Raw genomic sequence first — 57,671 nt, 5'->3', positions numbered from 1 at the left:
ATATATCCTGCAGTTCATGCAGCATATAACTCGGTCCGGCAGCAGCAGTATATGCTGGTGCGTACGAGCCAAGTAATAAGTTAGTTGAAAGTCCTGCCGCGCGCCTACGTTGTACGAAATGCACCATAATGCTGCAATTAGCCACGGCAATTCGAAATATCCTGCACGGAATGCAGGATATCGGGCAAAACCAGCCCTGATGAGCCCCTATCGGCGCAATATCCTGCACTCTGTGCAGCATAACTCACCCATTCTGCCCGTTACGAGCATATATCCTGCATTTCGTGCAGCCTATATCAACCAGTCCAGCAGCAGCATATGCTGGTGCGTACGAGCCAAGTAATAAGTTAGTTGAAAGTCCTGCCGCGGACCTACGTTGTACGAAATGCACCATAATGCTGTAAATAGCCACAGTAACTCGAAATATCCTGCACGGAATACAGGATATCAAGCAAAACCAGCCCCAATGAGCCCCTATCGGCGCAATATCCTGCACTCTGTGCAGCATAACTCAACCATTCTGCCCGTTACGGGCAGATATCCTGCAGATCGTGCAGCCTATATCAAAAAAGCTGCCAAAAGGCAGCTCCAATGTGAAGAGCTTGGCTGGGCGACCCAGCCAAGCTCTTTCTCTATAATACTATTAGCGCTTAAAGCCGGATGATTCCCTTTTGATCAGCTTGGACTCTATCACATATTTCTTCTGCGCGCTTTGTTCGTTTCCGTTCATCTGGGCGATCAGCTTCTCGGTGAGATGGGCTCCCATCTCGTATTTTGGCTGCTCCACCGTACTGAGGGAAGGCAGCAAATATTCCGTGATCCGGTTATTATCGACGCCAACGATCGCCATATCCTCCGGAATGCGGATTCCCCTCTCCCGGCAGGCCCGGTATACCCCAAGCGCCATTTCGTCATTGGCACAATAGACCGCCGTAAACGATTGATTGCGCTCAAGCAGACGATTGAACGCCTGGTAGCCACCGGTCTCCTCGAAGTCGCCATTGTCAATCAAAGTAGGCAGGAACGGAATCTTCCCTTCCTTAAGAGCCTTCATGTAGCCTTCCATCCGCTCATAGTTCTCTAGGGAATCGGAATAACCGCCGATATAAGCAATCTGCTGGTGACCCTGCTCAACCAGATGACGCACCGCCTCATTCGAGAACTTTACGTTATCCGTCTTGCAGCTGAGTATATTGTCGTGTACGACTGCCCGTCCGACCACGCCAATGACATAACCCTTCTGCACATACTCGTTGATGATGTCGTCGCTGACCCGAGGCGTAACGAGAATCATGCCGTCAACCGTCTTGTCTGGCAAGAGCCCCAGGTACTCCATTTCCTTCTCGATTTGGTTATCCGAGTCGCAAATGAGTACTTTATATTTATGCGCATACGCCTTGTTCTCAATTCCTTTAATAATCTCGGAGAAATAAGAGACGTTAATATCCGGAACGATAATGCCAAGCGTCATCGTCCGCTGGGAACGCAGATGCTTGGCTGCCGCATTCGGATGGTAATCCATCTCCTCGATTGCTTTGAGCACCTTTATTTTCGTTTTCTCCGATACAAGACTGCTCTCGTTAAGCACCCGCGATACCGTAGCGGCGGAGACGCCTGCACGCTTCGCAACATCCACTATTTTTTTGTCCACGATATGATCCCTTAACGTAACGTTTTTTCTAATTATATGAGTAAATTCTAGCAAGTTCAATATAGCCACTGTTTAGGAGAGCCGTTTTGTGCAAAAGAAAAACCTCTGTCATACGGACAGAGGCCAAGCTTACAGTTGAAGCCGCAGTTTGATCACAATCTGATCCTGCTGGAACTCCATATTGCCAATTGAAATCAGGCTTGGAAGCTCAATCGGGACAACGATCCGGTCAAGCCTATCCTTCCCTAGGTCATAGTTCTTCACGGTCAAAGATAAAGGCTCGAAAGTCAGATTCGGCGCCTGCCAGGTCATCTTGTAAGTAGCAAGCATGCCTACCGGCAAAATATCATGATAAGTCATATTCAGATGGGCAATCAGCCTGTCGCCGTTCACCTCAAAGCGCGCACCGTCCAGGGTCATATCCGGGGGCAGCGACGCGGGGCTGCTTTGCAGCTGGCTTTTGATCAGATTGTTCACATCCGCTTCCGACAGCACGATCTCCGGTTTCAGATTCGCAACCATCTCAACTGCTTTATCCTTTATGGAGACTGGATCATAAGATAAATCGAGCTTTTCCTCGGGAGCAACATAGGATTTAAGCCATAATCCCCCGCCTGCGGCAATGGCAGCAAGCAGCACCACGATAATAGCCAACCATTTCAGCCAGCGGAACATTTTGTCTACCTCCTTTTCGCCTACATAACAACAAAGATAATGCTATAATGAATCATTAGTGTTTGTCGAATCGCGACTATTAACGAGGTGACTTTTATTTATGGAATTCCAATCATCCTATTCCTCCAAGATCGGACTTGAAGATATCGTTCATGCCCAAATGCATCTGAAGGATGTCATTACGCGCACGCCGCTGCAATACAACCGCGTTCTCTCCGAGCGTTACGGCTGTAACGTATACCTGAAGCGCGAGGACCTGCAGATCGTCCGTTCGTTCAAAATCCGCGGCGCTTACCATCTCATGCGCTCCCTGCCGCCGGAGCGCCTTGCCGCGGGCGTTGTCTGCGCAAGCGCGGGCAATCACGCCCAAGGGGTAGCCTACTCTTGTCAGGCGCTTGGCGTACAGGGCAAAATCTATATGCCAAGCACGACCCCTCGTCAAAAGGTAAACCAGGTATCCTTCTTCGGCGGCGATTTTGTCGAAGTTATCTTGACCGGCGATACGTTTGACGATGCGTATGCCGAAGCTATCGCCGAGAGTAAGCGCAGCGGCATGGCCTTCATCCATCCGTTTGATGATCCAAAGATCATCGCGGGCAACGGAACCGTTGGCCAGGAGCTCATGGAAGCAGCGGAGACGGTGCCGGACTATGTGCTTGCATCCGTTGGCGGTGGCGGTCTTGTAGCAGGCATCGCTTCTTATGTGAAGACGGTGTCCCCTCAGACCAAGGTTATCGGCGTTGAGCCGGAAGGCGCCCCGTCGCTTCGCGTCTCCTTGGATGCCGGAGAAGTGACGCCGCTTGAGCATATCGACAAATTCGTAGACGGTGCCGCCGTCAAACGGATCGGCGATCTTACCTTCTCAATCTGCCGCGAGCTGCTCGATGACGTACGAACCATTCCGGAGGGCAAGATCTGCACCACCCTTCTTGATCTGTACAACGAGAACGCTATTGTCGCGGAGCCGGCCGGCGCTTTGCCAATCGCCGCGCTTGATGCTCTGCGCGATGAAATTGCGGGCAAAACGGTAGTCTGCGTCATCAGCGGCGGCAACAACGATGTCGACCGGATGCAGGAAATCAAAGAGCGCTCGCTCATCTATGAAGGACTAAAGCATTATTTCATGCTTAGCTTTCCACAGCGAGCAGGAGCGCTCCGAGAGTTTCTCGATGATGTTCTTGGCCCAAATGACGACATTACTCGATTCGAATACACGAAGAAGCATAATAAAGACAACGGACCGGCCCTTGTCGGCATTGAGCTCAAGCAGCGCGAGGACTACGCGGCGCTTATCGGGCGGATGCAGAAGAAAGGCTTCCAGTTTGTCGAACTGAACAAAGACCCTGTCCTCTTTAATCTCTTGATCTAATCATAGGCTTTATACGGCGCGCCGACGGCTTACCGCTTGTTGTACTTTTACCAAGCGTAGGCTTTCGGCGCGTCTCCGCCTGGACCCGGGAAAATCTCGTCGATCCGCTTCAGCGTCGACTCGTCAAGCGTCAGCTCAACCGCGCGCAGCGAACGCTCGAATTGCTCCAGCGTGCGCACCCCAATAATCGGTGCCGTAACGGCAGGGTTCGCAAGCAGCCATGCCAGCGATACCAGATCCTCCGGCGCTCCGAGCTCATCGCATAACGCCCCGTACGCATCCAGCTGCGGCTTCACCTGCGCGAAGCGCTCGTTTCTCTCGCCGCTTCTTCTGCCCGCACCGCCATGGCGGTGACTGCCGGACAGCATGCCTCCATCCAGCGGGCTCCACGGAATAACGCCGAGACCAAGCGCCTTCGAAGCCGGAAGCACTTCCAGCTCGGGCAGACGGCAAAGCAAATTGTATTTATGCTGTTCGGAGACCAGACCAAGAGCACCTCTCGCCTTGGCTTCCCCTTGCGCCACCGCAATATCCCAGCCTGCAAAGTTACTCGACCCCACATAGCCGATTTTGCCCTGATGAACAGCCGTTTCGAAAGCTCCCCACAGCTCGTTCCAGTTCACGTTCCGATCGACGTGATGCATCTGGTACAGCTCGATATGATCCGTTTGCAGACGGCGCAGCGAGCCTTCCAGATGGCGGCGAATTTTATAGGCAGAAAGACCTGCTTCACGGTTTGGACCGTCATAAGGATCATGCATGTCGCCGTATACTTTGGTAGCGAGCACTGTTTTCTCGCGGCGACCGCCGCCTTTTGCGAACCAGCGTCCCATGATTTCTTCCGTGCGGCCGGAATTCTCGCCCCAGCCGTAAATATTTGCGGTATCAAAAAAATTAATGCCTGCGTCAAGCGCCGCATCCATAATGCGGAAAGCTTCCTTCTCGTCCGTATCAACGCCAAAATTCATCGTTCCCAAGCAAAGCCGGCTTACACGAAGGCCAGACTGGCCCAGATAAGTGTACTTCATCTTCCGATTCACTCCCACTTTGTGAGTTTTCCCTGCTGCGCATGCGGCAACCCAAGGAAAATCTCAGATTAAATTTTGGATACATGTACCATTATACAAAATTAACATGAGGGAACCAACATGATCACAATGCGTTGACATTGTTCCGCTATACTTGCGGCAGGAGGTGTGCATCTATTGGTTCGTGCTAATAACGGCTATCAGCCTAAGGTGCTGATTTTGTATGCTTCGTATGGGGAAGGCCATTTGCAGGCCGCCAAAGCGATCCGTGACGCGCTGGAAGAGGCGGGTAATAACCGCACCGTCATGGTTGATCTGATGGCCGAATCTCACCCTTGGCTGAACGAGATGACAAGACGGGTGTATTTGAAAAGCTATACGCATATCCCTCATTTGTACGGCTGGGTCTATGATGTTACGCGGCCCATGAAGCATAACTCCCTGTTCGGCGGCTTCCTTCACTCCTTTGGCCGCGACAAGATTAAGAAGCTGCTGCAAAAAGAACAACCCGATGCGGTGATACATACCTTCCCTTTCTTCGCGCTGCCCGCTCTTCACCGCCGCCGGCTCAGCAAGACGATCCACCCTGGAGCTTCTATCCCTACCTACACGGTTATTACCGATTTTGATTTGCACCGCCGCTGGGTGCATCCCGGTATCGGCCGATATTTTGTCGCTACCGACGATCTGAAGCAGGAGTTAGGCTCGCTTGGCATACATCCTGGCCGCGTATCCGTTACCGGCATACCGCTTGGACGCGGCTTTCAGAGCAGCCTCACTCCTTCCTTCGAGCTATTCGAAAAATACGGACTTCACCCCGAGCAGCCCGTCATCCTTCTTATGCCTGGCGCACAAGGCGTCATGCCGGATTGCGATGAGCTCTGCCGCCTTCTCCTTGAACAACATCCACACGCGCAAATTGCGCTTGTCTGCGGGCGTAATAACCTGCTGAGATCTTCAATAGCCGACCAATTTAGATATCACCCTTCGGCGGACCGACTTCATTTGTTTGGCTTTGTGGATCAGGTTCATGAGCTGATGTCTCTTGCAACCTGTCTCGTCTCCAAACCGGGCGGCGTTACGCTTGCCGAAGCGATATGGGCCGGGCTGCCGCTCTTCCTCTACAGGCCTGTTCCCGGCCAAGAAAAAAAGAATGCCCGTTACCTGCAATCCAAAGGAGCCGCCACCATCAGCTACGACCCCGAAGAACTGGCGGCTGCTATCATGAAGCTTATCCGCAACCCCGAACAGCTGCAGCGCTGCAGATTGGCGGTACAGCGCCTCCGGACGGAGGATGCGGCTGCAGACAGCATTGCCCATCATATTTTGCAAGAATGCGGTTGGAATGCAAAATTTGGTCAACGCTATAGTTAAGGGTGAAATCGTAAAGGAGCCTGACCGCTGGTGAAAAATGTGGGGATGAGATTCGGAGCGGAGATGCGACTCATCTCCGTTATCTTGTTTTTGGTGGAATTCGTACGGGGCGCGGTGCTGATCAGCCTGCTCCCCATTTATGGAACGAAGGTCCTGGGTTTATCTCTGGATGTTATCGGCATCGCGATTACGGCGCATTATTTGACGGACACGCTGCTAAAGATGGTCATCGGCTATCTGCTCGACCGGTTCTCGATCCGGTTTGTTGTGCGGACAGGCTTGCTAATCTCGCTCGCAGGCGTGTTTCTGATTCAGTTCGCCAATGTAGCTTGGCTGTTTATACTTGCTGCCGCTTTGTACGGCATCGGCATGTCGCCCATCTGGATCGTCTGCCTGACAAAGGTCTCCGACGATAACCGGGCCAGCCAAATGGGCTTTCTGTACACCGTCTGGCTTACCGGGCTAGGCGCCGGCCCTATCGTATGCAATATTTTGCTCGACTATTATGTTAACGGCACGTACTTCCTGCTGCTCATTCTTTCGATCTTTGCGGCGTTTTTAGCCTTTTTTATGAACAGCGCAAAAGCCGGCGGGCAGCAGATCCAGGCCATTCCGTTAAAACGGCAACTTGTTGCCTTAATGGAACGTATAAAAGCTATGCGAATGCTTCTGCCGGGCATGATCCTGCAGACGGCGGGCGCCAGCATGCTTGTTCCCGTCCTACCAAGCTTCGCGGAAAGCGAGCTTGGCTTTGCGGGCGCGCAATATTCCCTTCTGCTATCAGCCGGAGGCGTGTGCGCTGCAGCCGGTCTTATTCCGATGGGACGGTTATCGGACAAGCTTGGAGGCAAGAAGTGGTTTCTTATTTTTGGCTTTGCCATTTTTGCTGCCGGGCTCTATATGTTGGCATGGCGGCTTCCGTTTTGGTATTGTTTAGTTATTGTCGTAATTCTTGGTTTGTCTTATGCAGCTATTCTACCGGCTTGGAATGCTTTGTTAGCGGCTTATGTGCCTCCCAAACAGGAAGGCTTGGGCTGGGGACTGCTATCGACCGTTGAAGGTCTTGGCGGCATGGTTGGTCCTCTGGCCGGAGGAATTCTCGCCGCAAGCTTTGGCTCTCGCACGGTTATTTGGGTAAGCGCCGCGCTGTTTGGACTCATTGCCCTGCTGTACGTGCTGATCCCGGCAACCAAGATGAACGGCAAATGAGGAAGAACGAAATATTTTCCCGGTTGGGGTTAAGTGGGGTAGGTAACAACAATGCATGTGATGGAGAGCATGAATAATTTGTACGTCCAAATGAAAAGTCTGGACCTTGAGCATTTGCAGCGAACGCTGGAAAGTTATTCGCAGTTTGGCATTTTGCCCGGCATTCTGCTGCCGCTTCTCGAATCGTTCCTGCCTTTCCTTCCCTTGATTGTCATTGTAGCGGCTAACGCGAATATTTTCGGGCTGTGGCTGGGCTTTCTGCTCTCCTGGATCGGAGTGTCCATCGGAGCAATCTGCGTATTTCTGATCAGCCGCAAGCTGGGGAAGAATGTAAAGTCCAGAATCGAACGCAGGTTTCCCAAAACCGAGCGGTTCTTCCGATGGGTCGATCAAAAAGGCTTTACGCCGCTTTTTCTGCTGGCCTGTTTCCCGTTCTCCCCGTCGTCAATCATTAATATCGTTTCGGGCTTCAGCAAAATCTCATTGCGAACTTTTGTCCTTGCGACCGTGCTTGGCAAAGGGGTCATGATTTTAAGCATCTCGCTGATCAGCTTTAATATCGGCAGCTTCCGCGAAGAGCCTTGGCGCATCTTCGTTACCTGTGCCGTTATTATCGTTATGTGGTTCGGCGGTAAAAAAATCGAATCCCGCTATCATGTGAATTAAGCAGTAATTTGTTCCTCTTGGCCCGGGCTGCTCATACATAACCTCCTTTCGTGGCACACTTCTAAAGGATTAACTGCCGAAAGGAGGATGGCAGCATGTCAGGTGAATGGCCGTCCCATAAACAAGTCGAAGCCAGCAAAGCGCAATCATTAGCCGACCGTACCGGCAAAGGAAAAGAGCAGGCTAGTCAGAAGCAATCTGAAGCCGATGCAGCAGCGGTACCGAAGCACGGATTATAAGCGAAGGAAGGACGAGTGGGCCATGAGCGAGCAAGAGCAGCAGCATAATCAAATGGAGCCGATGACAGGCGAGCATGTCGAGGTGTCGGGTGTTTATAAAAATGATATCGGCCGCGTAGAAAAGCTCGAACGCGGTGAAGTATTCCCCGCCGATCCGCAGAACGGCAATACCGAATGGGAGCTTGTCGAGCTTGATTTCGACAATCACCACGAGGGCCGTACCGATCCGCGTCTGATTGCAAAAGACGACGATGATGATCCGGAAGCTCATATGCAGCATCCGCGTCGCCATAAGGGGAGCAATAAGACGGATTCTTAGGTTTTCGTTTGCTGGCGGCTTGGGCGGCTTGGGATCGGGGGTGACGGGAATGTATCTCCTTCGGCTGCTGTTGCGTACACTTTGCGTGAACAACATTGTCATGTTGCAAACTGTACACAAAGGCAGACGCTGCGCTCCTCAGGAGACACATTCCCTCTACCCCTTTCCCCTGCGCTGCAGCTGAGCAAAACGCCGAAGAAGACCCCCTCATTGGATGAGGGGGTCTTCTTCGGTCGGCTGCTCACTCAGCCGACCGGCCACGGCCAAGGGCCAGTGCCGGCGATTATGCTTAACGATGTCGCGCATCGTTAGGGTGGCAGCATCCGTTCACCGGCTGTAGCACGGTTTTTCCGTCTTATTGGGCTGCTTTAACCCCGCGCTCAAGCGTCCGCACCCCTGTAACACGGTTTTTTCCTCTTATTTCGCGCCTTGCACCAGTCAGATCATCCGTTCACCGGCTGCAGCACGGTTTTTCCCTCTTATTTGGGCTGCTTTAACCCCGCGCTCGAGCGTCCGCACCACTGTAACACGGGTTTTTCCCTCTTATGTCGCGCCTTGCACCAGTCAGATCATCCGTTCACCGGCTGTAGCACGGTCTTCCCGTCTTATTGGGCTGCTTTAACCCCGCGCTCGAGCGTCCGCAACTCTGTAGCACTGTTTTTTTCTCTTATTTCGCGCCTTGCACCAGTCAGATCATCCGTTCACCGGCTGCAGCACGGTTTTTCCCTCTTATTTGGGCTGCTTTAACCCTGCACTCGAGCGTCCGCACCCCTGTAGCACGGTTTTTCTCTCTTATTTCGCGCTTGCACCAGTCAGATCATCCGTTCACCGGCTGTAGCACGGTTTTTCCGTCTTATTGGGCTACTTTAACCGCGCGCTCGAGCGTCCGCACCTCTGTAACACGGTTTTTCCCTCTTATTTCCGTCCACGCACCAGTTAAAGAATACAGCAACCTACTCCCGAACCGCCGCGGCATCGGCCTTTTCGGCGCTGCGGCGCTCTTCGGCTTCGCCGTGGGGGCGCTGGATATGGTCGACCAGCTTCTCCAGTCGCCGCAGGTGATAGGCGTATTCGAACAGTGCGGAGGCGACGAAGATCAGCCGCTTATGTTCGTCCGGGTCCTCGCGGACATAGTCGGTAAGCTCGGCAACAAGGCGTGCCTCCCGCTCCTCGCCAGGCTCCAAGGACATGTTCGGCTTCATCTTGTTCTCGATCTTCAGCACGATCGATTCATGGTACTTCGTCAAATCCTCGATTTGACGGTCGAAGCGAGCGGCCCAATCGCCAGCCTTCGGCACGGAAAAGTAATGCTCCTCTACGACCTCCAGCAAGTCCGATCCCTTCTGCAGCGCCTTGATCATCTGCTTGGACACCAGCAGCTGGCGGGCATGGCTGATTTTCGTGCGGGCCAAAATCTTCCGTTCTTCCTCGAACAGGTTGTAGCTGTCCTCAAGCTTGCGCAGTCTCTTGTGCAGCTTCTCTTTCTCCTTGCGGTATACCTGCTCCTTCATCTCGTTCGAGATCGCGGTCCGAAGAAGCAGCGACATCTCGGAGAAGGCATGATGCACCTGCTCGGTGAACTGCTTTCTCGGCCGCGGCGGGAATACAAGCACATTGACGGTAAATGCCGCTCCCATTCCCGCCAATACCATTAGGAACCTCTCAAGCGCCACCGTGGTTACCTGGCCGTGCGCTTCCATAATCGCAACTACCGTCACCAGCGTAACGCCGATGGTTGTCTCCATTTTCAGCCGGATACTTACCAGAATAACTAAGATACATACAAGTCCTACCGCAATCGGCGTTTGCCCAAACAGCTTCATAGCAGCCAGTGCCATCGCGGCTCCCAGCAGATTCGTCTGGAACTGATCCAGCACCTGCTGCCAAGAGCGGTAAATGGACGGCTGTATGGTCAGAATGGCTGCGACCGTTGTAATAAGCGGTGATGCAAACCCAAACATTCCGCTCAGGTAGATGGCAAGTGCGACTGCCATGCCCGTCTTGAGCACCCGCGCTCCAATCGTCATACTAACTTCTCCTTCATGAGCGAGACTCGCCCTTCCTTGTCTTCCCTTTATTATGCCACAAACGCTAAAATAGCCAAGGTTTTCCCCTTATTAACCAAAGGATTGGAGGCTGAATCAAAATAAAATTGCGGCTCCCGCCGTTCTTTGGCCGCGAATCGCCTACCCTTCCCGGATTCACGCAAAAAAAAGCCCGAGACGCCCTTACGGAAGCATCTCGGACCGTCCCGACCATTCATCTTCCCCAGCCAAACAGCTAGATCGTTCTGGCGATCAGCTCAGACAGCTGACGGGCAATAACCGCCGGTCCTGCCTGCAGCTGCTCTTCGGTAAATCTGCAGCGTACAAACGTCTCATCCAGGTCAAGCGCCTCCGCAAACAAACCGCCTAGCCCCCGCGCTCTTCGGTCAACCTGAAGCAGCAGCTCCAGCTCGCGATCGGAAGAATAGAACATAACCTCCAGCTCATCGAGCTGACCTCGGAACTGGCCGGTTGGCACAAATTCAAACTCCTGCACAAACGGCATTTCGCCGCCATGCCGCGGGGAATATTCGCATTCCGCCTGACGCAGCCGGAAACCAAGAAGATCCAGAGCATGAAACACCGTGTTAATGGCGCTGGTAGGCAGAACATCGATCCGGTCGTTATCCCCCGGATCAACGCCGCCGCGCACCTCCAGCTCGGTTTTTACCCATACGGGTGCTCTGCCAATCGTAAGCGGCGTTTGATACGGCAAGCGGAAGCTGAAAGGCACTTCCTTGGTCTCGCCAGCCTCCAGGGTAAAAGGCGTACTCACATCATAGCGCCCGATTTCCCCGTGCTGTCTGAATCTATTGTCGTTGCTTTCGCGGATGTATTCGGTCATGACTGACATTTGAATGGTATCTATGTTTTGCGGAGCGTTTCCCCCTCGAATATTGACTACACCCCGGACCTCTTCGCCAGGCACGTATTGTGACTTTTCAAGAAGCGTATCGATTTTGGCGGAACCAATTCCAATACTGGCCAATAAACGATTAAACATGTCATCCATCCCTTCGCTCTTATCGTTGGATTAATTATTGCTTAAGCCTACTACGGCGCACCGGGGAGGGAAGTTGCATTTTTCTAGATACCAATTTGGTCCTCTTGGACTGCTACACTTTCTATCAGAAGCAAGATCGACTAATATAGTAGAGTAGATTGCATAGAGTTTGGTTATAGTAGGAAGTAGAATGCTTTCTGCGAAAGAATCAGCTCCATTGTCACTGTAGGAGGAGTTTTATTATGAGAAAAATCATTCAGGAGTTCAAGGAATTCGCCATTAAAGGGAATGTAATCGATCTTGCAGTCGGTGTTATTATCGGCGGTGCCTTCGGCAAAATCGTTACCTCTCTCGTCAACGATATCATCATGCCTCCCATCGGGCGTATGCTCGGCGGCGCGGATTTCAAGGACTTATTCATTAACTTGGGTTCGGACAAGCCTTTGCCGGCAGGCGTTACGACGCACGACATCCACACCCTTACCGATGCGACCAAATACGGCGTAGCCGTTATCGCGTACGGCCAGTTTATTAACGTATTGCTGGACTTCTTCATCGTTGCCGTATGTATTTTCCTGCTGGTTAAAGGGATTAATATTTTACGTCGCATGAAACCCGAAGAAGTCGCTGCGCCTGCGGAGCCGACGGAAAAAGAATGCCCGTACTGCTTGTCCCAAATTCCGATTAAAGCTACTCGCTGCAAGCATTGTACTTCCGTACTGGAAGAAGGAACGGCAACAAGCAGCTAGTATTCGGATAAAAGATGGAGGTCCCAATGGCAGAAGAACGGTTCGATATTTATGACGAACAGCTTAACCCGCTTGGCACCGCAAGCCGTAGCGAGACCCATGCGCTAGGCTATTGGCACAGGTCCTTTCACTGCTGGCTGACGCGCCGCGAGGAGAACCGCCGCTTCGTGCGGTTCCAGCTGCGCCAAGCCGGGAAGGATACCTATCCCGGCTATTACGATATTACGGCCGCCGGTCACCTCTCGGCCGGCGAGACCATGCAGGATGCGGTCCGCGAGATCGAAGAGGAGCTTGGCGTTGCTGCCCGCTTCGAAGAGCTGATTCCTCTTGGCGAAGCACGCAAGGAAATGTCCGGCGAAGTAAAAGGCGTGCCTTTTATCGACCGCGAAGTCAGCGACGTTTTCGCGCTTGTATGCTCATTGCCGTTAGGCGATTTAAAGCTGCAAGCTGAAGAAGTGGCGGCTGTATTCGAGGCCGACGTCGAGCTGATGATCCGGCTTTTCGAGGAGGAATTGCCGGAGCTGATTTGCGAGGGCGTTGCGTCAACGGCTGATGGTGGCCTATCCAAGGCGACGCGAGCCGTCCGAGCTGCTGAATTCGTACCTCGGGAACCGAGCTACTACGCGTCGATAATGAGGGCTTTGCGCGATTGTACGTAACCGATACGCCGCTTGGGAATACTGGCTTGCCGGCGCTGCTGTCAAAGCTGTCGGAGCGGACTCCCCAGGCAGCTTCCCAGTTCCGGTACCATTGATCAACCATGCCATGGATGTTGTAGAACTCGGTCTGCCTTGTGCACAGGTCAAAGTTATCGATCTCCGGGTTGTTATACAATCGCGCAGCGGTGGCATGGATACAGCCGTGAACACCGCTGTACTCTATAAACCGGCCAAACTCGTCAAGCGAAGAAAATGATCGCGGATTGTAAAGAATCCGGTATAATGCCTGCTGGTTCATGCATGGCGCCCGTAATATTCCAGCCGGCATTTCCGGCCAGCCGGCAACGACCCTTTTGTCGTAGCCCACACGGTCGAACCAGTTATACACCTTATTGATATAATTTCTGTGGAACCGTAAGAACTGCTCGCCAAACCCGACCGGAGGTATAGTGCCCGGCGTCACATGATGCTGATGATGCCATACTGTATGCTCCTCCATCCATTCCCGCGGGAAGTTTGGGATAATCGGCATTGTCATTCGCCTCCTGTACCGTATCTTACATATCGTATGCGTAGGCGGATGAATAAGTGTAAAAGGCACTGTCAGCCCTCATCAGCTTTCTTATAAAGCCAGCAACAGCGCGGGTTCCGGGGATTCGGAGCATCGCGCTTTATTTATTGGCCATGTACTGAAGCCCGCTCATTGAGCTCCATAGTTTCATAGAATAAAGTACGATGATAAAGCGTGGAGCGAAGGAAGTGGCGGTATGTCGTGGGAGAGTATTACGAGTCTCATCGATCCCCGGTTAGTGATTGTTGTGGCAGCCTGCTGGGTAATCGGTTATATGCTGAAGCAGACACCGATTGTGCCTGATTGGACCATTGTGTATGCGGTTACGGCGGTAGCCATCCTCTGTGCCTGTCTCATCTTAGGCTTTCATGTGGAAAGCGTACTGCAGGGGATTTTATGCGGAGCCTTTTCCGTGTACGGAAGCCAGCTGGTAAAGCAGACGTTTATAAAAAGAGGAAAGTGATATGATCGACCGCGAATAATCGAAAAAGGCACAGCCGTCCAATGAGGACGGCTGTGCCTTTTTGTATGTTAGTGCTGGATTACGCCGCAGGCTATGCGGCTGCCAGAATTGCCTGATGGGTCAGTCTTATAGTCATCCGCTTTTTCATGAATAACAAGCGCGGTGCCGGCCGCTGGAAGCAGCGAGTTTGGCGCCTCTGTATCGAGCGTTACATTTTTCGAAATAATGTCTGCCTTCACAGTGCCGTCTTTGTCTACCGTAATATTCGGCAGATCGCCGTCATGGAAGCCCTGCGGATTATCAAAGCCATGCTGTTTGTTCTTCGGATTCAGGTGGGAGCCAGCGGATTCGAAGGACGGTGCCTCGCATTTGCCGACATTATGGAAGTGAATGCCGTGAACGCCTGGAGTAAGGCCTTTGGCCTCCAGCTTCAGATGCACGCCGTCTTTTTCCTCCGTCAATACGACAGTCCCGATCTGATTGCCTTTCGTATCGATAAAAGCCGCTTTTGCTTCCATCACATGACTGCGAGTGTGGTGGCCATGTCCTTGGCTTGCCATTGCTGCACTGGAAAACCCGCAGCTTGCGACGAGGAAGCCAAGCGAACACAGCATCATTGATTTGTTCATGTTATCCTCCTTGGGGCGTAATTTCCAAGTTATCTTTTACCAGTCCGAGGATAAATATTCATTCGTTGCCTAAATAATTTGCTCTATATATCTATATGTCTAGTAATTTATGCGTTTCGACTAAGTCACTCGTCCATACCTCTCTTTCAAATCTGAATAGTATAAAAGCAGACTCTCATAGTTTGTTTGAGAGTCATTGAAGGGAGGATTTATAAATGAGTTGTGGTTGTGGTGTTGGTAATACTGGAGGGTTTGGTGGAGCTCCAAGCATTCTATTCCGTCTCTCCCCAGGGGTACGTGTAGACGTTGTATTTGACCACACTGGTCCACGTGGGATCGAGGCTACATTCCTTGGATTCGTAGGGAATTCTGCAACGTTTTTGGTCAATTGCGAAGTCTTGTACATTAATCCTCGTAGTATTCAAGCAATCTCTGTGCATTCATCTCGAAATTAAAGAGAAGAATTCTATCCTTGTCGTTTGTTAACCTTTCATGATTTGTATGAGAATTGAAGGAGGATAAATATATGAGTTGTGGTTGTGGTGCTGGTAATTTCGATCGGTTTGGTGGAGCTCCAAGCATTCTATTCCGTCTCTCTCCAGGGGTACGTGTAGACGTTGTATTTGACCATACTGGTCCACGCGGGATCAATGCTACATTCCTTGGATTTGAAAGGAATTCTGCACTGTTCTTGGTCGATGATGAAGTCTTGTTCATTAATCCTCGTAGTATTCAAGCAATCTCGTTGCATGCACCTCGAAATCACAGAGATCAATGTTAAGTCAATACCTTTCTGCGATTGCCTGATTAGTACTCTCTTAATCTCATAAAATCCATTAATTCATTAGTAGATTAGCCTTGTCGTTTGCTAGCAAACTCTCATATTTTGTATGAGAATCATTGAAGGGAGGAAAAAAATATGAGTTGCGGTTCTGGTTTTAGTGGAGGGTTTGGTGGAGCTCCAAGCATTCTATTCCGTCTCTCTCCAGGAGTACGTGTAGACGTTGTATTTGACCACACTGGTCCACGTGGGATCAATGCTACATTCCTTGGATTTGAAGGGAATTCTGCATTGTTCTTGGTCAATAACGAAGTCTTGTTCATTAACCCTCGCAGTATTCAAGCCATCTCGTTGCATGCACCTCGAGGCTAAGTCAAATCCATTCTGCAGGTGCGTATTTAGAGGGTACGGAAAATAATCCGTACCCTTTTTAATGAGAATCCACGGGCATACAGACCATCATGAGATACGCAGCCCTGCTAAGGCATTACATTTGGAGAGGGGAGTAAAACTAAATGAGCAAAGAGGATGATTTCGCAGACTTCCGAGACCAAATGAAGAAATTAAAGAATGAGAAAAAGAGCAAAAACCACAGGGAACAAGATGATGTAAACGACGTGATAAAGCGTGTGAAGTCTGAAATGTTGCCTGTTATTAAAGCATTTGTTGATACTGATCGTTCTTTAGAAATGCAATCGAATAGATCTCGAGCTATTTATATCTCGTATGCAAACTCAAGAATATATGGCCTTTGGGTGTCGGCAACCAGTTTAGACAGCATCAACATCGATGCTGTGCATGATTCGTTTTCGACCCGTATATACTCAGGAAGTTTCATCGAAAAAGAGATTAAAACCACAGTTAAAAATGCACTTTTAGATTGGTATCGCATAATTATTTGAATGTAAGGGATACATTGATTTGACAACTTAAAGACCTTTCGCAGCTTTCGCGAAAAGGTCTCGTATTATGGGGCTACGCATGTCCGAATACTTGCGCGGAGTGCGTAGCCCCCGTATGTCCATCCGTAACATTCAACGCTGGAAAAACGTTGATTTAACGGACTATTCGTAAAATGATGCTGATGAAGGGAATTGAACCCCCGGCCTACGCATTACGAGTGCGTTGCTCTACCCCTGAGCTACATCAGCGAGACAATATTTAGGATACGAATTTTGGGAGTAAAAGTCAACCGCATATAATATTCGACATTTTGCTGTTTTATTCGTTATTTCCCGAGGAATAATGCTCCAGGATCTTACCTAATACCCGCTCGCATTCGGCTGCCGTCTGCCATCTGCTGTCAAGCAATCCCCGAACAAAGCCCCTGATTTCCGGCGCAAGCGTCAGCTCCTCCTCCCAGCTCCGTTCCTTCTCGCCTTCCTGGGGCGTATATCCGGCATACATCAGGAACAGGAAAAGATGTCCGAGGCCATATAAATCGCTGTTCCGGTCCGGCTGGCGCATGCGGAACTTTACAGCTCCCCAACTGTCGGCGAAGCCGCTTGGCATGACTGACTCTTCCCGCCCGTCAGGATTCTTTTCGCCAATCCTGCAGGCTAGGCCTAGATCGATCAGATAAATCCCCTTGCTATTCATCACAACATTCGGAATTCGTACATCCCGATGCACATAACCTGCTTCGTGCATATGCTTCAAAGGCGATAACAAAGCCTCTACGATTCGCAGGGCTTCCAGCTGCGTGAAGGTTCTCTCCTCCAGCAGAGCGGCTTGTTCTGCCGTAACGCCTTCTACATAAGTCATAACAAGCGCTTCTTCCCGGCGGTGGACAACCCAGTCCAACCGCTTCGGCATCTGCGGATGGTTAAGCTGCTGAAGAATATCGGCCTCCCGCCTTAGCAATCTCCGGCCGGTATCGCGCTTGCTTGGTTTTGCCCGTTTCAGAAGAACGGTCTCGCCGCTCCGTAAGTCCGTACATCGGTAAGCCTGACCATAGCTGCCCATCCCTAGAAATTCCTCGATCCGGTAAGTCCTGCCCCAGACTATCCCTTGTCCCAGCGGGTAGTCTATCCAATTATTAATCCATTGCTTCCACCAGATAGGAATCCCTCCTTGCCCTTTGCATACGGGAGGCGCGCAGGTTTGGTTTCCCCATGGAGGAGCGGAGTGGGTGTTTTTCATGAAACCAGCGTTTAGCGGCCTGCGTAATATTTCGTAAGTCTAAGATGTTTCAATTCCTTAACAAAGACTTAATTATAGGTAGGAGGTTATCCCATGATTAGACATTTGTTACAAAGACTCCTCGGCTCCGTTACCGGTAAACACTATAACAAACATGGACACCACGGCCATAATGGCCATAACGGTCATTACAGTCATAGCAGCAGCGATTACAAAAAAGGAAACTATTATCCGCCGAAGCAACCCCCATACGGTCACAGCCATTACAAGAAAAAATATGGCAGCTACAGCAGCTAAGGGAATTGTTAGGAGAATGTTAGCAAATTAAACAATAACCTTATGACCTTTTTATAAGCGGCTAAAACGTTTCTAGTAAACTGGAAAAAAAACGAGTGGAGGTGCGAATGGTATGATGAAAATCATTACCTTCAAAGACCGTTCGGTTCCCGTTTATTACGTTAACGAACAGGCGGCTTCCGTTGAACAACTTCATCATAAATTAGTCGAGATGGAATACAACTTCGATTTCCGCAAAAAGTGGAAACGTATATCGAAGGTCGAGGTTGTCCGCGATGTTGCCATTTTCCAATATAACGACGGGACGAAGCTGTATCTTGAAGTGAGCTAACAACGTATTAACCAAACAACAAACCAATGACCCGGCAAATACGAAAGCCCTGAACGATCCGCCAAGCGCGAATCGTTCAGGGCTTTTAGATTTTACCTTGTTTACTATTTACGCCGTTTGCGGCGACTTCCGGATGATCGACATGTCGAGCAAATCCGGCTGCATCGGAGATCCCAGGAGGAAGCCCTGCACAAAGTCGCAGTTCCATTCCTTCAGCAATTTATACTGCTCCTCGTATTCGACGCCGCCCGCAATAACCTCAATCTCCAGCTTGTGCAGAAGCCCGATCATCGCTTCAACGATATGGCGTTCCACGCTCTGCACATCAATCTGGCGGATGAACGATTTGCTGATTTTTACGCTGTTGACCGGAAGCTGCTTCAGGTTCGCAAGCGAGGCATAGCCCTCTCCGAAGTTATCCAGCGTAATTCTGACGCCTAACGCGCGCAGCTGACTCAGTGCGGCTAATGTTTTTTCGGTGAAATGAAGAATAACATCCTCCTTCACCTCAAGTTCCAGACAAGAAGGCTCGATCCCCGCCTCCTCCAGCACATGGGCAACCATGCTGCAGAAGCTGTTGTCCATCAGCTGGACATGCGACACATTAACCGCGATAACAAGCTCCTTCAGGCCATACTCCTGCATACCCGCCAGCATCTTGCAGGCCTCGCGCAGCGCCCACTCGCCTATCGGCACGATCAAGCCGTTCTGCTCGGCAATCGGGATAAATTCCGCCGGCCAAATCGCCCCAAGCTCCGGTTGATTCCATCTCAGAAGCGCTTCAAAGCCGCGAAGACGACCGCCTTCCGTGCGGAAGATCGGCTGATAGCTAAGATGGAACTGACGCAAATAAAGGGCCGGACGCAGCAATGCTCCAACCTCCAGCCAACGGTTCATCTGGGCCGTCTCTTCCTCGCTGTAAAACGTAATCCGGTTGCCGCCCTGCTCCCGCGATTTGAAGAGCGCTGTCTCGGCATGCCCGAGCAGTCTCTCGCTTGTCCGTCCGTTCTGAGGGAACAGGCAGGTACCAATGCTTGAGGTCAAATTCAATTCCGCTCCCTCATAGGAAACCGGGTATTGCGCTGCATATTTCATCTCTTCCACCGCGTTGGCACATTCCGCCTGCGAGTATCCGATTTCTCTAGCCATTAAAAAAGTATCGCCGCTGATCAAGGTAACAAAGGCCGTATCCGCCCCTTGACTTAACCGTCCTCCGATACTTTCAAGTACCTGGTTGCCTGCCTCTAAGCCCTTAGCCTCATTCACACCATAGAAACGATCGATCTGAATCAACGCCACAACGAGCCGCTGTCCTGATGCCCGCGCGCGGCTCAAAGCCACCTCCAGCTGAGCATAAGCCTCCTGCCGTTCAGGTAAACTGGCTAACCCATGCACGATTGCTACACCATCCTTTTGTCATTACTGTTAATCCTATAGTCCCATATAAGTATTAGAAAAATTGCGGATTGTTCTTTAGAAGTATGTTAGGTATTTGCCAGCATTCGGACAAGTGGGTATAAAAAAGATCACCCTGCAGCGGAGGTGATCTTTAGGTCGCTTACCTTAATCATGTTCCTGACTGTGGTCGGTCGTATATTTGTAACCAAAGCCCCATACCGTACGGATTAAACGGGGTTCTTTCGGGTTTTGCTCGATTTTTTTGCGCAGGTTAACAATATGTACATCAATAGCTCTGTCCGTTACAAAAGAATCGAACCCTCTAATCGTATTGATCAGTTCCTCCCTGCTGAATACCTTGCCCGGATGGGATAAGAAGAGTTTCATCATCTCGAATTCAGAAAAGGTTGTCTCAATCAGCTTGCCTCTGACAAGAAGCATTCTGCGTTCGGAGTCCAGCTGAATCGGCGCAAGATCCGCTTCTTCTGCTTCCGACGCGCTAGCCGCCTCTGCTTCCGTCGCACTAAACTGGGAACGACGGATCAAGGCTTCCACTCTCGCCGTCATTTCATGCATGCTGAAGGGCTTGCACATATAATCATCCGCGCCGGCCTTCAAGGCCTGAACGCGTTCGGAGACTTCGCTTTTCATCGACAAAATCATAATAGGTACATGCGATCGTTCACGAATAGAGGCGCAAACCCCCATACCATCCATATCAGGCAGCATCAGGTCAAGCAAGACAACATCAGGCGCAAATTCCTGAACGATCCGCAAGCCTTCTTCACCCGTTCCTGCTTGCCTAACCGAATACCCTTCTTCTGACAAGTACATCGACAGCATATCCCTCATCATGACGTCATCTTCAATTACTAAAACTTTATACACCGGCGCCACCCCTTAGGGAAAGAAGATTTCTGTCAAATAATATAAATCTATCTCTAATATACAATACGATTGTAAGGGTTAACAATAAAATGTTAGAAGATTGTTAGGAGAAACTGTCGAATGTTGATATTGATGCATGCTCCAGACCGGTTATCACGCGGTCAAGCTCCTTTTTCAGCAATTCGGCCGGCGCCTTCCAATCCTCTTCCCCATCCTCTTTCTTCAGAATCTCGTTCAGCCTTGCAGCGGCCTGCACCACATCATTCGCCGACAAGTGGCTGGCGGCCCCCATCAGCGTATGGATCATCCGTCTCGCGGTTGCAGACTGGCCATTCGTCAACTCCTCGATCAGCTTGTCCGCGAAGCCCTCGTAATCCTTCAGGAAATGAACTAGCATTTGGCGCAAAATAGCGATTTTGCCGCTTACTCTGGCCAGTGCGGTCTCCACCTGAATCCCGTCAAGCTCCGGCACCGATTGGCCCGAAGCACCCCATGATTGCTGCTGAAGCACCGGGAATTTCTTGTTGTTCAGCAGATTCATAATGACCATGCAGAGCTGATCCGGGTCCAGAGGCTTCGTCACCACTCCGTTCATGCCAAGCTGCAAATAATGCTCGTGATCCGCGCGAAGCGAGTTGGCGGTTACCGCTATAATCGGCAGTTGCTCGTACCGGGGATCATTGCGGATAATCGTTGTTGCTTCCATTCCGTCCATCTCCGGCATATGAATATCCATCAGGACAAGATGCCAGTCCCCCTGCTCGAGCTTATCGAGCACCTCCCGGCCGTTCTCCGCAAGTCCTACCTCGAAGCCCCTTTCCTTCAGCAGCTCGATGGCTACCAACTGGTTAATATGATTATCTTCGGCAAGCAGGACCCGTATTTTTTCCTGAGGCTCCGCGGATACGGCCGCTTCCTGCGCAGCCATCGTCCATTCCTTCACCTGCACCGGCCTTTGATCCAGCGTTCCCGTTAACGCATGGAATAGCGCCAGACGGGTAACCGGCTTGGTTAGAATCGCATAAGGACGACCGGAATCCGGCATTTGCATCAGTTCGTCACGGCCAAAGGAGGTCGTAAGCGCAATCGTCTTCACGCCTGCCGACGTAGCCTGCTTGTGGAATTCCAGCCAAGTTTCCGCTCCGTACATATCCGGCATTTCCATGTCCAGCATTATCAGCTTAGGCATCGCCCCCGCGCCCATCCGGCGCAGCTTTTCCCTCGCGCTTCCCCAAGAGGAGAATGCCACCGGGGTCAAGCGGAACGATTCCGCAAGCCTGCACCAATGCTGACGCATCTCATCGCTGTCCTCCACGACCCAGATGCATTGATCCTCCAGTTCCTCGCTGACAATCAGCTTCTCTTCCATGACAGAAGACAAGACAGGGAATGACAGGACAAAGCTGAACCGGCTGCCTAAGCCGGGCTCGCTGTCCACTTGGATTTTTCCGCCCATCATTTTGACGAGACCATTCGCAATCACAAGTCCTAAGCCCGTGCCGCCGTATTTGCGGGTCGTTGAGCCGTCGGCCTGCGTGAACGGGGTAAAGAGCTTGTCGATTTGTTTTTTCGTCATCCCGATACCGGTATCTTCGACGGTGAACTGCAGCTTTAATCCGTCAGAGCACTGCTCCATCACTTCGAGGGCCAGCTTCACATGACCGCGCTCCGTAAACTTAACGGCGTTCATGCACAGGTTAAGCAAAATCTGCTCAACGCGCATCTGATCGCCCAGGAGAGTAGTAGGCAGCTGCTCAGGCACTTCCAGAATAAATTCGAACTGCTCCTTGCCGCCCATAAAGACGCTTAGCTGATCGGTCAATCGGCTGAGCATCTCCTGAGGCTGGAACGCGACCCGCTCCACCTCCACCTTGCCAGCCTCGATCTTGGAGAAATCGAGCAGGTCATTAATGATGCGCAGCAGGGATTCCGATGAGTTGCCAAGCTTGTCCATATAATCCTTCTGCGAAGGGGACAATCCGGTACGGCGCATGAGCTGCGACAGACCGATAATACCGTTAAGAGGCGTACGGATCTCATGGCTGACCATCGCAAGGAATCGGCTCTTGGCCGCATTTGCCTGTTCGGCCTCCTGCGTCGCTTGAATTAATTCCTCCTGAATATGCTTCTGCTCCGTAATATCGCGGGCGATGCAGGAGAAGTACAGCTCGCCGGTATTTCGGTATGGATGGGCTACGATAACAAGCGAGACATTCACCTTGTCCCCGGCTTGCGTCAGAAGCTCGGCTTCTCCCTCCCAATAGCCCATTTTCATGGCAATCCGGGAGCCTTTTATGAGATACAGGTACATGGACGGTTCCACGTAGCTCTTATAGTCTTTCGGCTTGTAATCCAGCGGCAGACCCAGCATCCGCTTGCCAGCCTTGTTAATGTAGGCGACCTTCCCGTTATGATCGATGGAAGCGATCAGGTCTTTGGCCGAGCCGATAATATCGAGCAGAAGGTTGCGGGATTTTTCCACTTTTACATGCTCGGAGATGTCATACGCCATACCAAGAACCCCGGTCAGACGGCCCTGCTGATCGCGCAGCCCGTTCGAGAAGTGGCGCACCGGAATTTTGGTCCCGTCCTTATGGACATACGTCCACTGCCGTTCATAGGAGAAGTCCACCTGGCGCAGCATCCGGAATACTTCGAGTCCAGGCTCGACGTGTTCACCCAGCTTCTGCGACAGCCTCTCCGCTTCGCGCTCGATTTCATCCGGATCCATGAACAGAAGAGGCGTCGCGTGCCCCTTCAGCTCGTCCGTCGTATAACCGATCAGCTTCTCCGCCGCCTGATTCATATAACTGACGCGGTAATTCTCATCCAGCAAAATAAAGGAGTACTCGTTCTGATTGATAATCGCCTCGAGGCGTCCAAACATGTCCTTCAGATGCTCCATCATCCCGTTAACCGATTCAGCCAGCTTGCCGACCTCATCCCCGGGCTCCTGAGACAGATGCTCCACTTCGAATTGACCGTCGGCAGCCTGCTTTGTAACGGACAGGATTCCTTTCAGCCGGTTAATGATCATATTGAAATAGATGGAGAAGAGGATAACAATTACGACCTCGGACAAAGCGATCGTGGCAAAGGTCCACCATAATACTTTGGACAGACCTTTATTCAGGCTTGCCTGCGGTATTTCGAGTGCCGCATGCCAAGGCGCTGCGCTGTCTACGTCCATATACAGGAGCACGTGCTTCATATTCCCGCGCTGTATATGGATTTTCCCGGAAGGCTTGAGCAGCTTCTCGAGGCTCAGACCCGGCTGCCCGTTAAGCAGCCCTTGAATCGGCTTTATGCCCGCGGAGGTGGAGTACGAATGGAACAAGACCACTCCCCGGTCGTTATAGAGCCAATACTCCAAGCTTGGATCCTTATCTACAAGGAAATAGGGTGACATCGTCGACATCGGCATTGATGCGTATATCACACCGTTAATAGAGTTGGTCTGATCAAATACCGGAATAACAATAAGGGACTGCTTCAAGTTATCAAAGGAGGGAAGGAACAGGTCCGTAATCGCAGACTTGCCCTTCACCGCTTCGCGGAAAAAGGCTTGTCCGCTCATATTGACCGGATCGCCGTTCGTACGGATGGCCCGGCCGTTAAGATCGATATACCCAATCGCATGATAGGTATAATCGGAGCGGTACAACTCGTCCCTGAAATATTTCAGCTTCTCCGCATCGGTGCCGTAACGGACGATATCCGTACGGCTCATCACCACTACCTCGGCCCGTCTGATCTGCAGCCAGGAAGCCAGATAATTGGCGCTGACGCTCAGCTGGCTGGCCGCTCTATCGGATGCGGTATTGATCATTTCCTGCTTGACGGAGAGGTAGTTAATGACCCCCGCGATGCCAAGCGGGATGAAGGTGATTAAGACGATGATGAGCAAGCCCTTTGTCCGCAATGATAAGTTGTTCAAGCGCGCGGTCCCCTTCCCGAGTAAATCTACATGTATTATATCGTCATGAGGGGATGGAATCGATAGACGAATTATCGTTGGATGGAGTTCATCGGATGGAGTACGTAGAAGAACCGTGGGCTCACTCCGGGAGATGTTTCTCCTTACGCTGCTGTTGCGTACACTTTGCCTGAACAATTAGACAAGGTTGCAAAGTGTACGCAAAGGCAGGCGCTTCGCTCTCCAGGAGAAACATCTCCCTCCACTCGTCTTCGATTCGTTTGGAAGGGCGGAAGCCAACCGCCTCCGTTCCTTGGCGGTTTGCCTGCCTGTGGCAGGCATTTATTTTCTTCGCCTATTAGTCGAAGAACTGGTATCTTTAGCGTCGGGCATATTGCTTGCCGGATGCGGGAATGCGGGGCTGCTTAATGCACAGCATAAAGAATAAAGAGAAGCCCTTTGCAGGGCTTCCCTGGGGTAGCACATAAGTTCGCGCATTAGCCCTCCATCGGCAGCAGTTCGAGTTCATATCAGTTAGTCTCATGAGTTCAGCAACATAACCCCTTTGCACTAGTTCTCCATAACGTAGCATTTCGAACTCAAACTAGTTAGTCTTTGATGTGAACATACATAACCCGATTCGCACTCGCCTCCATGCGCAGTATTCCGAGTTCAAACTAGTTAGTCTCTGGTGCTCAGCAATATTAACTGGCTCGTACTAGCCCTCACTGGCGCAGCATTACGGGCTCATACCTTTTAGTCTGCGTCTGTTAATCTCTAATTCGCTCCCTTTACTGCGCCGCCCCCCGGTACGTTGTACGTTTTGCAGGATATATAAGGGGTTTGGGGGTGTAGAGGGAAATATGATGTATGGAATGCAGGATATTCTACTTATTTAGGGGAAAATAAGGAGTTTTGGGCATATATCGTGTATTTTGTGCAGCGTATTTTAGGATTAGAGACGTTTCGGGCAACTATAGTGCAAATCGTGCAGTGTAGAAGTGTATGGCAAGCAAAGAGAAGAGAATATTATTCGTTTGTTTGCGAGTACCAGGTGAGGGCGAGTTGTTCCATTTCGCTTACGAATGCTTTTTTGGCGGGGCTGTATTCGTTAGTTCGTTCGTATCGCCGAGCAAGCTGTTCTTTAAAGCTACTGTATCTGGCAGCTTCCTCCGGGTGCGACCGCAAATAATCACGGAAGATGAGGTGCCGGCCGATTTGGGGACTATCCGATTGGTAGAAGTGAATATGGTGGGTACGCTGCTCTCCGCCTTTACGGAACAGCCGTCTGCCGGGGATACCCCAGTCGCCTGCTACATCGTATCCGAGAGAAGCCGTCACATCATTGAACAAATCAATCTTGTTAATATCGTCAACGATTCCCATCATATCGATAACGGGCTTTGCTTTCATCCCCGGAACAGCCGTGCTTCCGAAATGCTCGAATCGGATCTCCACCCCATCGAAGATAGACCTCAGATACTCCGCTTCCTCACGAAACATCTGCGCCCATTCTTCCTTGTAATCACTCAATCGCACTTCCATGCTATTCCCTCCTTTTAATAAAACAGGCTAACGAAACCTCATATCGTTATTTACTATCTAAACCCCTCCATTAACCGAAAATCGGCCAAATAGCGTTACTAGGTTTCGTTAGATTTAAAAACCAGCTATTCTGAAGCAAATAAGAATACCCCGTTTCATTAGCGAATCGCCGCCCTTAGCAGGAGTAGCACATGGTTTTAAAAAAAGGCTGCCGAGATTAATCGGCAGCCTTCTGCTGTTCAGTTCAAAAGTATCGATGAGAGCCAGAGGAAATGTACCTCCTGCAGGAAAGCATATGCTTTCGAAGCAGCTTTCTTCCAGAAAGCTTTCAACGTTTGCCTTTGTCCGAACATGGTTTCCTTAAACCATAATTCATTCCATGTAAGGACAACAGCCACACCGAATTTCGTCAAATGGTTCAAACGTTGACGAAACTTCGGTGAATCGGAAGGAGATACATTCCTTAGGGCGATTTATCGATTAAGCCAGGATGTTCTCGATCGCCTGCAGCTCATCGTCGGAGAAATCAAGACGGCTGAGTACGGCAACGTTATCGTCGATTTGCTCGACGCGGCTTGCGCCGATCAGGGCGGAAGTTACGCGGCCGCCGCGAAGCACCCAAGCAAGAGCCATTTGAGCAAGCGATTGGCCGCGGCTTTGAGCGATTTCGTTCAGGGCGCGAACTTTAGCAAGCTTCTCTTCGGTGATGCTGTTCGAGTTCAGGAAGACGCTTGGTCCACCCGCACGGGAATCCGTAGGAATACCGTCGAGGTAACGGTTCGTCAGCAAGCCGCCGGCAAGCGGCGAGAATACGATAGAGCCGATGCCCTCTTGATCCAGTACATCTTGCAAGCCGTCCTCGATCCAGCGGTTGAACATCGAATACGATGGCTGATGGATCAAGCATGGCGTGCCCAGCTGCTTCAGGATGGCCGAAGCTTGAGCCGTCTGCTCTGCACTGTAGTTGGACAGACCGACATACAGCGCTTTACCCGAACGTACGATATGGTCGAGCGCAGCCATTGTCTCTTCAAGCGGAGTTTCCGGATCCGGACGGTGATGGTAGAAAATATCCACATACTCCAGGTCCATCCGTTTCAAGCTTTGATCAAGGCTCGAAACCAGATATTTACGGGAGCCCCAGTCGCCGTAAGGGCCTTCCCACATATAATAGCCCGCTTTAGTGGAGATGATCATTTGGTCGCGGTAAGCCGCCATGTCCTGCTTCAGAACTTTACCGAAAGTCTCCTCAGCGGAGCCCGGAGGCGGTCCATAGTTGTTCGCCAAGTCGAAATGGGTAATCCCCAGATCGAAGGCGCGGTGGATCATAGCGCGTCCGTTCTCCAGACGGTCATTTCCGCCAAAGTTATGCCATAAGCCAAGCGATACGGCTGGCAGCTTGAGGCCGCTTTTGCCGACGCGGAAGTATTTCATGTCTTCAAAACGAGATTTGTCTGCTGCGTATGTCATTTCTTCTTTTCCATCCCTTCTGAAAAAGTTCTCTATGTAATGCACCTCTATCATACACCTGCCGTCTACGGAAATAAACCCGGGCTATACGCCTAAGCCTTCCGCATAAACAATCAGCTTGCCGACGCTTTAAAGGCCCAGCCCTTCTCGCCCGCAATCCGCACCAACGCATCGACGCATAACGGGTCAAAATGCTTTCCCCGCTCCTTCAAAATTATCGTCATCGCTTCCTCATGCGACAAGGCTGCGCGGTAGGAACGGGAGGATGTCAAGGCATCATATACATCCGCAACGGCCGTTACGCGGGCCAGCAGAGGAATGTTGTCCCCGCTCAGCGCATCCGGATAGCCGCTTCCGTCCCAACGCTCATGATGGGAGCGGATAACGGCCAGCTCCTCCTGCATAAAGCCTAACCGACGGCATAGGTTGAACCCGGTCACCGGATGTTTTTCGATAATGTCCCGCTCTTCCGGCGTCAGCTTTCCCGGCTTATTCAGGATGTTGTCCGGAACGATCAGCTTCCCGATATCATGCACGATGCCGCCCTGCGCAATAGCCCGAAGCTGGTCGGAATTCAGTCCCAGCTCTTCTCCAAGCTGTATCGCGTACAACGCAACGCGGTAATTATGGCCCGCCGTATAAGCGTCGCGTGTTTCCGTCGTCCGGATAAGCTCGCGAACCGCCGGCGACATATAGGTGTGAATCCATTCCTTTGGATCATTCTGGAACAGCTGCTTGAGCGACATCGTATAGGAGCCGGAGCTGCGGTACTGATAATAAATGCCAATAATCATGGCGCTAATGGAAGCCAGCAGCAGCAAGTGGTAGATCCACCAGCTTAACATCCACATTTTGCCCATTACATTAATGAACTGCGCGGCAATCATCCATCCCGAGCTGTATACAATCGCCAGCTGCAGCGGAAATCTTGTAGACAGATACGTCTCCAGATATCGATACATCGTCCATCCGTTCAAACCGATAATAAGCAAGGTTGCCGTCCATTTGATTGGACCCTGCTTCATTTGAAGCCAGGACATCTGGTCGGAGAAGAGCCATAGCAGCGCGCAAATCACCGCAATCGATGCCGTCCAGATCGGGAGCAGCCAGCGCTGATGCGTCGACAGCCAGCTGATTATGCGGCGGTCCGAGGACATCGAAGACAGCCATAGCCACATCACCGCGAGCAAAATGCTCATTTGAGCCGCATTGCTTGGCAGGGCCGTCGTATGGTAAGCCTCTCGCGGAGTCGACAATCCATGAACAAGGAATAACGCCGCTAAAGATACGAAGGACAACGATAAAAAGCTGATTTTTAAATTGCGAAGCCGGATTGCAGCTACGCCAACCGCTATGGCAAGAGCAAAAGCCAAGCCGGACACTATGCTAACCACGTAGAAATGTCCGTTAGGAGAATGAAGATGATAATCCCATGCGGGATTCATATGAAGGACCATAAATACGATAAGCGGGACTGTGAGCGATAAAAGAAGATACAGATAGATTCTCGCCTGACTGTTCAAAATCTGACGCCCTCCTTGGCATACGTTATCCGATCAAGCTCTGCGACGTTTGACTTCTATCAATAACCATCGACTGCTGTAACCAAAGATCAAGATCAGCGCGCGACATCGGCTTGCTGAAATAATAGCCCTGCATCATGCTGCAGCCCGCGGATTGCAGAAACGCAATTTGCTGCTCCGTTTCGACTCCTTCGGCGATGACCTCCAGATTAAGCTGCTTGGCCAATATAATAATCGTCTGGATAATGGCGCGCTTCGAAGGCGAATCGCTCTGCTGCATGTATAGCTTATCTATCTTTAACGTCTGGAAAGGGATCAGATCAATAGAACCAAGCGCGGAATAACCTGCCCCGAAATCATCCATCGAAATCTGAACGCCCATCTCCCGAATGGGATTCAATTGCTCGATGACATCCTCGACGTTGTGCATCACAATGGTCTCCGTAATCTCCAGCTCCAGGAGATGGGCATCCAGACCGGAATGCAGGAGCGCCGAGATGACCATATCCTCGAGATTCTTGCTGTCGAACACGCTGACGGACATGTTAACCGAGACGCTAAGCGGCTCCGCTCTGCCTTCATTCCATTCGAAGCAATCCCGGCAGGCCTGTCCCAGCACCCATCGGGTAATCGGTACGATAAGTCCCGTCTCCTCCGCGATCGGAATAAATTCCTCCGGAGGAATCCGGCCCAGAAGAGGATGATTCCAGCGCAGGAGCGCTTCTACGCCGATTGCCCGGTTAGCGGCCGCATCCCATTTGGGCTGATAATGAACAACGAACTGCTCTCTTGGCAAGGCTAGCCGGAGATCCTTCTCCAGCTCCATCCGGCGCAGCAGCTCCCGCTCCATCTGCTCGTCGTAGAGGCAGTATTGGTTCTTGCCCCTGCGCTTCGCTTGATACATCGCGGTATCCGCCGCAATCAGGAGCGACGATCTCTCGATCCCGTGCTGCGGAGACAAGCTGATTCCGATACTGCCGGTGATATATAGTTCATTGCCCTCCAGCAAATACGGCTTGCGTATGTCCTCCAATATCCGATTGGCGAGCTTCTCCACCTCAGAGGGCTCCATCCCTCTTGTCACCAACAGGAATTCATCCCCTCCAAGGCGGAAGGTCTGAGCCCCTTCGCTCACATGGGAACGAAGCCGCTTCGCGACAGCTTGTACAAGCAAATCGCCGATATCATGACCCAGCGTGTCATTGATGATTTTGAACTGATCGAGATCGAGGAAGAGCAAACCGTACGAACGGGCTTTATCCAGCTTTTGATCGAAATACCGGTTCATCGCATGGCGGTTGGCAAGGCCTGTGAGCGGATCGCTGTAGGCCATACGCTCAAGCACGGTGCGGTCCAGATAAATCGCAATCCAAGTAACGAGCATGATTAGAAGGGTTACCAGGGTAACACTTATTAGAAGAAACAGATTAATCGGGATATTTTCCGTTAACGAGGAGGCAATCGGTTCGCCGCACCAGAAGGACGCGGCTCCCATTCCGGTGTAATGCATCCCGCAGACCGCCAGCCCCATTAGCGAGGCAGCCGCCCATTTGGACCATACCGCCTTGCTGCCGTCCCGGAAATTAATAAAGAAATACAGCGCCGCGCAGGAAGCCAAGATGGCGATCACGGCGGATAATACAACTATAATTGGGTTATATTGTATAGACATTGTGGGAGAATGCATCGAAGCCATTCCGGTGTAATGCATGGCGACAATTCCCGCACCCATGATAAAGCCGCCCCCAAGGAGCTTAAGGCGGTTAATTTCTTTTGCCAGCGTTAAATAGAAGGCAACGTAGGACGCGCATATGCTTGCGGTAATCGACAATAAGGTAATGGGAACGTTATAGGAAATAGGAATACCGATATGAAACGCCATCATCCCGATAAAATGCATGGTCCACACCCCGCTGCCCATTACAAAGGCGCCTGCGAGCATCCAGCCCAGCTGCACCTTTCCTTTGGACTGCGAGATTTTGTACACCAGATTCAAGGCAGAGTACGAAACGAATAATGCGATGATGAATGAGAGAAGAATAACCCAGCCGTTATACTCTCCGTGTAATATGACCAAACGTCCCCCACCTTCCGTGACTAGTTCTCCGGACACACCTGATGTGACTAAAGTCTAATGTAATTGTATACATATACCATTATACGAAAAGCGACTTAATGCAACATATTTTTATTTAGAATTAAGGTTATTCTACGATTGTTTTGTTATAGTAGGTGAAGATTGTAAATATAGAGCCATTTTGTTGAAGGGAGTTTATTGACAATGGAAAACAAAGACTCGCAGCACAAAAGAGAAAATGAGGAGCTTGACACGGCTGCGGAGCAAGAAAACCAACAATACGTCTATGAAGATGACAACAAAGACGATCAACACGTAGATGCCCTTCAAGACGAGAAAGATGAAGAGGTCGAAGAAGAAGAGCGCAAGCAAGCTCCTACTTCCGAAACTCCGGCGCAAGCAGCTGGCGGCCGCAGCGGCGGCAAAGCTTGGATCGCCGTATCGGCTATCTTGGCCATCGTGCTTATTATCGTTCTGATTAAACCACCGTTTGGCGCAGGCGACAAAGCTGTTGCAACGGTTAATGGCGCTAAAATTACAAAGGACAAGCTGTACGATTCCCTCGTGGAACAAGGCGGCAAGTCTACGCTGGACAACATGATTACAACAGAGCTGATCGACCAAGCAGCGGCAGACGCAAAAGTAACGGTTACTGAAGCAGACGTAGATAAAGAAATCGAGAACCTCAAGAAATCGTTCGGTTCCGAGGACGAGTTCAACCAAACGCTTGCTCAATACGGCATGACGGTTGACAGCCTGCGCGAAGACGCGGAAGTGCAAGTGAAAATCCGTAAAATTCTCGAGCCGCAAGTTAAAGTAACAGATGACGACATTAAAGCTTACTACGACGCGAACAAAGCATCCATGTCGACGCCTGAGCAAATCCGCGCTTCGCATATCCTCGTAGCTACGAAGGAAGAAGCGGAAGACATTCTGAAGCAGCTGAAAGCCGGCGCAGACTTCGCTACTCTGGCGAAAGAGAAATCGACGGATACAGGCACGAAAGACAACGGCGGCGACCTGAACTTCTTCGGGAAAGGCTCCATGGAGCCCGCTTTCGAAGACGCGGCATTCGCGCTGAAAAAAGGCGAGCTGAGCGGCGTTGTTCAGACAAGCTACGGCTACCACATCATCAAGAAAACCGATGAGAAAGCAGCTGTAACGCCTACGCTGGAAGAGAAGAAAGAAGACATCAAGTACCAGCTGGTAACGCAAAAAGTAAGCGAGCTGTCCTCGACTTGGATGGCGGACCTGAAAGCTAAAGCAAAAATCACGAATACGCTTGATCCTGCTGCGGCTGAAGAGTCCCCTGCGGCAAGCGCAGACGCAAGCCCTGAAGCAAGTGCAGCGGCTGGCAACGCTTCGACCAACACGGCGAAATAATTCGGAAGGCTGTCCCCTTGAGGACAGCCTTTTTGCTTATTTATGGTATGATGGTTCAAGGTGAAACGGCGATCGCCGTCCTTCGCGGAGCGCGTTTCAATCCGGAGAATTCTAAGCTATGATGATAAGAAAAACTTATAAATTCTTAGAATTTTAGAAAAATAGATCCATAGGAGGGCCATATGAGCCAGTTTCAAGTAACCAGCTACACCGACACGTTTAAGATTTACGAACTAATCGAGGAGAGCACTTCGTCCCGCATTCGGGTATGCCCGGAGCGCGGCGGCATCGTTATCGGCTGCCAGCTGAACGGACTTGAAGTATTCTACCTGGACAAAGCAACGTTTGATCATCCAACTGCGAACATCCGCGGAGGTAATCCGATCCTGTTCCCGATCTGCGGACAGCTCGAGAACAAAACATATACTTGGAATGGCCAATCGTACGAGATGGCTAACCATGGCGTAGCCCGTACTTCCGTATGGGAAGTTGCCGGCACCAGTACCGATGGCGAAGCTTCGATTACTATTGTACTGCGGAGCAATGAAGAGACTAAGCAAAGCTTCCCGTTTGATTTCGAGGTGAGCTTCACTTACGCGCTGGTGAATGGCGAGCTTCATATCCGCCAGCAATACCGCAACCTGACGGAAGGCGAAACGATGCCGTTCTATGCCGGCTTCCACCCTTACTTCAATGCCGATTCGAAAAAGCTTCCGTACGAGACCGATGCGACTACCTACCTCGACTACAACGACATGGTTGAGAAGCCATACACCGGCGAGCTGGATCTGGACGGCATGGTGGAGTCCGTTACCCTGCTTGGCGCCGAGAAGCGCGAGATCGCATTCCCGGTTAGCGGCGGCGCCCGCGTGCGCATGACTTATGACGATATCTTCAAATACGTCCAAGTCTGGTCCGTGCAGGACAAGCCGTTCGTCTGCGTTGAGCCATGGATGGCCATGACCGGCGAGCTGAACCGCCAGGAAGAGCTCGTAATGCTCCAATCCGGCGAGGCACTGAACTGCAACTTGACGATCAGCTGCGAAAGATAGAATAAGGAAAGGCCTTCCCCTGGGGGAAGGCCTTTCCTTATGTTGAGCGGGGATGCGCCGCATCGTTAAGGGACTAGCTATATTACCTTTTCGCCACCTTAACGATGTCGCACATCGTCTAGCCCCTTCTCCCCACGGTATCTGCCTTTCCTCCCGCCAAGTGGTATACATGAGAGCGTTTCTGCCTCATAATACGTGAGAATGGTTTAAACAGAAGGTGGCGCTTATGACCGATATAGAACAAACTATCGCGCTAATCACGAAATCGAGCGGCAGAAGGTCGGCTTATCATTTTACGCGGGCAAGTAATTTGCAAAGTATCGCCCGCTTCGACTCGATCTGGTCGAGTCAGCATTTGCTGCCCAAATCGACTGGCGAGCGCCGGGTCGCAAGAGAAGTGGTATCGTACGAGGGAGCCTCGATTACGGTTAATTCGCATCTTCGCATCCCCGAGGCAATGATGGAGACGGGCTGCTCGGTAGAAGAATTCCGTAATTTTATAGACAAGCATGTCTTCTTCTGGCCAACCGCAAGGGATTGCCTCAAGATGCTGACGACATACATGCGGCGAGAGCCTGACGAGGCATTTGCCGTGCTCGAATTCGAAGCAAGCGAACTGCTCCTAGAGCACAAGGAGTCTGTCCGGTTGTCCAAATACGACTCGGGCAGCTCGCCCCGTTTTCCAAAGAGCTGTAACTACCGGAAGAGTCCGGCGATGTTTGTAACCCTTGCTGATTTTGGCCGCAGAACCGATTACGCAGTCCCCGTCAAGCCTTCGGAGATCAAGGAAATTCTTATTGAGAAGCAGGCACACTTCGTTACCCGGCTGCTCAAGTCCGTTTACGCACCGACCCAAGAGTATGTGCCTCCGGCATGGCTGCCAAATTATCAACCGCTCGACCGCCTGCTGCCCGTTGATGAAACAGAAGCTTAACTTAGCTTGCGAGCTACATTGGAGTTCATCCTACAAAATGGGATGTTATCGGGCTATCGCTCGGGTTACATTCGATTGGCTACAGTAAAATCGGCCTATCTCGGCAATTTCAGCCCATTCCTAGCTCTTCTAGTGGATAGAATCCAACGTAGCTGCCGGAAACCACACTTTGGGTCTGTTTTTATTGGAAGAAATCCAACGTGCGAGTAAGGAACGCAGAGGAAGACATGACGAAGGTGCGACCAACGTGCACCGAGCGAACAATAACGACAAAACAAAGATAAGATGAACGCTCGAGCGAGGCACAACGCAGAAGGTACCACGAGGGAATAACGAGAGCACAACGAAGGTACGATGAACGCGCGAGCAAGGCACAACGAGGGCACAACGAGCCCAACAAAAAAGCCGCCCCAAAGGGCGACTCTCCAAACCATTTTAAACGCCTACAACCGTTACTTGCTTGCCGTTTTTTTGCAAACGGTCGACCGTCTTGCGAACGGCGAGGTTCGCCGTGTGATCCCATACTTTTGTGCCGGAGAGGTCGATGCGGACCTCTTCCGCTTCGCAGTCATGCTCGATTCGCTCCTCCAGCTCGGAGGCGGAGGCGAAGAACAGCTGACCGTGCACGCGGTACGTCCGCGTTGATCCGTTCCATTCGTCGTGAATGTGAACCTTGGAGGCTTTTACAGCGAATCCGATAAAGCTTACGAACACGCCGGCAACAACACCTATCGCAAGGTCATGCGTCAAAAGTACGGCGCCCACCGTCACCAGCATAACGACAGTCTCGCCCAGCGGCAGACGGTTCATGCGGAACACGGAGCTCCAGTCGAAGATCGCAATACATACCATCAGCATAATGCCCACCAGCGCAGCCATCGGCACAAGCGACAGCAGGTCGCCGAGCAATACGACGAGCAGCAGGAGGAACAAAGCCGCGACGAGAGTAGACAAGCGGTTTTTCCCGCCCATTTTCACATTAAGTACCGATTCCGCAACCAAAGCGCAGCCCGCCATCCCGCCGAAAAATCCGGCAACGATATTGGCAAGGCCCTGCCCTTTCATCTCCCGGTTCTTATCCGTCTTCTCGCCCGTCATCTCATCCAGCAGGTTATGCGTGAGCATCGTCTCCGTATAACCTACTACCGCCAGCGACAGGGAGTACGGGAGAATAATCCAGAGCGTATCCAGGCTGAACGGTATATCCGGGAAAAGGAACGACGGCAGCGAAGCATCAATCCGTGCAATATCGCCAATTCGCGTAACATCCCCCATGCCAAACGCCCATACGGCAAGCGTCAGCACCACAACCGCAATCAGCGGCGATGGAATCGCCTTAAAGAAGCGAGGAACAAGATAGATAATGCCAAGCGTTACGGCAACAAGCACGTACATGACCCAGGATTCGCCTTTGAAATACCGCAGCTGCGACAGGAAAATCATAATCGCCAGCGCATTGATGAACCCTGTCAGCACGCCCGAAGGGACAAATCGCATCAGCTTGCCCAGCTTAAACACGCCCATCAGGAATTGAATGATACCCGTCAATACGGTTGCCGCGAACAAATACTCGATGCCGTGCTCCTTCACCAGCGTCAGCATCAGAACGGCCATCGAGCCGGCTGCAGCCGAGATCATGCCCGGTCTGCCGCCTAGAAACGTAATAACAAGCAAAATACAAATCGAAGCATAAATGCCTACGACCGGCGGAACTCCCGCCATAAACGAGAAAGCAAGAGAATCCGGTACAAGCGCAAGCGTTGCCGTAATGCCTGCCAGTACATTCATTCTTACGTTCCCCGTCCATTGCTCCCGCCATGAAGTCTTCAAGCTCATGGTTCACCTCAACTAATCTATGATAACGTCCGACCAGGCCATCCCGGTCCGGCACCTCATCCTCGAAACCCAATGAAAAGCAAAAAAAACCAGCTCAACGAGCCGGTCATTCGACCATCTTCATGATACCCTGCTCTTCCGCAAAGGGTCAATCCCAAATGAAGGGACGACCGCAATCGGTCGTCCCTTCCAACATAAAGCTATCAGTATCCTTCGCCTTGACCGCCCGTCACAATCGCTACGCTCGAGCTTGCGCCGATCCGGCTTGCGCCTGCCTCAATCATCTTAAGCGCAGTTTCCAGATCGCGAACGCCGCCGGAAGCTTTTACGCCCAGATCCGGACCAACCGTACGGCGCATCAGCGCGATATCTTCCGCCGTAGCTCCGCCTTTGCCGAAGCCCGTCGACGTCTTCACGAAATCCGCTCCCGCTTCCTTGCAGATCTCGCAGGCACGCACCTTCTCTTCGTCGGTGAGCAGGCCTGTCTCCAGGATAACCTTAAGAACGGCTTTCCCTTTGCATGCTTGGGCAACGCCTTCCACATCCTTCTTCACGCCTTCGAAGTCGCCGGACTTGATCAGGCCAACGTTGATTACCATATCGACTTCCGTCGCGCCGTTTGCAATCGCGTCCTTCGCTTCTTCAGCCTTCGCAAAGGTCGTAGTCGCTCCAAGAGGGAACCCTACAACCGTCGTGATGCCAACGCCAGAGCCCGCAAGCTCCTTCGCTGCAAGAGCGACATAACCCGGATTTACGCATACCGTTGCGAAATGATACTGCTTCGCTTCTTCGCAAAGCTTAATAATTTCTTGTTTTGTAGTCTCCGCTTTTAGTGCAGTATGATCAATGTAAGCAGCTACTTCCCCTGCCGACAGATTCTTTTGATTACTCATACCCATCCTCCAATATTTATCTACTCTATTATCCTTTGAACTCCAGCAAATGCTGTGCCGTAATCTGGTCGGTTATTAACGTATTCGTATACTGGCCGTTTAATGCGCCGTATATCGCTTCGACCTTGCTTGGACCTCCGGCAACAAGAACGGACCATTCTTTCTTTTTCAGCTCGTTCAAGTCTATGCCGATTGTACGGTGGTCCAGCTCCTCGCTGCACAGCTGCCCGTTAATATCGATAATCCGGGAGCAGATATCGCCAACGCCGCGCGATAAAATAATGCCCAGATCCTCGTCGGAAAAATAATTCGCGCGGATCAGAACCGAATCTTCCGTCGGCGCCCCTACCGTGACAACCGCGATATTAGCCTGCTTGCCCATATCGAGGATTTTGCGGATATGCCTGTCCGCTTCAATCGCATGCTTCACGACCGCATGGTCCACAATCGCCGGAAGCGGAATTAAGTATGGCGAGGTCTGATACGCCTTCGCGAACAGCTGCGCAATCTCATACGCATACGTATTCGTCTCGGAATGGCTTACGCCGCCGTTCAGCTGCACAACCTTTACCTTCTTCGTGTGCTTGTTCGGCAGACGAGAGGCTACTTCATATAATGTTGTTCCCCAAGTGACGGCAATCGTATCGCCATCTTGTACCGTATCGTTCAAAAAATTAGCCGCAGCCTCGCCAATGACCTTCTTGACCATGGCGTCCTCGTATTTCGGAACGGAAGCTACAATTGCTTCCTTCAGGCCAAAGCGTTCCTTGAGCATGCGGGCGCGTTCCTGGTTATCGGAGGCCGGGTCCATAATGCGAATCTGCACGATGCCGTCTTCCTTCGCCTGCTGCAGAAAACGCGAAACCGTCGGGCGCGATACACCCAGCTTTTTCGCTATCTCCTGTTGATTGTAGTCCAGCTCGTAATACATACGGGCCGCTTCAATCATTTTTAACCGCTTATCGCTTAGCTCCTCCATCCGTCTTCCCCTCTCGCAGAGTTGCCTTAAAGTTATGAGAATATGTTCGAATTAATATGACAATATTTCAGGACTATTATACGTGCACCTAGTTGTCAGAGCAACAGTCGGCCCTATTTAACGCCAGGTTTTGACATATGTTCAAGGAACTAGTGTAACTATTGTGCACAGAGGGCGGAATGCCGCTGTCGAAAGCTAGGAAAGATGGACGAATGGAAAAAGGACTTACGACTCAATTTGCTAAATTTTCAGATAATTTACAAGAATTTGAAAGGAGATCCCTGCCAAATACCGAATACGTACTGTCGATAAAAGAAAAATAAACAGTGGAGGGATACGATGCTAATCAAGCTTAGAAAAATGAAGTGGGCAGCGGGGATGCTTGCCGCATCGCTTTTTGCTGCGTCTGTCGGCGTTGTGGCAGCAGCAGACGAAACGGCAGTACCCGCTTCCGCCAAGCACATCACGCTTCTGCACACCAATGACATGCATGCGCGCGCCGTGGAGGGAAACTCGGGAGAAATGGGTTATGCCAAGCTTGCCGGCATTATCGACAGCTACCGCAAAGCCAATCCGGAAAGCCTGCTGCTTGATGCGGGCGACGCTACGCACGGGACGACCTTCGCCACGCTGGTGAACGGCGAGAGTGTTGTGCAGGTGATGAACAAGATGGGCTATGACGCGTTTGTTCCGGGCAATCATGACTTCAACTATGGCTACAAGCGGCTGCTTGAGCTTGAACAGATGATGAAGTTCCCGGTTCTCAGCGCTAACGTTAAGGTCGCTAAAGACAATACGTCCTTATTCAAGCCTTATATTATTAAGGAAGTGGATGGCGTGAAGATCGGGATTTTTGGCCTGACAACGCCGGAGACCGCTTATAAGACGCATCCTAAAAATGTAGAAGGCTTGACCTTCGCCGATCCAACCAAAGAAGCTCAAGCTATTGTGGATGAGCTAAAAGACAAGACCGACGTCATCGTTGCGGTAGGCCACATCGGCCAGGACGCCTCCAGCGTCGATACAAGCCTCAAAATCGTCAAAGCCGTAGACGGCATCGACGTCTTTATCGACGGGCATAGCCACACCGTGCTGGAGCATGGTCTTACCGCCGGCCATAACACGCTGATCGCAAGCGCGGGCGAATACACGAAGTACCTTGGCGTCGTGGATCTGTGGGTAGACGGCGGCAAAGTCGTGAAGAAGGAAGCGAAGCTCGAGAACAAAGATACCGCAGCGAGCATCGCGCCTAACGCCGAGATCGCGGATATGGTTGCCTCTATCCAGAAGAGCCAAGAGACCATTCTGGCTGAAGAAGTGGGCACGGCCAGCGTGAAGCTGAACGGCGAACGCGAGCAGGTCCGCACCAGCGAGACAAACCTTGGGAACCTGGTCGCTGACGCGATCCGCGATGCAGCCGGAGCCGATGTTGCCATCACCAACGGCGGCGGCATCCGCGCTTCTATTGACGAAGGCACCATTACAAAAGGCGAGATTATCACCGTCCTTCCGTTCGGCAATCAGATCGTATCGCTGAAGGTCAAAGGCGCCGACATTAAAGCGGCTCTCGAGACCGGCGTATCCGATTACCCGAATTCAAAAGGCGGCTTCCCTCAAGTATCCGGTATCACCTTCAAGATTGACGTAGCCAAGCCTAAAGGCCAACGCGTCCACTCCGTTACCGTTAAGGGCAAGCCATTAAACGAGAAAGCCGATTATCTGCTGGCAACAAACGACTTCATGGCTGCCGGCGGCGATGAATATACAATGTTCACCCCATACCCGCAAGCCGGCATGTACGGTTCGCTGGATGAAGCGCTGATCGCTTACATCACTAAGCTTGGCACCGCCAATTCGAAGGTGGAAGGCCGCATCACCGCGGCAGCAACTCCTGTTGTTGCACAGCCACAGCCTGAGCCTAAACCGGAACCGAAACCCGAGCCCAAACCGGAGCCGAAGCCAGAACCGAAGCCAGAACCCAAACCGGAGCCGGCAAAGCCAGCTGTATATGTAGTGAAGCAAGGCGACACGCTCTGGGCGATCGCCAAGAAGAACAACACCACTTGGCAGAAGCTTCGCGACCTGAATCATATCAAGAACCCGAATCTCATCTACCCGGGTCAAAAAATCAAGCTGCCTGCTGCTTAAGCGGCAGAGCAATCAGGGCTGTTCCCGCCGGGAACAGCCCTTGTCTTGCTTCGCTTGAACGCCGGCGTGTGATCAAGCGCCGCATGGTGCCTCGATGGCCCCGCGCTTCGGGATGCGCGCGCGTTACGCGAACTTAGTAGGCAGCTTGGCTCGACAAGTCCGCGTTAAGTACCGTCTCCGCCTACGTTGCACGATATGCAGTATATGGAGCATTTGAGCCCAGTAGCTGGCTTTAAGTGCCGATGTCCGCCTACGTTGCACGATATGCAGTATATGGAGCATGTGAGCCCAGTAGCTGGTCTTATCCTGCACGGAATGCAGGATATTCGGACATAAGCAGCCGATACGGGCTCATTACGTGCAATATACTGCATTCCGTACAACATATCTCTCGAGCAACCTCTATTATCGCCCGTTATACTGCACTTCGTGCAGCATAACGCTCCCCCCTCGATTATTCCTGCCCCATTTGCTGCACTCCGTGCAATGTATGCTCCTCGGTTCTTACCTTGTAGAGAATCCCGCGTACAGATTGACCGACTAACTAGTTAGCTCTAAGTACCGCCGTCCGCCTACGTTGCACGAAATACAGCATATTGGAGCATTTGAGCCAAGCAGCTGCTCTTATCCTGCACGGATTGCAGGATATTCGGGCTAAAGTATCCAATACGGGCTGTTTTCGCCCGTTATACTGCATTCCGTGCAGTATATCTCTCGAGCAGCCTCTATTATCGCCCGCTATATTGCACTTCGTGCAGCATAGCACTCCCCTCCCACCATTCCTACCCCATATGCTGCACTTCGTGCAATGTATGCTCCTCGGTTCTTACCTTGTAGAGAATCCCGCGTACAGATTGACCGACTAACTAGTTAGCTCTAAGTACCGCCGTCCGCCTACGTTGCACGAAATACAGCATATTGGAGCATTTGAGCCAAGCAGCTGGTCTTATCCTGCACGGAATGCAGGTTATTCGGGCTAAAGTGTCCAATACGGGCTGTTTTCGCGCATTATACTGCATTCCGTGCAGCATATCTCCCAAGCACACTATATTCTCGCCCGTTATATTGCACTTCGTGCAGCATATCTCTCCCTCCCACCATTCCTGCCCCATATGCTGCACTTCGTGCATCGTAAATCAGTAAGAACGAGGTCGAAGTGGAGGTCGAAGCGAGACAAGACCCACAACAAAAAGAGCGGTGCCCCAGGCACCGCTCTTTCCAAGTTACCCTTGAGCCCGCGCGCGCTGGCGGCTCAGGTAGATGAAGTACACAGCTAGATAAATAACATATAGGATACCCGACAGCAGGAACATTGTCGTGTAGCTTGTCGCGGTAACCACTACCCCGAGCAGAATCGAGCCCAGCCCGATTCCGATGTCGAAGAAGTTGTAATACGTCGCGGTTGCGACACCGCGGCGTTCCGGCTGCACGAGGTTGATGACCCATGCCTGCAAGGCCGGGAACATCGCGCCAAAGCCCGCGCCGTAGAATACGCCGGCGAGCAGCAGCATAGCCATGGAATCGGTGTAATAGAGCAATACGCAGCCGATCATACAAAGGATCGCCGTGGGGAACAATACCCAGAACGGTCCCTTCCGGTCGAACAACGGACCGCTTATAAACCGGATCAGCACCTCGCTGATCGCTACAACCAAGAAGAAGTAGCCGGTCTGCGTTATGCCGATGTCCTTGGTGAACAGCGTTACGAAGCTGAGCATGCCGCCAAAAGCAAAGCCGACCAGCGAGCCCAGCATCGAAGGTACAAGCACCTTAGGCTCAATAACTTCAGCCCACGGCGAAGGCTTCACCCCTGCCGCATGAAGCTCCGCTGCTGCCGCCGCTTCAGCCGCGGCAATCTCGACGGACTGAGCGCTTTTTTGCCGAACCAGCAAGGTCAGCACCAATGTAATCGCGAGGAAGACCACTCCGGCTCCGAACAAGCCGGCATAGTCGTACTGATCCAGAAGCCATAAGCCAAGCATCGGCCCGATCGAGAAGGATACGGCATTACCCATTGCGAAATACCCCATCCCCTCTCCCCGCCGCTCAGCGGGAATCGCATCGGATACTAGCGTGCCGTATAGTGCCGTGGCAATACCGAAGCCAAATCCATGAACAACGCGGAGCGCAAGCAGCGCCGAAATGGAGTCGGCCGCATAATAACACGCCATGCCAATAAGGCAGATCGTTACGCCGATCAAGAGCAATTTGCGCTTGCCGAAATGCTTCAGCCCGATGCCAATGAGGAGACGCGAGACAACCGCGGAGAAAGTGAATATGCCCAGCATCATGCCGATCTGCGAGCCGCTACCCCCTTTCTCATCCGCGAAGAGCGGAAGGGTTGGAAGCAGCATTTCAAGACCGAAGAATAAGAATAAGTTAGAGCACGCCAGCAGAATGAAATTTTTCGTCCAGAGCTTTTCTGCCGGTTTCATTAAAATTTACGTTCGATCAGCTTGAAGTCATCATAATGGAAGCCCGGAGCTACGATGCAGGACACCAGAACCGGCTCATCGCCAAGCGGACGCGCCATTTGCCATTCGGTTGCAGGAACAAGCGCCTGCGGATGCTGGCCATTCGCAACGTCGCCTCCAACAATAATTTCTTTGCGCACTTCAGGGTTCTCACCCGTGCCGCCCAGAGTCAGCATAAGCGGGCTGCCGGAATGCCACAACCACAGTTCATCCGAATGGACCGTATGCCAATCCGAGAACTCGCCTGGATGAAGCAGGAAATAAATCGAAGATGCCGCAAAGCGCGGTCCGGAATACGGTTCGCCCAATACCGCCTGCGGAATTTCAAAATTCGCCTTCCAAATCTCCTTGTACCAGCCGCCCTCCACATGAGGCTTCAGTTCAAGCGCCGCTACTAGCGGGGATATTTCTTTTACAGCCGTTGCCGACAATATAGCCCTCTCCTCTCTATCTCTCGCACTATCTATTTGTTAGTTCAGTCCAATGTACTATGCAATGCCCCGATCGTCAATGCACGACTTGTGGATGCAAGGCCTCTTAATCCCAAATCTCGACCCAAATCCAGAAGTCAAAAAATGAGGGACTGTCCCTTATTTGGAACAGTCCCTCCGATCATTATTATTTTATTCGTCCACGTCTACGTAAGGCTGACCGTCCTTAAAGCGTACCAACCCGATACAGGTTTCACGGAGCACGCTCGTTTCCGGTTCGGCAAGCCGATGGTAGATCAGGTACCATTCATTTTCGAATTCAGTAAGAGAAGCATGTCCTGTACCCACCGCGCTTACGGATTCCAAGGTCATCCTGTTATTCTCCGGTACCTCGTAAGGACCAAGAATATGATCGCTGAAGGCATAAGCAATCTGGTATCTTGGATCGCGCGTATCATAGTTGCTCCACGTGAGCCAATAGCGGCCATCGCGCTTTTGCATATGCGGCCCTTCATTATATACCGCGATGTCGCCGGCTGCGGCATCACTGCCCTTGCTGTTATGGATTTGCACGGACAGTTGCACGGGCTCGGATTTGAACGTCGTCATATCCTCCTCCATCGGTACAATCCAGCACTTGCCTTGTCCCCACAGCAGATACGGCTGCCCGTCGTCGTCGACGAATAGATCGGCATCGATAGATTGGCAATGATACTGATTGCGCGTAATCAGCGGACGATCCAGCATATCCTTGAACGGTCCTAGCGGCGAATCGGAGACTGCAACGCCAATCTGCGCCTCAGCAGAGAAATACATATAATATTTCCCTTTGTATTTGGCGATGCCGGGAGCCCAAGCCTGCTTATCAGCCCAACTGACATCGTTTAAGTCGAGCGCCAAGTACGGTCCATCCCAGTTAACGAGATCCTTGCTGTGGAACACGTGAAACTTCTCGTACATCCAGCCGGCGCTGTCCTTCGTCGGGTATAAATAGTAATCTTCGCCGTCGCGCAGGATAAAGGGGTCTGCCCAGAACCCGGGCAATATCGGATTGTTAATTTGCATGCTGCATCTCCTCTATATGAAAGCTATTCCTTTACGGAGCCAAGGGTAATACCGTGAACGAAATAACGCTGCAGGAAGGGATAGATGATTAAGATCGGCAGCATCGTTACGACGATTTTCGCGGCGTTAAACGTCCGCTGGGAGAAGTTGATCAAATCCTCCGGCCTCGTGGAAGACGTGATGGACGGCGCAACTACCAGCTGTTGAATATAAGTTTGCAGGGGGATGTTATGCTGTTTGTTCATTAGAATCAAGCCGTCGAAAAATGCGTTCCAGTGGCTAACGATACTAAATAAGGTAACCGTAGCGATAGCCGGCATAGCAAGCGGCACCGCGATGGTAATAAGCGTGCGCCACGGTCCCGCACCGTCCATTTTGGCCGATTCGTTAATTTCCTTCGGCATGCCCCGGAAGAAATTCATCAGCAATATGACGTTGAAGATAGGAACCGCCGTCGGAAGCACAAGCGCCCAGATCGTATCCGTCAAATGAAGGCTCTTTACGACCATGTACCAAGGGATTAACCCGCCCGTGAACATCATCGTAAACACGATAACCCACATGTAGATGTCTCTACCCCGGAATTCTTGCCGTTCCTTCGCAAGCGGATAGGCCATCATAATGGTTAACACGAAATTAATGGCCCCGCCAAGCAGCACCCGCTTAACCGATACGCCAAAGGCGTCGAAAAACCGGCTGTCCTTAAACATATACTCATAGGAATAAAAAGTGAAATCCTTAGGGAACAAGGTGACTGCACCCGATGCTGCCGCCGACTTGCCGCTGAAAGACAACGAAACGACATTGACAAGCGGGAGCAGACACAGCAGGGTAATAAGCAGCATAACGAGCGTCAAAACAATATCAGTAGTCCTGATTCCGCGTTTGCCTGTAAGCGGCATGGGACACTTCCCTTCTCCATTACAAAAATGCGTTCTCTCGTGCTGCTTGCTAGAAAATGCGATAGCCCGCGAATCTTGCAGCCAATCTGTAGGAAACAAAGATAAGAATGAATCCAACGACCGACTTCAAAGTTCCCACTGCTGTCGCTAAACCATATTGATATTGTACAAGTCCGATACGGTAGACATAGGTGTCGATAATGTCTCCCGACTCATAGACCAGCGGATTGTATAGGTTATAAATTTGATCAAAGCCTGCGTTAAGAATATTACCAATGTTCAGCGTGGATACGAGAATGATCGTCGGCAGGATTCCCGGAAGCGTGACGCTCCAGATTTTGCGAATCCGCCCTGCTCCGTCTATAGAGGCTGCTTCATACAACGACGGGTTTATTGCCGTTAGTGCCGCTATGAAGATGATCGTATTAAAGCCGAATTCCTTCCATACGTCGCTCAAGACAACGACAACCGGGAACCAGTTGTTGCTGCCGAGGAAGAAGATCGGCTCGCCGGTAATGGACTTTATTACCTGGTTAACAATGCCGTTCTGCGAAAGCATATCGGTCAAAATTCCCGCCAAGATAACCCACGAGAGAAAATGCGGCAAATAAATGATGGTCTGCATCCATCTTTTCAACCGGTTAAAGACGATTTCATGAAGCAATAACGCGGTAGATACGGGAATAAGCACATTCATAAGCATTTTCATGACAGAGATAAAGATCGTATTGAAGAAAATGGTCTTGCTGTCATCCAGCTCGAACATATACTTAAAATTTTCTAAGCCAACCCATTTGGAGCCCCATATCCCTTTGACGGGAATAAAGTCCTGAAACGCAATCGCCATTCCAAATAGCGGAACTATTCCGAAAATTACAAGGAGGATCATGCCCGGCGCCAGCATCAGATGATAATGCAACGTACTTTTGGAATCTCGCAAAGCTCCCACTCCATCCTTAAGCAAACTCTAATTTCACCGGAGCTTAAGCCTTTGCCTTAAGCTCCGGTGCCTCGCCTTAATGATTATTTTGCTGCTTCGGCGACTTCCTTCGTAATTTCGTCGCCGCCTTGCGACTTCCATTTCCCTACGAACGAATCAAACGAATCGACCGGCTCGTTACCCATAATAATCTTCAGGAAGGTTTCGTCCTCCAGCTTGCGAAGGTTCGCCCACTTGGTGCGCATCGTGTCCGTCTGATCGTAATAGACGCCAACATTGCGATTGATCTTGTCATCCTGAATCAGAGGAAGAGCGCCTGTCAGGAACGCATGTCTTTGCGACCATGCCGCCAAATCCTTTTTCGGATTTTCTTTATCCTTCAAATAAGAGTTATAGATTTGCTTCGCTTCGCCTTGCAGCGTATCCGCGCCTGCTTTGCCGTCGATGACGTCTTGAACGAGCTTCGCCTTCTTCTCTTTATCGTCATAATTGCTTAACAGCAAAGAGAACGGCATATTCATCCAGTTGTAAGCATCTTTTTGAACAATGCCTTCGCCTTGCAGCTGGTCCGTATCAAATTGCATGTTGAGCGTTTTTAAAACAGCCTCCGGATGCTTGAAGCCTTTCTTCACAACCAGATATCTGGTTGTAGGGGAGGCCATATGCGTATTCATTTTCCCCTCTTGGTCAAGAGGCGCCAGATAAGATACCCATTCCGCCTTGGAATCCTGCGCAACCGAATCGGCCAGTACGCCAAACGGCAGCCACCATGGCCCGAAGAAAATACCCGCCTTGCCGCTGACGACAAGCTCGTTAACCTGCTCGTTCTTCTTCACCGCGAATTCTTTGTCGATTACGCCTTCTTGCACCCAGCCTCGGATTTTGGCCAGAGCCTCTTTCACTTCAGGCTGAATCGAGCCATAAACCGTATTGCCGCTTGCATCCTTCGTCCACAATTGCGGATAAGCGTTATAGGCACTAAAGATGGAGTCGAAGCCGAATACGCTCGTACCGATGTTGACGATCACCTGATTGCCCAATAGACCAACGGAGCCTTTCTTGTCCATGAACGCTTTCGTTACGTTAATAACGTCGTCCATCGTTTTTGGAGCTTCCAGCTGGAGCTCATCGAGCCAGTCTTGGCGTACCCACACCATGTTCTGGGCATCCGCGCCAGGGCTTACGTTAGGGAAGGCCATAAGCTTGCCGTCGAATGTCGCGGATGCAAGACTGTAGCCATTCGTGGAATCATAAGCTGCTTTCAGCGACGGCGATACGAAGCTCTTGTAAGTAGAGGTCAAATCCTCGATTAAATCCGCATTGACCAATTGCACCAGCTGCTGCTTGTCGACGATCATGACATCCGGGATGTCGCCGGTCGAGAGGGTAAGTCCAACCTTCTGCGTGTAAGCATCGCCGGTTGCCTGCCATTCGTTCGTATATTTCACGTTAAGCTTCTCTGCGAAATAGCGGGTCAGTTCATTATCTTCAATCGTCGAACCGCTAGGCAGCTTCGGGTCTACCGCCGCTTCCTTGCCGATGCTGATCGTTACCGTCTCCGACATCGGCGCGTAAGGATCCGCCGGTTCCGCCGTTCCGCCGTTAGATGCATTTCCGCCTGCGTTATTGCCGCTGTTAGCATTTCCGTTGTTTCCGGAGCATGCAGCCAATACCATCAGAGCGCTAATGATGAGTATGCTAAGTGCTTTTTTCATTTCTGTTTTCCCCCTGACACATCATTTAGGATTACATCCCCAGTATAAGCCCGCTGCCCGAAAGTAAGGGTCAGAGCAAGGTTCACAAACAGGTGTGATTTTGTATCCGCTCTCATCAAGGGTTTAGGGCAGCCGGCAACATTACTCTCCGTTCCGGCTGACAATCTTCTTACCTTGCCTTATTCCCTCTCCCATTGCTTCCGGAAGTCCGAAGGCAATACTCCTATTTCCTGCATGAACAGCTTGCTGAAATATTTCTCGTCCTTAAAGCCGACAAGCTGGGCGATCTGATAGATTGGCGTATTCGTGTGCGCGAGCAGCTTCTTCGCCCGGGACATTCGAATTTCCGTCGCATAGTCATTAAACGATTTCCCGGTTACGTTCTTGAAGCATTGGCTGAAATACGTCCGGCTCATGCTGGCAATGCCCGCAATCTCGTTCTGGCTGAAATCCATCTCTTCCTGTTCATGCATATACTGAATGGCTTTATAAATCACGCGCAGAATATCGTCGCTGTATTTGGTCCTGCATACGATGCTTCGGAGCTTGTCGCGCTCCTCATCAAGCACAGACCGGCATTCCTCCCACATGCGAAGCGGCTCCAGGCGAAAAATAAGCTGCATCGACCATTCGACCATGAGGAGCAAGCGGCCACTCTCGAGCAAAGCAGGGAACAGCAGGCTCTTTAATTCGCTCATCGGCAGTCTTATCGCCGTCGTATCCCGCAGCAATTCCTCGTACGTCTCGTTGCTATAGATCCATTCGAGCTTGTTCCACCGCTCTCCAAGCTGTATCTTCTCCGGGTTAAGCGGCTCCTTCTCTTCGTCGGCCCTCCACTCCCAGAACCTCAACATTTTCGTAAAATCGTACAGCAAGCCGGCGGCCAAATAGCCATGAAGCTTGTCCACCGCACCGCTCAGCGATTCATGCCCTAAGCCGTGCACGAGCACCGGCAGGCAATTCGCTTCCTTAATATCGTTAATCAATGATTGCTCCTCTGATTTCCCAACTCCATCGAGCGAGAGAAACCAGCATCGCCGCTCCAGATAGTGAATGATATGACCGGCTGACAGCTTGCGTATTAATTGACCAGCCTTCTCAACTTCCTCAAGCTCGAGAACGACCATTACGCGGTCAAACGTCCGCACTTCCGGCACAGGCCTTGCTTTTACCTTCTCCTCATAGCTATGCGCAACGCGTTCAAGCACCTCGTCCATCACATCGGTCTCCAGATCGTTCTTGACGATATAATCAATGGCCCCAAGCCTTATCGCTTTCTGGGCAAAGGAGAATTCCTCATGACAGGACAATACAACGGCCGAGGCGGCCGGATATTTCCCATTCATCTCCTCGATCAGCTCGAAGCCCGACATCTCCGGCATCATCAAGTCGGTAAAGACCAGATCAACCTCGAGCGTTTCCAGCAGTTCCAATGCCTTTCGGCCGTTACCCGCTTCGCCGACAACCTCCATATCGTATTTGGACCAGGGCATCATGGAGATCAATCCGCGCCTGACCAGCTTCTCATCGTCAACTATAATGACCTTCATGGCTTAGCCTCCTCCTCATGCATGGGCATATGAATCGATACCGTCGTGCCTTCCCCTATCTGGCTGTCTATCCGCAGCTGGCTGGCTCCGCCCGTGAAGCTGCTCAGCGTCCTCACCACATAATTAAGACCGATACCAAGGCCCGAAATATTGTTTTTCCTCGTATCCGACTCGAGCAGCTCCTTGATTTTCTCCGGACTGATTCCGTTTCCGTTATCCTTGACCATCAGAACGAGCATGCCTTCCCGCTCCTCCGCGGTTACCTCTATGATTCCTTTCTCGTCCATCATCCCGTGATACAGGGCGTTCTCCACAATAGGCTGCAAAATAAAGCGGGGGAGCGGCGTTGCCAGGAACGGCTCGGGGATACTGTACCGGACATCAAATTCGAAATCGTATCTGATCTTTTGCAGCTCGACATAATCGTTCAAGGATTCGATCTCATCCTTCAGCGTCACGATAGCGCCATCCTTGGCCAAATTATATTTCAACACCTTGGTGAATAACGAGAGGAAACGGTCGATTTCATGCTGTCCTTTCAATCGTGCGAGCCACTGAGCGGTATTAAGCGTGTTGTACAAGAAATGCGGGTTGATCTGGGCCATCAGCTTCTCCATCTCAATCTCTTGCTTCTCGCTTGCTTCCTTTGCCACTTCCATAATCAATTTCTGGATTCTGAACTGCATATCGTTAAAGTTCTGGATGAGAAAATCAAACTCTCGTAGTCCCGTCATTTGAAAGTTCGCGTTGGGCTCCTGACTGATGACGGCGGAAATCCCCTTGCGTATGCGGTGAAGCGGCGAGATGACGACCTTCCAGGTCCGGAAGGCGGACCAAATGCTAATTAATAGCCCCAGCACAACGATGAAGGCATATTTGACGAACCAATCGCGAATCTCCTTCTGGTATTCGCCTTTTTCCACGAATACGCCAAGTCTCCATCCCTGACTGCCCGTTACCTCGTGGAAATAATAACGCTTCAGCTTGCCAGGATCATAAGTACTGCCGATCGGAGTCAGCTCGGGCTTATCGCTGAAGAGAACGGTGCCGTCTTTGTCCATCAGCAAATGGGAGACCTTCATCCCGTACTGCTCTTTGTTAAGTATATTTTTAATGACGCTAACATTCGTTTCCGCATACACGAGCAGAGGATTGCCCGGATCCGTAATGCCCCCCACGCTCCGCACAATGGAGAATACGGGAATGTCATTGTATTTATAAAGGGTTAAGTGCGGGCCGTTGAAGACATGATCGGAATGGACGGAGAGCTTCGGCAGGCTGTCGAAATCCGGGTGCAGGTCTCTCGTAATATAGTTGTTGTACTGGATCTCTCCCGTGGTTGTATCGTAATAAAAGACCAATCCAATCGTTGGATTGGAGGCATTAAGAATCCCCATATTGCGCTGGATGTTAACCACGAGCTGGGATTTCTCGTAATTGTCCTCGCTTGTCTGCAGCGCTTCCATATCCCTTCCGACAAAGCCCTGGTAAGACATCTGCTGGGATACGTCATAAAGATTCTCTAACGTTTCCTCTAATGAGCGGCTTACCCGCTGCAAATTCTGTTCAATGCCCTTCTCGATTTTGTTGTACAAAATATTGTAAATGGAGTACACGGTCAATATCCCGACCAACACCAGCGGTATGACGGAACTGACCAGCAGCGTCCAATACAGCTGGCCGCGCAGCGTATCCCAGCCGAATAAACGCTTGATATAGGGGACTTCTCTCTCATCCATAGCTTTCACCTGCTCTGCTATATTTTGAACAACCACACTATATCACAATTTGCGCGCTGGTATTTTCTTAATACTTTGTTTTTCATTGCATGACAAAAAAGCGCACCGGTCGATAACCAGTGCGCTTTCCTTCATATCCCCATCCGTCAAGCCGGATAGTTTCGAATACCGAAATCAATCAAATCGTAGATGCCGATAAGGTTAATGACCGCCATCACGCCTAACAGCAGCCCGTACACGCCGAACTTCAGCGGCTGCACCCGGGCAAGCAGGCGGTTCGCCAGCTTGAAGATCAACGCGAAGAGCGCCCACGAATAGTAGAAAGAATACAGGATCAGACCGTTCTCCTTGGTCCCCCAGCCTACGGCGAATAGAATAACGAAGGAGAAGGCAAGCCAGAACATACAGATCTGCGCAAACCGGTCTTTGTAGTGAAGCAGGAAGCCGATTACAGCCAGCACCAGAATGATTACGCCAAGAATATTAAGCGAATCTACCAATCTAAGCTGATAGGAGGCATGCTCGAAGGTTGTCCGGTCCTCGCCGGCGCTTGGCCATACGAAGCAGGAGGCGAAGAAGTTAACGTACTGATACCATTTGTCGAGCGTCGTTACCTCAGCTCCGGAGAAAGCCATCAGTCCCTTGTACTCCGTATGGGTCTCGAGAATAACCGGAAGCTGCCCGAAGAGCGTAGCCGCAGCCAGGAACTTGAAGGCGTTCACCGCCATATCCTTGATCCATTCCTTCAGCTTCCTTGCCTGGGACAACAGCGGGAACAGGATACCCGTCGTCACAAGGGAGCCTACCGCTCCAATGAAGAAGAAATCCCTCCGCCCCCACTGGAACAGATACGAGTAGATGAACAGAATCAGCCAGAATACCGCGAATATGTACTGCTCGATATTCAACATAAATAACAGGAAAGGATAAGAGAAGGACATAAAGAGCAGGAAGAAGACTTTGTCCATCGACTGCAGCTTCATCATTCTGGCAAGCAGAATCATGGCGAACTGCATGACGAACACATGGATGATCTGCATCATAATCGGATAGCTGTTCGGGATAAAAAAGAGCACCTTCGACAGGATCATCGCAATCAGAGCGAACGGAGCGGCATACAAGCCGAACAACGGCTGACGGATATCGTTCTCGTACGTGCCGATATTCAGGAACGCGTTGCTCTCTACCTGGTCGATCGAGTCTGCCGTATACACGACGTCATACGGAATGATCTTGCCTGCTGCATCATGCGCTCCATAAAACACGTTCGTCAGGTTATAGATAATAAGAATGGCAACCGCCATGATTATACTTGCGATGATCCAATACCGCCGCTCCAAACGATCCAGACCGGTAATGAGCTCCTTCGCCGTTGCATAGAACTTCGGCAGGAACCAGCAGAGCACCAGGAACACCGCAAGAAGCGAGCAGATCCCAAGCGCAATGGAAATCACCTTGTCGTTATGGCCTCCGATATCGAGGCCGATTCGGTCGAATACCTCGCCGGAGAGCTTGCTGTACTTGATGTACGAGTATTGCGTCAGGTAATACACGCCCACCAGAGTAAACAAGGCGGCGAAGAAAATCCGTCCCGGACTCAGCTCCTGCGTAACCTTCTCCACAACCTGGCGCTTATACGTCAACCAATACAATAACAAGAGAGAGCATAACAGACCGATAAGCACATTAACGGCCGATCCCCTTAACGTAAGCAAGGCTGTCATGCAGGCTCCCGAAGCAATAAACAGCAGACGAAGAATAGAACTTCTGACTGGCATCTTGACTCCTCCTAATATGGCAACTCAACTCTTATACCGGGTAGTACTCCGCTCCAAACCGAATGAGATCGTACAGGCCCTGGGCGTTCAGCCCGATCATGACGACAAGAAGCAGCGCATGAACGGAATATTTCACCCAATGGTGCCGGGCCAACAGTTTATCTATCAGCATGAAGAGCAGAGCCATGAAAGCCCATGAGAAGTACAAGCTGTACAGAATAAGCCCGTTCTCAGCCGTCCCCCAGCCCACTACGCACAGCATAACAAAGGAGAAGCTCACCCACAGGACGCAAATTTTCATAAAACGCTGCTTGTAATGCAGCAGGAACCCGGCTACGGCCAAGATCATCAGAATTAAGCCGAGGATATTCAAGGAATGAACCGCATGAAGCTGATACGAGACATGCTCGAAGGTCGTTTTGTCGACACCGGCGCCGGGCTTCACGAAGCAGGAGGCTACGAAGTTCACATACTGCAGCCATTTGTCCCCGGAGCTGATGGCAGCCCCCGTAAACTCCATGTTCTCCTTCACCGACGAGACGACTTCAAGCAATAACGGCAGACGGCCGAACAGGACCATAATGACAAGCGCCTGCAGCGCTACCCTGCCCGTATCCTTAAGAATTCCCTTTAGCTGCTTCGACTTCGACAATAACGGGAATAATACCGCGCTTGTCAGAAGCGAGCCTGCCGCACCGATAAAATAATACACCTTCGGCCCCCAGCCGAACTGGCAGGAATAGAGGAAGAGAATCAGCCAGAACAGCGAGAAAATATACTGCTCCATATTCAGAGAGAACATCAGCACCGGATAAGACGCATTCAGGAACAGCAGGAAAATCAGCTGGTCGATCGACCGCAGCTTCAGCATCCGGCTGATCAGAATCATCGCCATCTGCAGCAGGAGCACCTGAATGATCTGCATCATAACCGGGTAGCTGTTCGGAACGAAAAAGAGCAGCTTCGAAATGACTACGCCAACTAGCGCGAATGGCAATGCGAACAGGCCAAACAGCGGCTGCTTGAGGTCATTTTGCACGGAGCTGATGTTGAGGTACACATTGCTGTCCACCAGATCCGCCGTATCGGTCGTGTACACGACGTCGAATCTGACAAGCTCCCCGCTCTGGTCACGGGTCTCATAGAAAACGCTGCTCACGTTAAACGCGATGATAACGACGACAGCAAGCAGGAGCGTGGAGATGATCAGGTACCTTTTCTCCAGCTTGGTCAAATTTCTGGCGAACTCCAGAACCACCGCGGCTAGCTTAGGCCATAGCAGATAGACGCACAGGAACAGGAAATAGAAAGCGACGATTCCCACGATAATCGAGATCGCCGCGGCAATCTCGTCGCTATACGGCATATAGCCCGAATCCTGCAGCATTTCCCTCACGTTCTTCAGCGTTCTCTGCTTATAGAAGTAATCAATCATGCTGACGTCTATCGCGACAGCAAAGATAAGGGGAAGAAGGATGTCCTTCTTCCGAATGACCGGGATCACCTTGTTTAGATACCCGGACGTATAGGCTGCCCAGCACAAAATAAGAAAGGAGCACAGAACACCGATGGCGACATGGAAGGCTGTTCCCTTCAAAGAGACAAGCCCCGTCATCGCCGTTCCGGATAGAATAAAGGCTCCTTTCATCAGATGCGCCTTGGCAGTTACCGTAGTCATATGTAAGCCAGCACTCCTAACCTTGGTGACATCGACATCATCTGCGACCGAATGCGGATACGCCATACGCTAACCCGCAATCCCATGTAGAAGATAGCCGAGCAGAATGCCCAGCACGAGACCCCCGATGATCTCGAGCCGCGTATGCCCCATGCTCTCCCGTAGTTTTGTAGGCTGAATCGCCGAAGAATCCGATGTCATGATATTAATCGCTACCGCATGGCGCCCGACCGCCCTCCGGAGCCCCGTCGCATCTATAATGACGATAAACGTAACCGCAACGGCGAGCGCGAACATCGGGCTGTTGAAGCCCTCCGACAAGCCGATCAGCATGGAAGGCGTCGTGACCACCGTCGTATGCGTGCTGGGGAATCCCCCGTTGCCAACGCGCTGCTTCGCTTCTTTGCCGAAGCGAATATAATTGATCATAAATTTCAAGATACCGGATACGAACCACCCGATGAGAGGTGCCAGAAAATAAGGCAGAACAACCACTCCCTGCTATGCTCTAGATATGAAGGCTATGCCGCCCACGATGAGGACAAGCCCCGCGATTTTGTACGTGTTGATGGATTCCCCGAAGAAATAATAAGACGCCACCAGCACGATAATATAAGCCAGACTGACAAACGGATACGCGTAGCTGAGCTCCACCTTGCGCAGCACGAACATCCAGATGAGCGCGCTCGCCCCGTACAGGAAGATACCGCCGGCATTATAGAGGTTGAGCATGCGAAGCGGTCCGGACATCGACTCGTTCGGATGCATCGCTCCGAACTTCAGAAGCACCTGCCCCGCCGCACCCATAATAACAGACACCAGAATCCATACCATATTCCACATGAGTATCACCACTTATTCCAAGAAGAGTAGAATCAAGATAACCGAAATACCGTAGAGCACAACCGTAACCAGAATAGGCTTATCCTCGAGAAGCACCTTATCCGGCTTGCCGCCCTTGCCTTCCATATGGACGAGATACAGATAACGGAATACCCCATAGATAACGAACGGGATCGTCCACATCAATTGGACCGTCCGGCCGGAGGTGAAGGTGAACAGCGAGTAAGCCATAATCGTAGCCGTCGTAACGATGTTACTCATCTGATCGAGCAATTGAATGGAATATTTCTCAAGCACCTTCCGGTGCCCCTCCTTCTCATTCTGAAGAAGGAAGATTTCGTGTCTCCGCTTGCTGATCGCAAGGAACAGGGATAAGAGCATCGTGCATACGAGAAACCAAGGTGTAAGGGGAACATCAATCATTAATCCGCCGCCAATCGCGCGAAGCACGAATCCGAAGGCGATAATCATAACGTCCATAATAACGACATGTTTGAGCTTCATGGAGTAAGCGACATTCATGAGGAAGTACACAAGAAGCAGTCCGCTGAAGAGAGGGTTGAAGATAAAGGCCGTTGTAAGTGAGGTCGTGAGGAGCAGGAAGCCAAAGACCAAAGCGACATAAGGGTTAACCGCGCCCGAAGCGATAGGTCTATACCTCTTCTCCGGATGGTTGCGGTCGGCTTCTCTGTCGAAGAAGTCATTTAGGATATACACGCACCCGGATACAAAGCAGAATAGAAAGAATCCGATGATAACCTGCCAGAACAACGACCAGTGCAATAAGCTGAGCGAGAATATGGGGGCTGCGAATACCAGCGCATTCTTCGTCCATTGTTTGGGCCTTAGAAGCTTAATTAATGATATGGGTACGCCTGGATGGGCCTGGGCCAAGCTTTTACCCATTTGAATTTCCGGTTCCAAGTCCTCTACCTCCTCCAACGATCTGTATAAGAGATTAACTTGGGGCTATCGTAACATTATTAACGTCATTAAATGTAGCATTTTCGCAAAAAAAAGTTACAGAATGGAGCAAAATTTTCGTAAAAAAGAGCCTGCCGCGATGGCAAGCCCTTAAATAAGCCTTATATTGCCCCAAATTGCGCCTGATGCAGACGGCTGTAAATGCCTCCCGTTGCTACAAGCTCCTCGTGACGGCCTTCCTCGGTGATGCCGTTCTCGGTCACCACTACGATGCGGTCAGCGTTCTTGATCGTCGCCAGGCGGTGCGCAATAACAAGCGTTGTCCGGCCTTCGGACAGCTCGGCCAGCGACTGCTGGATCGCCTGTTCGGTCTCGGTATCTAGCGCCGAAGTCGCTTCGTCCAGGATCAGGATCGGCGGGTTCTTCAGGAACATGCGCGCAATCGCCATCCGCTGCTTCTGGCCGCCGGACAGCTTCACGCCCCGCTCCCCGACAACCGTGTCGAGTCCGTCAGGCTGGGACTGAATAAACTCTTCCAGTCTCGCGCGTCGCGCAGCTTCCATAATATCCGCGTCGGATGCGCCAAGCTTACCGTAGGTAATGTTGTCGCGGATGGTACCGGCGAACAGGAATACATCCTGCTGCACGATACCAATCTGCTTGCGGAGAGATTCCAGCTTCAGATCGCGGATGTCGTGGCCATCCACCGAGATGCCGCCTCCATCCACTTCATAGAAGCGCGGGAGCAGACTGCAGAGCGTGGTTTTGCCCGCACCGGACGGTCCAACGAATGCGATGGTCTCGCCGGCGCGAATCGACAGGCTGATGTCCTTAAGCACCTTCGCTTCGCCTTCGTAACCAAACGTCACGCTCTTGTATTCGATATCGCCATGCAGACGGTCAACCGCCTTCGCGTTAGGCGCGTCCGCTACATCCGGTTCAGTCTCGAGCAGCTCCACGTAACGGCGGAAGCCCGCGATCCCGCGCGGATAGCTTTCAATAACGGCATTAATCTTCTCGATCGGCTTGAAGAAAATATTCGTCATCAGGACAAACGCGACAAATTCCCCGTACAGCAGATTGTCGTTGATAACGAACCACGTACCGGCAAGCAGTACAAACAGCGTAACCAGTCTCATCAGCATGTAAGTGATGGACGAGTTCAGACCGATGATTTTGTAAGAGATAAGCTTCGCCTGACGGAACCGGCTGTTGTTGCCTGCGAACAGCTTGCTCTCGTGCTTCTCGTTCGAGAAAGCTTGAACAACGCGGATACCGCCAACAGTATCTTCGACGCGGGCATTAAAGTCGGCCATATCCCCGAAGAGACGGTGGGAAGCCTTCGTCATTTTTCCATTAAAGAACAGAACGAGCACCAGAATAATCGGCA

General features: G+C 51.3%; 47 protein-coding genes and 1 tRNA gene (1 of these 48 cut by a window edge). 16 read left to right on the top strand and 32 right to left on the bottom strand.

What is annotated here, in order from left to right; translation table 11 throughout:
• Positions 1–643 precede the first annotated feature (643 nt).
• Both PJDR2_RS02505 and PJDR2_RS02500 read right to left on the bottom strand, forming a co-directional pair.
• The gene (locus tag PJDR2_RS02505; RefSeq protein WP_012772472.1) at positions 644–1,651 is read right to left on the bottom strand and encodes a LacI family DNA-binding transcriptional regulator; all 1,008 of its coding nucleotides are present in this window, start codon (positions 1,649–1,651) and stop codon (positions 644–646) included.
• Positions 1,652–1,780: 129 nt separating this feature from the next.
• Entirely contained in the window at positions 1,781–2,326 is a 546-nt protein-coding gene (locus tag PJDR2_RS02500; RefSeq protein WP_012772471.1) for a hypothetical protein, read from the bottom strand.
• A 100-nt stretch (positions 2,327–2,426) separates the two neighbouring features.
• Here PJDR2_RS02500 and ilvA point away from each other — a divergent pair, with 100 nt between their 5' ends.
• On the top strand, positions 2,427–3,695 hold the full coding sequence (ilvA, locus tag PJDR2_RS02495) for a threonine ammonia-lyase IlvA (protein WP_012772470.1): 1,269 nt from the start codon (positions 2,427–2,429) through the stop codon (positions 3,693–3,695).
• A gap of 47 nt (positions 3,696–3,742) precedes the next feature.
• Here the strand turns inward: ilvA and PJDR2_RS02490 are convergent, their stop codons facing one another.
• Positions 3,743–4,723, bottom strand: a complete 981-nt coding sequence (locus PJDR2_RS02490) for an aldo/keto reductase (protein WP_012772469.1) — start codon at positions 4,721–4,723, stop codon at positions 3,743–3,745.
• Positions 4,724–4,900: 177 nt separating this feature from the next.
• Here PJDR2_RS02490 and PJDR2_RS02485 point away from each other — a divergent pair, with 177 nt between their 5' ends.
• The 5 genes from PJDR2_RS02485 (at position 4,901) to PJDR2_RS02470 (ending at position 8,530) form a co-directional block, all read left to right on the top strand.
• On the top strand, positions 4,901–6,097 hold the full coding sequence (locus PJDR2_RS02485) for a diglucosyl diacylglycerol synthase (RefSeq protein WP_012772468.1): 1,197 nt from the start codon (positions 4,901–4,903) through the stop codon (positions 6,095–6,097).
• A 30-nt stretch (positions 6,098–6,127) separates the two neighbouring features.
• Positions 6,128–7,306 carry an MFS transporter gene (locus PJDR2_RS02480; protein WP_012772467.1) on the top strand — a complete coding sequence of 393 codons (1,179 nt, stop codon included), beginning with the start codon at positions 6,128–6,130 and terminating at the stop codon, positions 7,304–7,306.
• Between the two features lie 69 nt (positions 7,307–7,375).
• Entirely contained in the window at positions 7,376–7,972 is a 597-nt protein-coding gene (locus PJDR2_RS02475; RefSeq protein WP_265525098.1) for a TVP38/TMEM64 family protein, read from the top strand.
• 95 nt (positions 7,973–8,067) lie between these two features.
• Positions 8,068–8,211 carry a hypothetical protein gene (locus PJDR2_RS33040; protein WP_012772465.1) on the top strand — a complete coding sequence of 48 codons (144 nt, stop codon included), beginning with the start codon at positions 8,068–8,070 and terminating at the stop codon, positions 8,209–8,211.
• 22 nt (positions 8,212–8,233) lie between these two features.
• The gene (locus PJDR2_RS02470; RefSeq protein ID WP_012772464.1) at positions 8,234–8,530 is read left to right on the top strand and encodes a hypothetical protein; all 297 of its coding nucleotides are present in this window, start codon (positions 8,234–8,236) and stop codon (positions 8,528–8,530) included.
• A gap of 953 nt (positions 8,531–9,483) precedes the next feature.
• Here the strand turns inward: PJDR2_RS02470 and PJDR2_RS02465 are convergent.
• Positions 9,484–10,557, bottom strand: a complete 1,074-nt coding sequence (locus tag PJDR2_RS02465; RefSeq protein WP_012772463.1) for an FUSC family protein — start codon at positions 10,555–10,557, stop codon at positions 9,484–9,486.
• A 253-nt stretch (positions 10,558–10,810) separates the two neighbouring features.
• Positions 10,811–11,578 (bottom strand): sporulation protein, encoded by a 768-nt coding sequence (locus tag PJDR2_RS02460; RefSeq protein ID WP_041613840.1) that lies wholly within the window; start codon positions 11,576–11,578, stop codon positions 10,811–10,813.
• Between the two features lie 242 nt (positions 11,579–11,820).
• Between PJDR2_RS02460 and mscL the strand changes: the two genes are divergently transcribed.
• The 3 genes from mscL to PJDR2_RS02445 all read left to right on the top strand — a co-directional run bounded on the left by mscL (position 11,821) and on the right by PJDR2_RS02445 (position 14,020).
• Entirely contained in the window at positions 11,821–12,327 is a 507-nt protein-coding gene (gene mscL, locus PJDR2_RS02455) for a large conductance mechanosensitive channel protein MscL (RefSeq protein WP_012772461.1), read from the top strand.
• A 26-nt stretch (positions 12,328–12,353) separates the two neighbouring features.
• The gene (locus PJDR2_RS02450) at positions 12,354–12,986 is read left to right on the top strand and encodes an NUDIX hydrolase (protein ID WP_012772460.1); all 633 of its coding nucleotides are present in this window, start codon (positions 12,354–12,356) and stop codon (positions 12,984–12,986) included.
• Positions 12,987–13,753: 767 nt separating this feature from the next.
• On the top strand, positions 13,754–14,020 hold the full coding sequence (locus PJDR2_RS02445) for a phage holin family protein (protein WP_012772459.1): 267 nt from the start codon (positions 13,754–13,756) through the stop codon (positions 14,018–14,020).
• 68 nt (positions 14,021–14,088) lie between these two features.
• On the opposite strand, the gene PJDR2_RS02440 is transcribed toward PJDR2_RS02445, so the two are convergent.
• Positions 14,089–14,649, bottom strand: a complete 561-nt coding sequence (locus tag PJDR2_RS02440; RefSeq protein WP_012772458.1) for a superoxide dismutase family protein — start codon at positions 14,647–14,649, stop codon at positions 14,089–14,091.
• A gap of 1,296 nt (positions 14,650–15,945) precedes the next feature.
• Here PJDR2_RS02440 and PJDR2_RS02435 point away from each other — a divergent pair.
• Positions 15,946–16,332, top strand: coding sequence for a hypothetical protein (locus tag PJDR2_RS02435; protein ID WP_012772457.1), 387 nt, complete (start codon positions 15,946–15,948; stop codon positions 16,330–16,332).
• Positions 16,333–16,509: 177 nt separating this feature from the next.
• Here the strand turns inward: PJDR2_RS02435 and PJDR2_RS02430 are convergent.
• Positions 16,510–16,581: transfer RNA gene (locus tag PJDR2_RS02430), tRNA-Thr, on the bottom strand.
• Positions 16,582–16,651: 70 nt separating this feature from the next.
• Positions 16,652–17,449, bottom strand: coding sequence for a serine/threonine protein kinase (locus tag PJDR2_RS02425; RefSeq protein WP_265525151.1), 798 nt, complete (start codon positions 17,447–17,449; stop codon positions 16,652–16,654).
• A 216-nt stretch (positions 17,450–17,665) separates the two neighbouring features.
• Between PJDR2_RS02425 and PJDR2_RS02420 the strand changes: the two genes are divergently transcribed.
• Together PJDR2_RS02420 and PJDR2_RS02415 are read left to right on the top strand one after the other, a co-directional pair.
• Positions 17,666–17,869, top strand: a complete 204-nt coding sequence (locus PJDR2_RS02420; RefSeq protein ID WP_012772455.1) for a hypothetical protein — start codon at positions 17,666–17,668, stop codon at positions 17,867–17,869.
• A 112-nt stretch (positions 17,870–17,981) separates the two neighbouring features.
• A complete protein-coding gene (locus PJDR2_RS02415) occupies positions 17,982–18,200 on the top strand; it encodes a hypothetical protein (protein WP_012772454.1) in 219 nt (72 codons plus the stop codon).
• Positions 18,201–18,308: 108 nt separating this feature from the next.
• On the opposite strand, the gene PJDR2_RS02410 is transcribed toward PJDR2_RS02415, so the two are convergent.
• From PJDR2_RS02410 to PJDR2_RS02375, 7 genes are all read right to left on the bottom strand, one after another.
• Complete coding sequence (locus PJDR2_RS02410; protein WP_041613258.1) at positions 18,309–19,595, bottom strand: putative bifunctional diguanylate cyclase/phosphodiesterase; 1,287 nt, start codon at positions 19,593–19,595, stop codon at positions 18,309–18,311.
• Positions 19,596–19,763: 168 nt separating this feature from the next.
• Positions 19,764–20,486 carry a response regulator transcription factor gene (locus PJDR2_RS02405; protein ID WP_012772452.1) on the bottom strand — a complete coding sequence of 241 codons (723 nt, stop codon included), beginning with the start codon at positions 20,484–20,486 and terminating at the stop codon, positions 19,764–19,766.
• A gap of 103 nt (positions 20,487–20,589) precedes the next feature.
• The gene (locus PJDR2_RS31670; RefSeq protein ID WP_049789993.1) at positions 20,590–24,423 is read right to left on the bottom strand and encodes a response regulator; all 3,834 of its coding nucleotides are present in this window, start codon (positions 24,421–24,423) and stop codon (positions 20,590–20,592) included.
• A 1,008-nt stretch (positions 24,424–25,431) separates the two neighbouring features.
• A complete protein-coding gene (locus tag PJDR2_RS02395; protein WP_012772450.1) occupies positions 25,432–25,947 on the bottom strand; it encodes a GrpB family protein in 516 nt (171 codons plus the stop codon).
• Positions 25,948–26,427: 480 nt separating this feature from the next.
• Positions 26,428–27,417, bottom strand: coding sequence for an L-glyceraldehyde 3-phosphate reductase (gene mgrA, locus PJDR2_RS02385; RefSeq protein ID WP_012772449.1), 990 nt, complete (start codon positions 27,415–27,417; stop codon positions 26,428–26,430).
• Positions 27,418–27,530: 113 nt separating this feature from the next.
• The gene (locus tag PJDR2_RS02380; RefSeq protein ID WP_012772448.1) at positions 27,531–28,940 is read right to left on the bottom strand and encodes an HD-GYP domain-containing protein; all 1,410 of its coding nucleotides are present in this window, start codon (positions 28,938–28,940) and stop codon (positions 27,531–27,533) included.
• 25 nt (positions 28,941–28,965) lie between these two features.
• Positions 28,966–31,017, bottom strand: coding sequence for a bifunctional diguanylate cyclase/phosphodiesterase (locus tag PJDR2_RS02375; RefSeq protein WP_012772447.1), 2,052 nt, complete (start codon positions 31,015–31,017; stop codon positions 28,966–28,968).
• Positions 31,018–31,221: 204 nt separating this feature from the next.
• Here PJDR2_RS02375 and PJDR2_RS02370 point away from each other — a divergent pair, with 204 nt between their 5' ends.
• The 3 genes from PJDR2_RS02370 to PJDR2_RS02360 all read left to right on the top strand — a co-directional run bounded on the left by PJDR2_RS02370 (position 31,222) and on the right by PJDR2_RS02360 (position 34,386).
• The gene (locus tag PJDR2_RS02370; RefSeq protein ID WP_012772446.1) at positions 31,222–32,400 is read left to right on the top strand and encodes a peptidylprolyl isomerase; all 1,179 of its coding nucleotides are present in this window, start codon (positions 31,222–31,224) and stop codon (positions 32,398–32,400) included.
• Between the two features lie 182 nt (positions 32,401–32,582).
• Entirely contained in the window at positions 32,583–33,452 is an 870-nt protein-coding gene (locus PJDR2_RS02365; protein WP_012772445.1) for an aldose epimerase, read from the top strand.
• A gap of 226 nt (positions 33,453–33,678) precedes the next feature.
• Positions 33,679–34,386, top strand: a complete 708-nt coding sequence (locus tag PJDR2_RS02360; protein WP_012772444.1) for a DUF7002 family protein — start codon at positions 33,679–33,681, stop codon at positions 34,384–34,386.
• Between the two features lie 435 nt (positions 34,387–34,821).
• Here the strand turns inward: PJDR2_RS02360 and PJDR2_RS02355 are convergent, their stop codons facing one another.
• The 3 genes from PJDR2_RS02355 to PJDR2_RS02345 form a co-directional block, all read right to left on the bottom strand.
• Positions 34,822–36,222, bottom strand: coding sequence for a SulP family inorganic anion transporter (locus tag PJDR2_RS02355; protein ID WP_012772443.1), 1,401 nt, complete (start codon positions 36,220–36,222; stop codon positions 34,822–34,824).
• Positions 36,223–36,425: 203 nt separating this feature from the next.
• A complete protein-coding gene (deoC, locus tag PJDR2_RS02350) occupies positions 36,426–37,115 on the bottom strand; it encodes a deoxyribose-phosphate aldolase (RefSeq protein WP_012772442.1) in 690 nt (229 codons plus the stop codon).
• A gap of 28 nt (positions 37,116–37,143) precedes the next feature.
• Positions 37,144–38,094 carry a sugar-binding transcriptional regulator gene (locus PJDR2_RS02345; protein ID WP_012772441.1) on the bottom strand — a complete coding sequence of 317 codons (951 nt, stop codon included), beginning with the start codon at positions 38,092–38,094 and terminating at the stop codon, positions 37,144–37,146.
• A gap of 339 nt (positions 38,095–38,433) precedes the next feature.
• Between PJDR2_RS02345 and PJDR2_RS02340 the strand changes: the two genes are divergently transcribed.
• Positions 38,434–40,242 (top strand): 5'-nucleotidase C-terminal domain-containing protein, encoded by a 1,809-nt coding sequence (locus tag PJDR2_RS02340; RefSeq protein WP_012772440.1) that lies wholly within the window; start codon positions 38,434–38,436, stop codon positions 40,240–40,242.
• Between the two features lie 1,223 nt (positions 40,243–41,465).
• On the opposite strand, the gene PJDR2_RS02335 is transcribed toward PJDR2_RS02340, so the two are convergent.
• From PJDR2_RS02335 to PJDR2_RS02270, 14 genes are all read right to left on the bottom strand, one after another.
• Positions 41,466–42,677 (bottom strand): MFS transporter, encoded by a 1,212-nt coding sequence (locus tag PJDR2_RS02335; protein WP_012772439.1) that lies wholly within the window; start codon positions 42,675–42,677, stop codon positions 41,466–41,468.
• Positions 42,677–43,147, bottom strand: a complete 471-nt coding sequence (locus PJDR2_RS02330; protein ID WP_012772438.1) for a cupin domain-containing protein — start codon at positions 43,145–43,147, stop codon at positions 42,677–42,679. The genes PJDR2_RS02335 and PJDR2_RS02330 overlap by 1 nt, the downstream gene beginning before the upstream one ends.
• A 192-nt stretch (positions 43,148–43,339) precedes the next feature.
• On the bottom strand, positions 43,340–44,212 hold the full coding sequence (locus tag PJDR2_RS02325) for a family 43 glycosylhydrolase (RefSeq protein ID WP_012772437.1): 873 nt from the start codon (positions 44,210–44,212) through the stop codon (positions 43,340–43,342).
• Between the two features lie 23 nt (positions 44,213–44,235).
• The gene (locus tag PJDR2_RS02320) at positions 44,236–45,114 is read right to left on the bottom strand and encodes a carbohydrate ABC transporter permease (RefSeq protein WP_012772436.1); all 879 of its coding nucleotides are present in this window, start codon (positions 45,112–45,114) and stop codon (positions 44,236–44,238) included.
• A gap of 49 nt (positions 45,115–45,163) precedes the next feature.
• Entirely contained in the window at positions 45,164–46,054 is an 891-nt protein-coding gene (locus PJDR2_RS02315; RefSeq protein ID WP_012772435.1) for an ABC transporter permease, read from the bottom strand.
• A gap of 83 nt (positions 46,055–46,137) precedes the next feature.
• Positions 46,138–47,769, bottom strand: a complete 1,632-nt coding sequence (locus tag PJDR2_RS02310; RefSeq protein ID WP_012772434.1) for an extracellular solute-binding protein — start codon at positions 47,767–47,769, stop codon at positions 46,138–46,140.
• Between the two features lie 179 nt (positions 47,770–47,948).
• On the bottom strand, positions 47,949–49,319 hold the full coding sequence (locus PJDR2_RS02305) for a response regulator (protein WP_012772433.1): 1,371 nt from the start codon (positions 49,317–49,319) through the stop codon (positions 47,949–47,951).
• Complete coding sequence (locus PJDR2_RS02300; protein WP_012772432.1) at positions 49,316–51,058, bottom strand: cache domain-containing sensor histidine kinase; 1,743 nt, start codon at positions 51,056–51,058, stop codon at positions 49,316–49,318. The genes PJDR2_RS02305 and PJDR2_RS02300 overlap by 4 nt, the downstream gene beginning before the upstream one ends.
• Positions 51,059–51,204: 146 nt before the next feature.
• Entirely contained in the window at positions 51,205–52,836 is a 1,632-nt protein-coding gene (locus PJDR2_RS02295) for a hypothetical protein (RefSeq protein ID WP_012772431.1), read from the bottom strand.
• Between the two features lie 31 nt (positions 52,837–52,867).
• Positions 52,868–54,514 (bottom strand): hypothetical protein, encoded by a 1,647-nt coding sequence (locus PJDR2_RS02290; protein WP_012772430.1) that lies wholly within the window; start codon positions 54,512–54,514, stop codon positions 52,868–52,870.
• Positions 54,515–54,583: 69 nt separating this feature from the next.
• The gene (locus PJDR2_RS02285; RefSeq protein WP_041613832.1) at positions 54,584–55,000 is read right to left on the bottom strand and encodes a divergent PAP2 family protein; all 417 of its coding nucleotides are present in this window, start codon (positions 54,998–55,000) and stop codon (positions 54,584–54,586) included.
• 15 nt (positions 55,001–55,015) lie between these two features.
• Complete coding sequence (locus PJDR2_RS02280; RefSeq protein WP_041613256.1) at positions 55,016–55,357, bottom strand: EamA family transporter; 342 nt, start codon at positions 55,355–55,357, stop codon at positions 55,016–55,018.
• 12 nt (positions 55,358–55,369) lie between these two features.
• Complete coding sequence (locus PJDR2_RS02275) at positions 55,370–56,263, bottom strand: decaprenyl-phosphate phosphoribosyltransferase (protein WP_041613830.1); 894 nt, start codon at positions 56,261–56,263, stop codon at positions 55,370–55,372.
• A 179-nt stretch (positions 56,264–56,442) separates the two neighbouring features.
• Positions 56,443–57,671: the 3' portion of an ABC transporter ATP-binding protein gene (locus PJDR2_RS02270; protein ID WP_012772426.1), read on the bottom strand. It continues 490 nt past the right edge of the window; only the last 1,229 of its 1,719 coding nucleotides appear in the window; its start codon lies beyond the right edge, outside the window; the stop codon is at positions 56,443–56,445.

Origin of the sequence: Paenibacillus sp. JDR-2, assembly GCF_000023585.1 — a bacterium.
Taxonomy (GTDB): Bacteria; Bacillota; Bacilli; order Paenibacillales; family Paenibacillaceae; genus Pristimantibacillus.
The sequence above is the reverse complement of the archived record's forward strand: the minus strand, read 5'-3'. Positions and strand labels throughout refer to the sequence as shown.

What these genes read in the sequence shown, in the direction of transcription:
- PJDR2_RS02460 (WP_041613840.1), bottom strand. Translation starts at nt 11,578, where the DNA reads ATGTTTAATCGTTTATTGGCCAGTATTGGAATTGGTTCCGCCAAAATC.
- PJDR2_RS02320 (WP_012772436.1), bottom strand. Translation starts at nt 45,114, where the DNA reads ATGCCGCTTACAGGCAAACGCGGAATCAGGACTACTGATATTGTTTTG.
- PJDR2_RS02290 (WP_012772430.1), bottom strand. Translation starts at nt 54,514, where the DNA reads ATGACTACGGTAACTGCCAAGGCGCATCTGATGAAAGGAGCCTTTATT.
- PJDR2_RS02415 (WP_012772454.1), top strand. Translation starts at nt 17,982, where the DNA reads ATGATGAAAATCATTACCTTCAAAGACCGTTCGGTTCCCGTTTATTAC.
- deoC (WP_012772442.1), bottom strand. Translation starts at nt 37,115, where the DNA reads ATGAGTAATCAAAAGAATCTGTCGGCAGGGGAAGTAGCTGCTTACATT.
- PJDR2_RS02340 (WP_012772440.1), top strand. Translation starts at nt 38,434, where the DNA reads ATGCTAATCAAGCTTAGAAAAATGAAGTGGGCAGCGGGGATGCTTGCC.
- PJDR2_RS02295 (WP_012772431.1), bottom strand. Translation starts at nt 52,836, where the DNA reads ATGCCAGTCAGAAGTTCTATTCTTCGTCTGCTGTTTATTGCTTCGGGA.
- PJDR2_RS02445 (WP_012772459.1), top strand. Translation starts at nt 13,754, where the DNA reads ATGTCGTGGGAGAGTATTACGAGTCTCATCGATCCCCGGTTAGTGATT.
- PJDR2_RS02325 (WP_012772437.1), bottom strand. Translation starts at nt 44,212, where the DNA reads ATGCAAATTAACAATCCGATATTGCCCGGGTTCTGGGCAGACCCCTTT.
- ilvA (WP_012772470.1), top strand. Translation starts at nt 2,427, where the DNA reads ATGGAATTCCAATCATCCTATTCCTCCAAGATCGGACTTGAAGATATC.
- PJDR2_RS02335 (WP_012772439.1), bottom strand. Translation starts at nt 42,677, where the DNA reads ATGAAACCGGCAGAAAAGCTCTGGACGAAAAATTTCATTCTGCTGGCG.
- PJDR2_RS02475 (WP_265525098.1), top strand. Translation starts at nt 7,376, where the DNA reads ATGAATAATTTGTACGTCCAAATGAAAAGTCTGGACCTTGAGCATTTG.
- PJDR2_RS33040 (WP_012772465.1), top strand. Translation starts at nt 8,068, where the DNA reads ATGTCAGGTGAATGGCCGTCCCATAAACAAGTCGAAGCCAGCAAAGCG.
- PJDR2_RS02470 (WP_012772464.1), top strand. Translation starts at nt 8,234, where the DNA reads ATGAGCGAGCAAGAGCAGCAGCATAATCAAATGGAGCCGATGACAGGC.
- PJDR2_RS02500 (WP_012772471.1), bottom strand. Translation starts at nt 2,326, where the DNA reads ATGTTCCGCTGGCTGAAATGGTTGGCTATTATCGTGGTGCTGCTTGCT.
- PJDR2_RS02450 (WP_012772460.1), top strand. Translation starts at nt 12,354, where the DNA reads ATGGCAGAAGAACGGTTCGATATTTATGACGAACAGCTTAACCCGCTT.
- PJDR2_RS02280 (WP_041613256.1), bottom strand. Translation starts at nt 55,357, where the DNA reads ATGTGGAATATGGTATGGATTCTGGTGTCTGTTATTATGGGTGCGGCG.
- PJDR2_RS02490 (WP_012772469.1), bottom strand. Translation starts at nt 4,723, where the DNA reads ATGAAGTACACTTATCTGGGCCAGTCTGGCCTTCGTGTAAGCCGGCTT.
- PJDR2_RS02465 (WP_012772463.1), bottom strand. Translation starts at nt 10,557, where the DNA reads ATGACGATTGGAGCGCGGGTGCTCAAGACGGGCATGGCAGTCGCACTT.
- PJDR2_RS02420 (WP_012772455.1), top strand. Translation starts at nt 17,666, where the DNA reads ATGATTAGACATTTGTTACAAAGACTCCTCGGCTCCGTTACCGGTAAA.
- PJDR2_RS02395 (WP_012772450.1), bottom strand. Translation starts at nt 25,947, where the DNA reads ATGGAAGTGCGATTGAGTGATTACAAGGAAGAATGGGCGCAGATGTTT.
- PJDR2_RS02365 (WP_012772445.1), top strand. Translation starts at nt 32,583, where the DNA reads ATGAGCCAGTTTCAAGTAACCAGCTACACCGACACGTTTAAGATTTAC.
- PJDR2_RS02440 (WP_012772458.1), bottom strand. Translation starts at nt 14,649, where the DNA reads ATGAACAAATCAATGATGCTGTGTTCGCTTGGCTTCCTCGTCGCAAGC.
- PJDR2_RS02300 (WP_012772432.1), bottom strand. Translation starts at nt 51,058, where the DNA reads ATGGATGAGAGAGAAGTCCCCTATATCAAGCGTTTATTCGGCTGGGAT.
- PJDR2_RS02355 (WP_012772443.1), bottom strand. Translation starts at nt 36,222, where the DNA reads ATGAGCTTGAAGACTTCATGGCGGGAGCAATGGACGGGGAACGTAAGA.
- PJDR2_RS02370 (WP_012772446.1), top strand. Translation starts at nt 31,222, where the DNA reads ATGGAAAACAAAGACTCGCAGCACAAAAGAGAAAATGAGGAGCTTGAC.
- PJDR2_RS02360 (WP_012772444.1), top strand. Translation starts at nt 33,679, where the DNA reads ATGACCGATATAGAACAAACTATCGCGCTAATCACGAAATCGAGCGGC.
- PJDR2_RS02275 (WP_041613830.1), bottom strand. Translation starts at nt 56,263, where the DNA reads ATGGGTAAAAGCTTGGCCCAGGCCCATCCAGGCGTACCCATATCATTA.
- mgrA (WP_012772449.1), bottom strand. Translation starts at nt 27,417, where the DNA reads ATGACATACGCAGCAGACAAATCTCGTTTTGAAGACATGAAATACTTC.
- mscL (WP_012772461.1), top strand. Translation starts at nt 11,821, where the DNA reads ATGAGAAAAATCATTCAGGAGTTCAAGGAATTCGCCATTAAAGGGAAT.
- PJDR2_RS02310 (WP_012772434.1), bottom strand. Translation starts at nt 47,769, where the DNA reads ATGAAAAAAGCACTTAGCATACTCATCATTAGCGCTCTGATGGTATTG.
- PJDR2_RS02345 (WP_012772441.1), bottom strand. Translation starts at nt 38,094, where the DNA reads ATGGAGGAGCTAAGCGATAAGCGGTTAAAAATGATTGAAGCGGCCCGT.
- PJDR2_RS02305 (WP_012772433.1), bottom strand. Translation starts at nt 49,319, where the DNA reads ATGAAGGTCATTATAGTTGACGATGAGAAGCTGGTCAGGCGCGGATTG.
- PJDR2_RS02435 (WP_012772457.1), top strand. Translation starts at nt 15,946, where the DNA reads ATGAGCAAAGAGGATGATTTCGCAGACTTCCGAGACCAAATGAAGAAA.